This window comes from Pseudomonas sp. QLc11A, from assembly GCF_052112305.1.
GTDB classification, from domain to species: Bacteria; Pseudomonadota; Gammaproteobacteria; order Pseudomonadales; family Pseudomonadaceae; genus Aquipseudomonas; species Aquipseudomonas laurylsulfatiphila.
This window is the reverse complement of record NZ_JAVAJJ010000001.1, coordinates 171,075-227,764: the sequence shown is the minus strand read 5'-3', so window position 1 is coordinate 227,764 and position 56,690 is coordinate 171,075. Positions and strand designations below refer to the sequence as shown.

Here is a 56,690-nt window from a genome sequence, read left to right as displayed (position 1 = left end):
CACCAGCGCCCTGCCCTATGCCAATGGTTCGATCCATCTTGGCCACATGCTGGAATACATCCAGACCGATATGTGGGTGCGCTTCCAGAAGCACCGCGGCAATCAATGCATCTATGTCTGCGCCGACGACGCCCACGGTTCGGCGATCATGCTGCGCGCGGAAAAGGAAGGCATCACCCCGGAACAACTGATCGCCAACGTCCAGGCTGAACACAGCGCCGACTTTGCCGAGTTCCTGGTCGACTTCGACAATTTCCACTCCACTCACGCCGAAGAAAACCGTGAGCTGTCGAGCCAGATCTACCTGAAGCTGCGTGACGCCGGGCACATCGCCACGCGCTCGATCACCCAGTATTTCGACCCGGAAAAGAAAATGTTCCTGGCCGACCGCTTCATCAAGGGCACCTGCCCGAAATGCGGCACCGAAGATCAGTACGGCGACAACTGCGAAAAATGTGGCGCGACCTACGCGCCAACCGACCTGAAGGATCCGAAGTCGGCTATCTCCGGCGCCACCCCGGTGCTCAAGGATTCCCAGCACTTCTTCTTCAAGCTGCCGGACTTCCAGGCCATGCTGCAAACCTGGACCCGCAGCGGCACCCTGCAGGATGCCGTGGCCAACAAGATCGCCGAATGGCTGGATGCCGGCCTGCAACAGTGGGACATCTCCCGCGATGCGCCGTACTTCGGTTTCGAGATCCCCGACGAGCCGGGCAAGTACTTCTACGTGTGGCTGGATGCGCCGATCGGCTACATGGCCAGCTTCAAGAACCTGTGCAACCGCACGCCGGAACTGGACTTCGACGCGTTCTGGGGCAAGGACTCCACCGCCGAGCTGTACCACTTCATCGGCAAGGACATCGTCAACTTCCACGCCCTGTTCTGGCCAGCCATGCTCGAAGGCGCCGGCTACCGCAAGCCGACCGGGATCAACGTGCACGGCTACCTGACCGTCAACGGCCAGAAGATGTCCAAGTCCCGTGGCACCTTCATCAAGGCCCGCACCTACCTGGACCACCTGTCGCCGGAATACCTGCGCTATTACTACGCGTCCAAGCTCGGCCGTGGCGTCGACGACCTCGACCTGAACCTCGAGGACTTCGTGCAGAAGGTCAACTCCGACCTGGTGGGCAAGGTCGTTAACATCGCCAGCCGTTGCGCCGGATTCATTCACAAAGGCAATGCCGGCGTGATGGTCGACACCAACGCCGCGCCTGAACTGACCGAAGCATTCCTGGCCGCCGCGCCAGGCATTGCCGATGCCTACGAAGCCCGCGACTTCGCCCGCGCCATGCGTGAGATCATGGGCCTGGCCGACCGCGCCAACGCCTGGATCGCCGACAAGGCTCCGTGGTCGCTGAACAAGCAGGAAGGCAAGCAGGATGAAGTCCAGGCGATCTGCGCCACCGGCGTCAACCTGTTCCGCCAGTTGGTGATCTTCCTCAAGCCTGTGCTACCGCTGCTGGCCGCCGACGCCGAGGCGTTCCTCAACGTCGCACCGCTGACCTGGAACGATCACGCGACCTTGCTCGCCAACCATCAGTTGAACGAGTTCAAGCCGCTGATGACCCGCATCGACCCGGTCAAGGTACAAGCCATGACCGACGCCTCGAAAGAAGACCTGACCGCCAGCCAGACCGACACCGGCGAAGCCGCACCTGCCGGCAATGGCGAACTGGCCAAGGATCCTCTGTCGCCGGAAATCGAGTTCGACACCTTCGCGGCAGTCGATTTGCGCGTCGCGCTGATCGTCAAGGCCGAACACGTGGAAGGCGCCGACAAGCTGTTGCGCCTGACCCTCGATATCGGTGACGAGCAACGTAACGTGTTCTCCGGGATCAAGAGTGCCTACCCGGATCCGTCCAAACTCGATGGCCGCCTGACCATGATGATCGCCAACCTCAAGCCACGGAAAATGAAGTTCGGCATCTCCGAAGGCATGGTGATGGCAGCCGGTCCTGGCGGTGAAGAGATCTACCTGCTCAGCCCTGACAGCGGCGCCAAGCCGGGTCAGCGCATCAAGTAAGATCCGCGGCAAATCGATCCCACAGTCGTGCCTGGCGCGACTGTGGGATTTTCATGTCTGGCCCACCCTCCCGCCTTGCCGGATAATGCCTACGCTTTTTAGAGCGTCTCCTGTAGGAGCGAGCTCGCTCGCGATGGTCGTTAACGATTACGCGTGTCCATAGATTGAACGCAGCGCTCTTGAGTCCATCGCGAGCAAGCTCGCTCCTACAAAACTGCCGGCACGAACAATGACCGAAATTCTGCTTACGCTTATCAGTGCAGCCCTGATCAACAACCTCGTGTTGCACTGGCCGCTGGGCGTCGATCCGCTGTTGGCCGGCCAGCGCCGTCAGGTCCATGCCTTGGGCATTGCGACGACGTGCCTGATGCTGATCGTGGGCATGCTCGGCTACGCGCTCTACCACTGGCTGCTGGAGCCTCTGCAATTGACGGCGCTGCGCCTGTTTGTGTTTCTGCCATTGAGCGTGTTGCTGATCGGCCCGTTGCTGAAGCTGCTGGCGCGGGTATTTTCGACACTGTCGTTCGAAGGCCTCTGGCCGTTGCTGCTGGGCAATGCCGGCGTACTCGGCGTGGCCTTGCTCAATGTTCAGGAGGACAAAGGCTTGTTTCACGCCACAGCCTTGAGCCTGGGTGCCGGGTTGGGTTTCTGGCTGGTGTTGAGCCTGTTCACTGATTTGCGTGAACGCACGGCCGACAACGATGTGCCCCTGCCCTTTCGTGGCCTGCCGATCGACCTGATCGGTGCCGGCCTGATCGCAGTGGTTTTTCTCGGATTCAGCGGACTGATCAAAACATGAGTCTGATTCAACTCATCGACGCACTCTTGCCGCAAACCCAATGCGGCAAGTGCGGCCACCCCGGGTGCAAACCGTACGCCGAAGGCATTGCCAGTGGCGAGCCGATCAACAAATGCCCGCCCGGCGGCAACGAAACCATCGCGGCCCTGGCCGAGTTGCTGAAGGTGCCGGTGCTGGAACTGGACATCACTCGCGGCTCGGCACCTGCGCAGATTGCCTATATCCGCGAAGCCGAGTGTATCGGTTGCACCAAGTGCATTCAGGCCTGCCCGGTCGATGCCATCGTCGGGGCGGCCAAATTGATGCACACGGTGATCATCGATGAGTGCACCGGTTGCGACCTCTGCGTAGCACCCTGCCCGGTGGACTGCATCGAAATGCGCCCGCTGCCGCTGGACACGGTATTGCCGGTGGTCGGGGGCCTGGCCCTCACACCGCAAGCGCGGCAGGCCCGAGCCCTCAAGCGCGATCACGCGCGGCGCCGCTTCGAACAGCGCAATGCGCGCTTGCAGCGCGAAGAGCAGCAGAAAATCGCCGAACGCCAGGCCCGGCAACGTGTCACGCAACCTAGCGAAGCGGCAGTCGACCCGGTACAGGCTGCCCTCGAGCGAGTCCGCGCACAAAAAGCCGCCACTGCCGATGCCGCGCTGAAAAAGGCGAAGATCGATGTGGCGATGAGTCGGGCACAGCTGCATAAATCGCTGAAAGCCTTCGGACATCCACCGACCTTCGAACAGCAATCGCAGTTGATTGTCCTGCAACAGCAGTTCGAAGACGCCGAACAAAACCTGGTGCAACTGGAAAGCGCCGCGCCACCTGCCACTGCGCCGACGGTCGCAACGGTGTCGTCAAATGATGCCGATCTGAAGCGGGCCAAGATCCAGTTGGCCATGCGCCGTGCCGAACTCAAGAAGGCTCAGGCCAACGAAGCACCGGCGGAGCAAATCGAAGCCCTGGAGCGCGCACTCGGCGAAGCCGAACGCCAGGTGAACGCCCATGCCAGCCCTTGAAACCGTTGATGAGCGCCTGCAGCAGGCCATGAAGCTGGTGCTGCTGGCCGTGCTGCCGGGAGTGCTCGCAGCGTTCTGGTTATACGGCTGGGGCGTGTTGATCAACCTGGTTCTGGCGGCCGCTGCTGCGCTGGCCGTTGAAGCTGCCATCGTGCAATGGCGCAAGCAACCGCTGAGGCCAACCCTGAGTGACGGTAGCGCGCTGGTCAGTGCCACCTTGCTGGCTCTGGCGCTGCCGCCTTACTGCCCATGGTGGCTGCCCCTTAGTGCTACAGCCTTTGCGATGATCTTTGGCAAGCACCTGTATGGCGGCGTCGGCTCAAATCCCTTCAACCCGGCGATGCTCGGGTTTGCTTTGGTGCTGGTGGCCTTTCCCCAACCCATGACCCATTGGCCACCGCCCCATGGCATGGACCTGTTGAGTGGCTTGCAGCAAGTGTTCGGTGTCGGCCAGGCACCGGATGCGTGGGTGCAGGCCACGGCACTGGACAGCCTGCGGGTCAACAAAAGCCTGACCATGGATGAACTGTTTGCCGGCAATCCGGCATTCGGCCACTACGGTGGACGCGGTGTGGAGTGGGTCAACCTGGCGTTTCTGGCGGGCGGAATGTTTCTCCTGCAACGAAGGGTGATCAGCTGGCATGCACCGGTCGGCATGCTGGCCAGCCTGTTCGTCATCAGCCTGTTGTGCTGGAACGGGTCGGGCTCCGACTCCCATGGCTCGCCGCTGTTCCACCTGCTGACCGGTGCGACGATGCTGGGGGCGTTCTTTATCATCACCGAACCGGTATCCGGCGCCAGAAGCCCCGGGGCAAAACTGCTGTTCGGCGTCGGCGTCGGGCTCCTGACTTATCTGATTCGTACCTGGGGCGGCTATCCGGACGGCATCGCCTTTGCCGTGCTGTTGATGAACCTGTGCGTGCCGGCGCTGGAGCGGTTCGTGGCGGCCAGACAACAGCCGGAGGCGTCATGAACCGGACATCAAGCATCACGCTTCTGGTGTTTTTGGCCGCACTGGGCATGGGCGTGACGTACTTCGTGCAACTCGGCAGCGCGCCGCGCATTGCAGCCGAACAGCGTCTGCTCGACAGCCGGAATCTGCTGGACCTGCTACCGTCAGACAGCTACGACAATCAACCACTCGACCACCCCATCAGGATCGAAACAACCACCCTGGCAAACAGCACCTTGCTGGGTGGCTATCTGGCGACCCGGGGCGACCAACCCGTCGCCGTGTTGCTGCGCAGTCAAACCCTCGGCTACACCAGTGCCATCGAGCTACTGATCGCTGTCGATGCCAATGGCAGGTTGCTGGGTGTCAAAACCCTCAAACAGTCAGAAACACCTGGGCTGGGGGCACGGATCGCCGACTGGCCCAATGGCTGGCTGCAGATTTTTTCCGGAAAATCCCTAACAGAGCCCGGTGACAGCGGTTGGGCGCTGAAAAAGGATCAGGGGCAGTTCGATCAGATCGCAGGTGCGACCATCACCTCAAGAGCAGTGATCAATGCCGTGCACGATGCCTTGCGCTACTTTGATGAACACCGGCAACAACTGCTCGGGAACCCTGCCCATGGATAACTCATCCACTCTGCGCAACGCACTGATGCTGACGCCGCTGATCGGTGCCACCCACTCGCTGATGGCCGCACTTGGTCTGTGCCTGATGTTCATGGTGGTGACCTGGTTGTTCAGTCCGGCCATGGGCGCCCTGCGATCCCGACTGGTCCCGGCTGCCCGCTTTCCGGCCGGCGTTCTGTTGGCCGCCACGCTCACCAGTTGCGCGGAGCTCACGGCACAAGTCTGGTCGCTGCAATGGCAGCAGCATCTGGGGTTTTATGGCGCCATGATCGCCTTGCAGTGCGTCGTACTGGAACACACCGGGTTCTTTCAGAACAGCTGGCGCCAGCGCCTGCGACTCAGTGGCTTGTTTGTCACGTTGATGATCGCTATGGGACTGTTGCGCGAACTCATCGGCAACGCAACCCTTGGAAACCGACTATCGTGGCTGTCCGGTGCAACGCAAACTGACTGGCAAGGCTGGGTGCTGGTGGCCGATGGTGGTCTGCGCCTGGCCACATTGGTCCCTGGCGGGTTCATTCTGCTCGGACTGCTGATCGCCGCCTGGCAGGCCTGGCGCCCCAATCCCACACATTGATTGCCTACGAGGAAACGCACTGCCCATGAATGCCGCAAAACGTCTGGAAATTTTCCGCAGACTGCACGAAGACAACCCGGAACCCAAGACCGAACTGGCCTATTCCTCACCGTTCGAATTGCTGATTGCCGTGATTCTCTCGGCGCAGTCGACCGACGTCGGCGTCAACAAGGCCACCGCCAAACTGTTCCCGGTGGCCAATACCCCGGCGGCGATCCATGCCCTGGGTGTCGAGGGACTGTCGGAGTACATCAAGACCATCGGCCTGTACAACAGCAAAGCGAAAAACGTGATCGAAACCTGCCGTTTGCTGGTCGAGCGTCATGCCGGTGAAGTGCCGCAAACTCGCGAAGAGCTGGAAGCGCTGCCCGGCGTCGGCCGCAAAACCGCCAATGTGGTACTCAATACGGCATTCCGTCAGCTGACCATGGCTGTCGATACGCATATTTTCAGGGTCAGCAACCGCACCGGCATCGCGCCAGGCAAGAATGTGGTGGAAGTCGAGAAAAAACTGATGAAATTCGTGCCCAGGGAGTACCTGCTCGACTCCCATCACTGGCTGATCCTTCACGGCCGCTATGTCTGCCTCGCCCGCAAGCCCCGATGCGGAAGCTGCCGGATCGAGGACTTGTGCGAATACAAGCACAAAACCTCCGACGATTGAGGCGCTATTGGGATTATTGAATAGTCGATTGAAAAAATCTTTTTTACCCGCCGGGAGATTGTCGATATAAGGAGCGCCAAAGGCCTTCTTAGCCTGGAGCAACTAAATGAGTACTGGCAAAGAGCAATTGGACGTAGAAGACGACTTCACCACCGCCGAAACCGATGACGCCGAGCCGGTGGTTGAAGTAGCGAAAACTAATCTGAGCAAACGCCGCACCATCGACAATCTGCTGGAGGAGCGCCGACTGCAAAAGCAATTGGCCGACTACGATTTTGACTTATGACACCTGAAAGCCTCCCGAAACGGAGGCTTTTTTTTAAGTGCCATACTTCAACAAACGCCCCTTGTCGCAAAGATACGCCATCACACCAGACCGTTGCGTTGTGCCAGCTCGATCAAATCGACCAAGGACCTTGCATTGAGCTTGAGCAACAGGCGGGTCTTGTAGGTACTGACTGTTTTATTACTTAGAAACATCCCATCGGCAATTTCCTTATTGGTCTTCCCTCTGGCCAACTGCTGCAGGACCATCATTTCCCGCCCCGACAACCGATCAACCATGTCGGCCTCACTGGCGTTCCCCAAACTGCAACGCACGGTATGCAAGGCTTGATTGGGAAAGTAACTGTAGCCTGACAATACGGCCTTTATTGCACTGAGCAACTCCGTCAGATCTTGTTGTTTGCAGACATAACCGGCCGCACCGGATTGCATGCAACGCATGGAAAAATGCCCCGGCGCCTGGGAAGTCAGGATCAGCACTTTCATCGGCATTGAGGTCGAAGACAAACGCGCGATGACTTCCAATCCGTCCAGCTTCGGAATCCCGATATCCAGAATGACAATATCCGGCGTAAGTTCACGGGCTAGTTGCAGTGCATCCACACCATTATCGGTTTCTGCAATAACTTCGTAGCCATGACGTTCCATTAGCATACGTACCGCAAGACGAATGACGGGGTGATCATCCACGATCAGCACTTTATTCATGGGCAAGTCCAATTTTCGCTGTTCGAATTTTTAGAGCCCGCACAATAGCCTAGTCGTTTCACCCATGGCATGTCGCCCCTTCCAACCACCCACACCAAGAGACATACCCTACAAACAACACGGATTTCTCCTACAAAAATCCCTCGAGCGGAATGAATTGAAAACTGTATCAGCGTCATGGTGGCGCAGTTTTCAGCAATCGGCCCTATCGATTTACAACCAGAATTTTCCAAAAGCCAGCGTAAACAACCGGGCCCTGATAAACACAAATATTTACTTCTGCGCCAGAACATAACTTATATTTTCGCATTCAACACTCACACCAGAAATATCACACACCAGACATCCAATTACTCTTACAGCGAATTATATTTTTTGAGTAATCATAAAGCACCACCAGCAATCATAAAAAAACCAAAAACAACCACATCAGACAAACTTCAAAAAACACTCAACAAATGAGAATTCAACATGAGTACAGAACATGGCAGAAAGATAATCACCAACCCAATGACAATCATTGCGATATTCGCAACACTTTCTGAAACTTCGGCCGCCGTATCTCTCCCCTTCCTTGACGAAGAGGAAAGAGAACTCTATGTCTGGTTTCTGATCAGCTTTCCGTTTTATTTACTTTTGCTTTTTTTCGCGACACTCAACTTCAACTACCGGTCACTGTATGCGCCTTCCGACTTTGAAAAGGGAAAACATTTCATGAAGGCGATGGAAGATGCTGGGAGGTCGGAAAAAAAAGCGTCCGGGAAGTCGTCCGCGAACCCCGCTATGGAAGCGCCAACGAATGGCCAGCAGCCAGTTCGGTCGCCCTGCGGTGCACAGGATCCGCCAACGGAGATTGGTCTGCACAGCACCGTCTTCGCTCAGCATCAACTTCAGTTACCGGAATTTGTAAAAGACCTGTGCATCGTTGATACACGCGGTATGAACAAGGAGGTCGAATTTGAAACGCTGCTGGAAAAAATCCAGAAGCCACGGGGAAAGATGGCGTACGTGATTGTGTTTGTCACTAGTGCCATTTCAGAGACTTTACTGAAGGCCAGTGCGCTCAAACATTCCAGACAGACCAGGAAGCACTGCTCTGCCTTTTACATTGCCTACGATCCCGTCTCGCAAAGGTTGACGGTCATTGATCAAGCCGGACAACCGGCAAACAACAATGCGTAGAGCAGGACAGACCATCGGAAGGAGAAAGACAGGGAACCGTCAGCGGCGACGAATACACCCGACAACGCAGTACCTGGCATCACACCCCATATTCAGGTGCCTGACCTCGTCGAGGACGAGGTCAGGTATCCATCACGAGTTCAAAGGTCTCAGAACAGCTTCCGGCCTTTGTTCGCCGCAATGCGCATGCGCAGGGCGTTGAGCTTGATGAAGCCCGCAGCATCCGCCTGGTTATACGCGCCGCCATCTTCTTCGAAGGTCGCGATGTTGGCGTCGAACAGCGAGTCATCGGACTTGCGGCCAGTGACGATCACATTGCCCTTGTACAGTTTCAGGCGCACAACGCCGTTCACATTGACCTGGGACGCATCGATCATCTGTTGCAGCATCAGACGCTCAGGGCTCCACCAGTAGCCGGTGTAGATCAGGCTGGCGTACTTGGGCATCAACTCGTCTTTGAGGTGAGCCACTTCGCGGTCCAGGGTGATCGATTCGATCGCACGGTGGGCACGCAGCATGATGGTGCCGCCAGGGGTTTCATAGCAGCCACGGGACTTCATGCCCACATAGCGGTTCTCGACGATATCGAGACGGCCGATACCGTGCTCGCCACCGATACGGTTCAGGGTCGCCAGCACGGTGGCCGGAGTCATTTCGACGCCGTCCAGCGCGACGATGTCGCCGTTGCGGTAGGTCAGCTCCAGGTACTGCGGCTTGTCTGGAGCGTTTTCCGGGGAAACGGTCCAGCGCCACATGTCTTCTTCGTGCTCGGTCCAGGTGTCTTCCAGCACGCCGCCTTCATAGGAGATGTGCAGCAGGTTGGCATCCATGGAGTACGGGGATTTCTTCTTGCCGTGACGCTCGATCGGGATCGCGTGCTTCGCGGCGTAGTCCATCAGCTTTTCACGGGACAGCAGGTCCCATTCGCGCCAGGGAGCAATCACTTTCACGCCAGGTTTCAAGGCGTACGCGCCCAATTCGAAACGAACCTGGTCGTTGCCCTTGCCGGTGGCGCCATGGGAAATGGCGTCAGCGCCGGTTTCGTTGGCGATTTCGATCAGGCGCTTGGCGATCAGCGGACGAGCGATGGAAGTACCCAGCAGGTACTCGCCTTCGTAAACGGTGTTGGCGCGGAACATCGGGAAAACGAAATCGCGCACGAACTCTTCGCGCAAGTCGTCGATGTAGATCTCTTTGACGCCCATGGCCTGAGCCTTGGCGCGTGCAGGTTCGACCTCTTCGCCCTGACCCAGGTCAGCGGTGAAGGTCACCACTTCACAGTTATAAGTATCCTGCAGCCACTTGAGGATCACCGAAGTGTCCAGGCCGCCGGAATACGCCAGAACGACCTTGTTTACGTCCGCCATGCCATCACTCCACGGGGTTCTACGGAAAGCCGTGAAGTCTACCGCTCATGCAGGATAATTTACAGAGGCGCGACAGCTTATGACGACCAAGCGACAGAATCTGTCGATAGCGCGACGATGACTGAAGGGTCAGGAAGTTGCCGAAGTGGCCGCTTTCGTCGCTTGCGGGGCAACTTGTTCCGCGGGCGCTGCCCGCTCCAGGCGTACCGCTACCCGACGGTTCTTCGCACGATTGGCGTTGTTGGTATTGGGCGCCAGCGGATAACGTTCGCCATGGAAGCGCAGGGTGATTTGCGACTCCTGGATGCCGTTGGCCTTGAAGAACTCCATCACTGCCAGGGCCCGGCGCCGCGACAGGTCGCGATTGGTCAGGCGGTTGCCGCTGTTGTCGGAGTGACCGTCAAGCTCGATGTGATTGACCGTCGGATCAGCCTTCATGTACTCCAGCATGACCTGCAGCTTGGCTTTCGCGGCACTGTCGAGCTCGATCCCGCCGCCAGGGAAGCCGATTTGGGATTGTTTCACCTGCTCGAAGTTCTGCGGCAACAGTTTGGCCACGCAGCTTTGATAATCGGCAAACGCCTGGGTGAACCGGACCGGCAGCAAGCGCACTTCCGACACCCGGCCATCTCCCGAGGAATGGCGAACCACCGGGCTGCGACCGTCCATCAGACCGCTGATCAGGCGTCCGGCCTGCACCTGTGAACTGTTGAACAACACGTTGCCGCTGCCGATTCTCACCGTACCCAGGTTGATATCGTCACGCCCCGGTTGCCACGGTGCGGCAGCGGCCAGCAAGGTCGCCGAACCTCCGCCCATCATCGGGTTATAGGCTTTCAGACGGAACGTTGCCTGCTCACCGGCCTTGCGCACGAACTCCCCCGAACCGAAGTCGGTAATCGGCTGCGTCAGGCGGCATTCGAACTTGTCGCCTTCGACCGTCCACTCAATGCTCTCCAGGCGGGTCTGAAAAGTGAGCGCCATCGCGGGAAGGCTGGCAAACACACTGAGCAAGGCTAAATAACGCTGGCGCACGGGAGGCTCCACTGGCTTCTACAACAAAAAGACCGACACACACATGTTTACGGCATACCTGTTGGATATCGGAAGCTTGCGGCAAAACTTGATAGCGAGTGCCTGCAAGAGTCTTTTCCGGTAGCATTCCCTTGAGTTTGACCCGCCTGGAATCCCCTCATGTCCGACCGCCTGACCCTGCTGCGTCCCGACGACTGGCACATTCATCTTCGCGATGGTGCCGTGTTGACCAATACCGTCGCGGATGTCGCGCGCACCTTTGGCCGCGCCATCATCATGCCCAACCTGGTTCCGCCGGTGCGCAACGCGGCCGAAGCCGACGGCTATCGCCAGCGGATTCTCGCTGCCCGCCCGGCCGGCAGCCCGTTCGAACCGCTGATGGTCCTGTACCTGACCGACCGCACCCAGCCTGAAGAGATCCGTGAGGCCAAGGCCACCGGATTCGTGCACGCCGCCAAGCTGTACCCGGCCGGCGCGACCACCAACTCGGACTCTGGTGTTACCAGCATCGACAAGATTTTCCCTGCACTCGAGGCCATGGCCGAAGTCGGGATGCCGTTGCTGATCCACGGCGAAGTCACCCGTGGCGATGTCGACGTGTTCGACCGCGAAAAAATCTTCATCGACGAGCACATGCGTCGTGTGGTCGAGCGTTTCCCGACGCTCAAAGTGGTGTTCGAACACATCACCACCGCTGACGCCGTGCAGTTCGTCAACTCGTCTTCGGCCAACGTTGGCGCGACCATCACCGCGCATCACCTGCTGTACAACCGCAACCACATGCTGGTGGGCGGGATTCGGCCGCATTTCTACTGCCTGCCGATCCTCAAGCGCAATACGCACCAGGAAGCCCTGCTCGACGCTGCCACCAGCGGCAGCGAAAAATTCTTCCTCGGCACCGACTCGGCCCCCCACGCCCAGCACGCCAAGGAAGCCGCTTGTGGTTGCGCCGGCTGCTACACCGCTTATGCGGCGATCGAGATGTACGCCGAAGCGTTCGAACAGCGCAATGCGCTGGATAAGCTCGAAGCCTTCGCCAGCCTCAACGGCCCGCGTTTCTATGGCCTGCCGGCCAACACCGATCGCATCACCCTGGTCCGCGAAGAATGGACCGCCCCTGCCAGCCTGCCGTTTGGCGAGCTGACCGTTATCCCGCTGCGCGCCGGTGAAAAACTGCGCTGGCGCCTGCTGGAGGAACACGCGTGAGTGAAGACCATTTCGACGACGAACTGGAAGGCAATGGCGGCGGTGGCGGTTCCCGTCATCCAATGGCCGCACGGTTTCGTGGTTACCTGCCGGTTGTCGTCGACGTAGAAACCGGTGGCTTCAACTCCGCCACCGACGCCCTGCTGGAAATCGCCGCGACCACCATCGCCATGGATGAAAAGGGTTTTGTCTACCCGGATCACACCTACTTCTTCCGGGTCGAGCCATTCGAAGGCGCGAACATCGAAGCGGCCGCCCTGGAATTCACCGGGATCAAGCTCGATCACCCGCTGCGCATGGCCGTGAGTGAAGAGTCTGCTCTCAACGATATCTTCCGCGGCGTGCGCAAGGCACTCAAGGCCAACGGTTGCAAACGGGCGATCCTGGTCGGGCATAACAGCAGCTTCGACCTGGGCTTCCTGAATGCGGCGGTTGCGCGCCTGGACATGAAGCGCAATCCGTTCCATCCGTTCTCCAGTTTCGATACCGCGACACTCGCGGGCCTGGCATACGGCCAGACCGTGCTGGCCAAGGCGTGCCAGGCAGCGGACATCGACTTCGACGGTCGCGAGGCCCACTCGGCCCGCTACGACACCGAAAAGACGGCAGAGCTGTTCTGCGGCATCGTCAATCGCTGGAAACAGATGGGTGGCTGGGAAGACTTCAACGATTGATGGATTTCTGTAGGAGCGAGCCTGCTCGCGATGGTCGTGAACGATAACGCGGGGAACCTGACACCCAGCGGTGTTCTCAAGTCCATCGCGAGCAAGCTCGCTCCTACACAGTCCCGGCGTTATCCCGCGCATAAAAAAACCGGCCTCGATGGCCGGTTTTTTTTACCCGCAGCGTGCGCCTTACAGAGCAGCAGCGTGCTCGGTCAGGTAAGCCGCAACGCCTTCTGGCGAAGCGTTCATGCCTTTGTCGCCTTTCTTCCAGTTGGCAGGGCAGACTTCGCCGTGCTCTTCGTGGAATTGCAGAGCGTCAACCAGACGCAGCAGCTCTTCCATGTTACGGCCCAGCGGCAGGTCGTTGATGATCTGCGAACGGACAACGCCTTTGTCGTCGATCAGGAACGCGCCACGGAACGCTACGCCATCAGCGGACTGGACGTCGTAGGCCTTCATGATTTCCTGCTTGATGTCGGCAGCCATGGTGTAGCGAACTTCGCCGATACCGCCATTGTTGACCGGGGTGTTGCGCCAGGCGTTGTGGGTGAAGTGCGAGTCGATCGACACGGCGACCACTTCAACGTTGCGCGCCTTGAACTCGGACATGCGGTTGTCCAGAGCGATCAGCTCGGACGGGCAAACGAAGGTGAAGTCCAGCGGGTAGAAGAACACCAGGCCGTATTTGCCTTTGATCGCCGAAGACAGGGTGAAGCTGTCAACGATCTCGCCATTGCCGAGTACGGCCGGTACGGTGAAGTCAGGGGCTTGTTTGCCTACGAGTACGCTCATTGGATATCTCCTGGTGTAATAGCGTGAGAAACAGGTTTCGCATCAGCCTGCCACCCTGAGGCGACAGCCCTGTGACACGAACCCCGGTCGCAAAAGACCGGACATCATACACCGCGTGTTTGAGCTGGCTTAGCTGTTTTTTCCCGGTACGATGAAATCCCCGACGGTTTTGTATCGCCGGTTTGCCATATTGACCGTTCGTCAGCCACTCCCCGCTTATGACGGAAAGTACTCTGAAACCACTTTGACAATCATTCTCGTTAACATTAAGATCCATCGCAATTGAGTCACAATCAGCGACGGTCCTTCCTTATGTATGTCTGCCTCTGCACTGGCGTCACCGACGGTCAAATCCGCGATGCGATCTATGAAGGATGCTGCAGCTACAAGGAAGTCCGCGTAGCGACCGGCGTTGCCAGTCAATGCGGCAAATGTGCCTGCCTCGCCAAGGAAGTGGTCCGCGAGACCCTGACCAAACTGCAAACGGCCCAGGCTGTAATTCCCTATCCAGCAGAATTTACAGCCGCTTGAGTATCGATTTTCAAAGAACCGGACATATGTCCGGTTTTTTTATGCCTCAAAATCAACTAGTTATGCTCTAGACGCGGAACACAAACATTCTTATTCCGATTAATTTTCATTTAAGTTTCAATAACTTAGGTTTGACACTATTAAGTACGCGGCTCAAACTCTGTTCTATTGACAGCTAATACAGGGCAGGACCCCATCATGAAAGGCGACGTTACAGTCATCCAGCATCTCAACAAGATCCTTGCCAATGAACTGGTCGCGATCAATCAATACTTCCTGCATGCGCGCATGTATGAAGATTGGGGCCTGAACAAGCTCGGCAAGCACGAGTACCACGAATCCATCGACGAGATGAAGCACGCGGACAAGCTGATCAAGCGGATCCTGTTCCTTGAAGGCCTGCCGAACGTCCAGGACCTGGGCAAGCTGCACATCGGCGAGCACACCAAGGAAATGCTCGAGTGTGACCTGCGTATCGAGAAAACCGGCCATGCCGACCTCAAGGTAGCCATCGCACATTGCGAAACAGTTGGCGACTTCGGCAGCCGTGAGCTGCTTGAAGATATCCTCGAGTCCGAAGAAGAACATATCGACTGGCTGGAAACCCAGTTGGGCCTGATCGACAAGATCGGTATCGAAAACTATCTGCAATCGCAGATGGGTGAAGACGAGTAAGTTCCAGGCCTTTAATTTCGATGCAATAAAAAGCCCCGCCCTCTTTCGAGTGACGGGGCTTTTTAATACCTGTTGTCTCTGTAGGAGCGAGCTTGCTCGCGATGGACGTTAACGATAACGCGTGCTTCCTGATTAAACGCGTCAACCTCAAGTCCATCGCGAGCGAGCTCGCTCCTACAGGAAGCGAATCAGGCCTCGGTCTTTGGAGCAGCGGCCTTGGCGGCGGCGTCCTTGATCAGGCTCTGCAGCGAACCGTCAGCGGCCATTTCAGTCATGATGTCGCTACCGCCGACCAGCTCACCGGCAACCCACAGTTGCGGGAAGGTTGGCCAGTTGGCGTATTTTGGCAGGTTGGCGCGGATTTCCGGGTTCTGCAGGATGTCCACGTACGCAAACTTTTCACCACACGCCATCACGGCCTGTGCAGCTTTCGCGGAGAAGCCGCACTGCGGGGCATTTGGCGAGCCTTTCATGTAAAGCAGAATGGTGTTGTTGGCAATCTGCTCTTTAATCGTTTCGATGATATCCATGGAGCACCTCGGCTGAACTTTCCGACTCATGGGTCGGCACGGTGGCGCATTGTAACGGAAAGCCGAGCGCCCTGCTCGGTCTCTCCGTCAGACTGATTCAAGCCGCCGCCACGGTCACTGGCACGCCATTGAGCGCGGCATTTCCCGACAGTTCATCAATCCGGCATTCGTCGGTCAGGTCGTTGGCGCTGGAGCCCGGCTGGCTGCTGGCAATCGACATTTGCACGCCCGGCCGCGCGTGGCCCCAGCCGTGCGGCAGGCTGACCACGCCTTTCATCATATCAAGACTGCCCAGCACTTCGACCTCAATCACACCCACCCGCGAACTGACCCGAACGCGCTGTCCGTCACTGAGCCCGCGACTGGCCAGATCGTCCGGATGCATCAGCAACTGGTGTCGAGGCTTGCCCTTCACCAACCGATGATAGTTATGCATCCATGAGTTGTTGCTGCGTACATGCCGGCGGCCAATCATCAACAACTCGTCGGCGGCCGGCGCCTTCAAGGCTGCGAAGCGCGCCAGGTCAGCGAGAATCGCCGCCGGCGCGGCCTGGATACGTTGATTGGCAGTTTTCAGGCGTGGTGCCAGGTTGGGCTTGAGCGCCCCCAGATCGACACCATGGGGATGATCGAACAAAGTCGCCAATGACAGCTTGAACTCTGAAGTGTCGCCGTACATCCCCATGCGCAGGCCGCGATCGATCATTTGCGCCGGGGCGATGGTCGGCTTCAACTCTTTGTCGGTCCTGGCGGCAAACGCCTTGGCCAGCCCGACGAAGATCTCCCAGTCGTGCAATGCCCCTTTGGGCTTGGCGAGGATTGCGCGGTTGAAACGACTGACGTTGCGCACCGCGAACAGGTTGAATGTGGTGTCGTAATGGTCGTTTTCCAGCGCCGATGTGGACGGCAGGATCAGGTCGGCGTAGCGCGTGGTTTCATTGATGTACAGGTCGATGCTGACCATGAAATCCAGCCCGTCCAGTGCCTGCTCGAGCTTTCGGCCATTGGGCGTGGACAGCACCGGATTGCCCGCCACGGTGATCAGCGCCCGGACTTGCCCTTCTCCTTCGGTGAGCATTTCTTCGGCCAGCGCAGAGACTGGCAGCTCTCCGGCGTATTCCGGGCGCCCGGAAACCCGGCTCTGCCACAGATTGAAATGTCCGCCCGAAGTCGTCGCCACCAGATCCACCGCCGGCTCGGTGCACAAGGCACCTCCCACGCGGTCGAGGTTGCCGGTGACCAGATTGATCAACTGCACCGCCCAGTGACAAAGTGTTCCGAAGGCTTGAGTCGAGACGCCCATGCGGCCATAACAGACAGCCGAGGGCGCCGCGGCGAAGTCTCGCGCCAATTGGCGGATCTGTTCGGCGGGTACGGCGCACAACGGACTCATGGCCTCGGCGGTGAACGACGCGACGGCCTCCCGCACGTCCTCCAGACCGTCTACCGGCAGATGGCTGTCGCGGGTCAGACCTTCAGCGAACAAGGTGTTGAGCAACCCGAACAACAGCGCGGCATCACCGCCCGGGCGCACGAACAGGTGCTGATCGGCAATCGCCGCCGTTTCACTGCGGCGAGGGTCGACCACCACCACTTTGCCACCCCAGGCCTGTATCGCCTTCAAGCGTTTTTCCACATCCGGTACGGTCATGATGCTGCCGTTCGAAGCCAGCGGGTTGCCGCCCAGGATCAGCATGAAATCGGTGTGATCGATGTCCGGGATCGGGAGCAGCAAACCGTGGCCGTACATTAAATGGCTGGTCAGGTGATGGGGCAATTGATCGACCGACGTCGCGGAAAACCGGTTGCGGGTTTTCAGCAGGCCGAGGAAGTAATTGCTGTGGGTCATCAGCCCGTAATTGTGCACGCTCGGGTTGCCTTGATAGACCGCCACGGCGTTTTGCCCATGACGCTCCTGAATCGCCGCCAGACGCTCGGCCACCAGGTTGAATGCCGCGTCCCATTCGATGGGCTGCCATTCATTGCCCACCCGCTGCATCGGCTGATGCAGGCGATCCGGATCGTTCTGGATGTCTTGCAGGGCCACGGCCTTGGGGCAGATGTGGCCACGACTGAATGTGTCCTGGGGATCGCCCTTGATCGACGTGATCTGCACTTTACCGCCTTCGACCTCGGTGGTTTCAATGGTCAGGCCACAGATGGCCTCGCACAAATGGCACGCACGGTGATGGAGAGTCTTGGTCATGGCCAGTCTGTCTTGTTATGGGCGGGCAACGATGGCCGCGGAAACAAAACTATGGCGCCAGACCCGACGCCACGCCAGCGACGTTCGTTTTGTGAATCGAGGGTCATCAGGCCAGCCGATAGCCACCAGAGCCCAGTTCGAAGGCAGCCTGGGCGGCGCCTGCAAGTGGATTTGCTGAAGGGGTTCAATCGGTTCGTGGGGGGCCACGCACACCGATCAGGCGCCCGTGTTCGTCGAGCCTGGCAGGGATGAATAACAGGTCAGAAACCGACTGTCAGCGCACCATTGCCGCCCCGCCTGATTGCCAAGCCCCGAGAGGCCGGTGTACAAATGAACTGCTGTTTTCAGGAAACAGGCTTCAAAAGCGCTACCTCGGTGAACCCGTAGCACCTCTGAAACTCCCTAAAAACCGTAGCCCTATTGGTAAGACGCGACATTTAATTATAAGATCGCGCCTTCCCCTATTTCGTCGCCCCGTGCGGCTTACGCCGCAGGTCTCGCCCGTTGTTCCGTCAAACAAGGCTTTGAGCATCTGCGGTTTGTAGCAAAAAGGTAGTCAATGATGAGCGCAAGGCACTTTCTCTCCCTGATGGATTGCACGCCCGAAGAGCTGGTCAGCGTGATCCGTCGAGGCGTTGAGCTCAAGGACCTGCGTAACCGCGGCGTACTGTTCGAGCCTCTGAAAAACCGCGTCCTGGGGATGATTTTCGAGAAATCCTCGACCCGCACCCGAATCTCCTTCGAGGCCGGCATGATCCAGCTCGGCGGCCAGGCGATCTTCCTGTCGCCACGCGACACCCAACTGGGCCGTGGCGAGCCGATCGGCGACTGTGCCATTGTCATGTCGAGCATGCTCGACGCGGTGATGATCCGTACCTTTGCCCACAGCAACCTGACCGAATTCGCCGCCAACTCCCGCGTACCGGTGATCAACGGCCTGTCCGATGACCTGCACCCGTGCCAGTTGCTGGCCGACATGCAGACCTTCCTCGAACACCGTGGCTCCATCCAGGGCAAGACCGTGGCCTGGATCGGCGATGGCAACAACATGTGCAACAGTTATATAGAAGCGGCGATCCAGTTCGACTTCCAGTTGCGCGTTGCCTGCCCGGAAGGCTACGAGCCCAACCCGGTGTTCCTGGCCAAGGCCGGCGATCGGGTCTCCATCGTTCGCGACCCGAAAGATGCCGTGCGTGGTGCACACCTGGTGAGCACCGACGTCTGGACCTCCATGGGCCAGGAAGAGGAAACCGCCAAGCGCCTGGAGCTGTTCGCACCGTACCAGGTCAACCGCGCCCTGCTCGACCTGGCCGCTGACGACGTGCTGTTCATGCACTGCCTGCCGGCGCACCGTGGCGAGGAAATCAGCGTCGACCTGCTCGACGACAAACGCTCGGTGGCCTGGGATCAAGCGGAAAACCGCCTGCATGCGCAAAAAGCCCTGCTCGAGTTCCTCGTCGAACCGGCGTATCACCACGCATGAGCCAGCCATTACTGCTTAACCTGCGCAACCTCGCCTGCGGCTATCAAGACCAACGCGTGGTGCAGAACCTGAACCTGCATTTGAACGCCGGTGACATCGGTTGCCTGCTGGGCTCTTCCGGCTGTGGCAAGACCACCACACTGCGAGCTATTGCCGGTTTCGAACCGGTACACGAAGGCGAAATCCAGCTGGCCGGCGAGACCATCTCCAGCGCCGGCTTCACCCTCGCCCCGGAGAAACGCCGCATCGGCATGGTGTTCCAGGACTACGCGCTGTTCCCGCACTTGAGCGTGGCCGACAACATCGCCTTCGGCATTCGCAAGCATCCGCAAAAGGATCGCGTCACCGAAGAACTGCTGGAACTGGTCAACCTGAAGAACCTCGGCAAGCGTTTCCCCCACGAGCTTTCCGGTGGGCAGCAGCAACGTGTCGCCCTGGCCCGCGCACTGGCGCCGGAACCGCAACTGCTGTTGCTCGACGAGCCGTTCTCCAACCTTGATGGCGAATTGCGCCGCAAGCTCAGCCATGAAGTACGCGACATCCTCAAGGCCCGTGGCACCAGCGCGATTCTGGTGACACACGACCAGGAAGAAGCCTTCGCGGTCAGCGACCACGTTGGCGTGTTCAAGGAAGGTCGACTGGAACAGTGGGATACGCCCTACAACCTGTATCACGAACCACTGACGCCCTTTGTAGCCAGCTTCATCGGCCAGGGCTATTTCATTCGCGGTCAGTTGAGCAGCCCGGAGTCGGTGCAAACCGAGCTGGGTGAGCTGCGCGGCAACCGGGCCTACACCTGGCCCGTAGGCGGCGCCGTGGACGTGCTGCTGCGTCCGGACGATATCGTCTACGCACCGGACAGCGCACTGAAGGCACGAATCGCCGGCAAGACGTTCCTCGGTGCGTCGACCCTGTATCGCTTGCAACTGCCGACAGGTGCGCAGCTGGAGTCGATATTCCCGAGCCATGTCGATCGTCAGGTCGGGGCGGATGTGGGTATTCGTGTCGCGGCTGAACACCTGGTGCTGTTCCAGGCATCCGGCAGCACGGCTGCGCAGATTCCGGCTGTTGAATCGGGTGTCCGGCGCTACAGCACAGCCAACTGATACACAAAAACCCTGTAGGAGCGAGCTTGCTCGCGAAAAACGTCTGGATAAAGCGTTCATTCCGGCTGCACGCGTTATCGTTGTCGTCCATCGCGAGCAAGCTCGCTCCTACACGGGGTTTGCGTTAGTCCAGCATCAGCATTCCGCTCGCCACGAGCGTCGCATCCCCGCCGGCCTTCACCCGCTCGCCTTCCGGCAGAACAACTCCCCTCCCCGCGCCGTCACGATGGCGCCATGCAGCGCCGACCGAACCGGCTGATTTTCACCATACAGCGCTGCGCTCACGCACGGCCGATATCGGCAAACTTCGCCTGGGTGTGTTCGGCCAGCACGGCCGGCGACAGTTCGACTTCCAGTCCACGCCGGCCGGCACTGACAAAAATGCTGGCAAAGGGCTGGGCCGAGTTATCAATGAAGGTACGCAAACGCTTTTTCTGCCCAAGCGGGCTGATCCCGCCCAACAGATAACCCGTAGAGCGCTGCGCTGCCGCCGGATCGGCCATTTCGACCTTTTTCACGCCGGCGGCATGGGCCAGCCCTTTCAAGTCCAGGCTGCCGACAACCGGCACCACCGCCACCAGCAACTCTCCTTTCTCGCTGGCCGCGAGCAAGGTCTTGAACACTTGCGCCGGGTCGAGCCCGAGCTTTTCCGCGGCTTCCAGACCATAGGAAGCGGCCTTCGGGTCATGTTCGTAACTGTGTACGCGATGTTCAGCCCGAACCTTTTTCAATAAATCCAATGCGGGGGTCATGGCAGCTCCAGACTGGGCGGCAGAAGAAAATACTGCGCCGGATTCTAGGACATTGATCGTTAAAAGGCTCTACGGCGGCGCATTCATGACGCCATTGCCTGGCCATCCCATTGCGCAATGACTCATTCATTCAAGCAACGAATAGTTTTTTTGTGACTGACAGTTCACTTTCGACCTTTGACAGCAGCGTTTCTTGTCTATATTTTTTCGTTTCTGAAACTACACGAAACGTCCTACCGCTGTACCCGGCAGTAAACCGCGACCAGGACGGGGATCCTGCCTCGGTGAAAAACGCGCGTTGACCATGAAGGCAAGAACGCGCCAGACAACAAAAAAAATGAGGTTTCAATGACTACTGCTTTACAACAACCGTCGCTCTCGAGCCAATGCATGGCCGAGTTTCTGGGTACGGCGCTGCTGATCTTTTTTGGTACCGGTTGTGTTGCCGCGCTCAAGGTCGCGGGTGCCAGTTTTGGCTTGTGGGAAATCAGCATTATCTGGGGCGTCGGCGTCAGCATGGCGATCTACCTCACCGCCGGGGTTTCCGGCGCTCATCTGAACCCTGCCGTCAGCATTGCCCTGAGCATTTTCGCGGACTTCGAAAAGCGCAAATTGCCTTTCTACGTACTCGCCCAAGTGGCGGGCGCCTTCTGTGGCGCGTTGTTGGTTTACACGCTCTACAGCAATCTATTCTTCGAATTCGAACAAACGCAGCACATGGTTCGTGGCACGCAAGCCAGCCTTGAATTGGCCTCCGTGTTCTCCACCTTCCCGAATCCTGCGCTGACCACCGCCCAGGCATTTCTGGTCGAGGTGATCATTACGGCCATCCTGATGGGCGTGATCATGTCCCTGACCGACGACAACAATGGCCTGCCCAAAGGCCCGTTGGCACCGCTGCTGATCGGCCTGCTGATTGCGGTGATCGGTAGCTCGATGGGACCGCTGACCGGTTTTGCCATGAACCCTGCGCGGGACTTCGGCCCTAAACTGATGACTTTCTTCGCTGGCTGGGGTGAAATTTCCCTCACTGGCGGACGCGATATTCCGTACTTCCTGATTCCTGTTTTTGCACCGATTGTTGGTGCCTGCCTCGGCGCCGCCGCCTATCGCGGGCTGATTGCCCGCCATCTGCCCGGCTCCGTAGCTGCTACAAAGGATGAACTACCTGCCATTGACGGCAAACCCAGAACGTCCTGATACCGTTGGCGCGTGCCCTGCCCCTTGATCGCGCGCCAGACCTCACTCCCTTTTTTCGTCCAAGGCAATCGACATGACCGACACACAGAATAAGAACTACATCATTGCCCTCGACCAGGGTACGACCAGCTCCCGCGCGATCATTTTCGACCGTGACGCGAACGTGGTCTGCACCGCCCAACGGGAGTTCGCCCAGCATTACCCGCAAGCCGGTTGGGTCGAGCATGACCCGATGGAGATCTTCGCCACCCAAAGCGCCGTGATGGTCGAGGCCCTGGCACAAGCCGGCCTGCATCACGACCAGGTAGCCGCCATCGGCATCACCAACCAGCGCGAAACCACCGTGGTGTGGGACAAGAACACCGGCCGCCCGATCTACAACGCCATCGTCTGGCAGTGCCGACGCAGCACCGAGATCTGCCAGCAGCTCAAGCGCGATGGTCACGAGCAATACATCAGCGACACCACCGGCCTGGTCACCGACCCCTACTTCTCCGGTACCAAGCTCAAGTGGATTCTCGATAACGTCGAAGGCAGCCGCGAACGTGCGCGCAACGGCGAACTGCTGTTCGGCACCGTCGACAGCTGGCTGATCTGGAAATTTACCGGCGGCAAGGTGCATGTCACCGACTACACCAACGCCTCGCGCACCATGCTCTTCAACATCCACACCCTGGAGTGGGACGCGAAGATGCTGGAGCTGCTGGATATCCCACGCGAAATGCTCCCGCACGTTAAATCGTCCTCGGAAATCTACGGCCACACCAAAAGCGGCATCGCCATCGGCGGTATCGCCGGTGACCAGCAAGCCGCTCTGTTCGGCCAGATGTGCGTCGAGCCAGGCCAGGCGAAAAACACCTATGGCACTGGCTGCTTCCTGCTGATGAACACCGGTGACAAAGCGGTGAAATCCAAGCATGGCATGCTGACCACCATCGCTTGCGGCCCTCGCGGTGAAGTGGCCTACGCGCTGGAAGGTGCAGTGTTCAACGGCGGCTCCACCGTACAGTGGCTGCGTGACGAACTGAAGATCATCAATGACGCCCACGACACCGAATACTTCGCCAACAAGGTCAAGGACAGCAACGGCGTGTACCTGGTGCCGGCCTTCACCGGACTTGGCGCACCGTACTGGGACCCATATGCCCGTGGCGCATTGTTCGGCCTGACCCGCGGCGTTCGCGTGGACCACATCATTCGTGCCGCGCTGGAGTCGATTGCCTACCAGACCCGCGACGTGCTGGACGCCATGCAGCAGGACTCCGGCGAACGCCTCAAGGCCCTGCGCGTGGACGGTGGCGCGGTGGCCAACAATTTCCTCATGCAGTTCCAGGCCGACATCCTCGGCACGCAGGTCGAGCGCCCGCAAATGCGCGAAACCACAGCACTCGGCGCCGCTTACCTGGCAGGCCTGGCCTGTGGCTTCTGGGGCAGCCTGGAAGAGTTGCGTGGCAAGGCCGTGATCGAGCGCCGGTTCGAGCCGACGCTGGATGAAGCGGCGAAGGAAAAACTCTACGCAGGGTGGAAAAAAGCGGTCAGCCGCACCCGCGATTGGGCGGTTGAAGACGAGGCTGAATAAGCCAAGACACAGGCTCGTCTCTGTATGTAACTGGTCGGGAGCAGATTCCTGCGGCATCATGGGCAAATTTTGCACGGCAGCCCAAAGGACGCCCCATGAATCTGCCTCCCCGTCAGCAGCAAATCCTCGAGCTGGTTCGCGAACGCGGCTATGTCAGTATCGAGGAAATGGCCACGTTGTTTGTCGTTACACCGCAGACCATCCGCCGCGACATCAATCAGCTCGCGGAAGCCAACCTGTTGCGTCGCTACCACGGTGGCGCCGCCTATGATTCCAGTGTCGAAAACACCGCCTACGCCATGCGCGCCGATCAGATGCGCGATGAAAAACAGCGTATCGGCGAAGCCATTGCCGCGCAGATTCCCGACCACGCCTCGTTGTTCATCAACATCGGCACCACCACCGAATCCATCGCCCGGGCGCTGCTCAACCACAGTCATCTGAAGATCATCACCAACAACCTGCATGTGGCCTCCATGCTCAGCGCCAAGGACGACTTCGACGTGCTGCTGACCGGTGGCAACGTGCGGCGCGACGGCGGCGTGGTCGGTCAGGCCAGTGTCGACTTCATCAACCAGTTCAAGGTCGATTTCGCCCTGGTCGGCATCAGCGGTATCGATGAGGACGGCAGCCTGCTGGACTTCGATTATCAGGAAGTGCGGGTATCCCAGGCGATCATCGCCAATGCCCGACAAGTGATACTCGCAGCCGACTCGAGCAAGTTCGGGCGCAACGCCATGATTCGCCTGGGGCCGATCAGCCTGGTCGATTGCCTGGTCACCGATCAGCAGCCTTCCCCGGCGCTGGCGCAGCTGTTGAACCAGCACAAGGTTCGGCTGGAAGTCGTTTAAGCCCACCATCTCCAGTGCCTACACTGGTGCTATCGCGGGCAAGCCCGCTCCCACAGGCCCGCGTGATCCTTGTGGGAGCGGGCTTGCCCGCGAAGACGATCGCACATACAGCATCCCTCTTGCGCCATAACGCGCATCAAAATGTTCGTAAATTTTCCTTTAACGGCCCTTCGATGAGTATTTTCAATCGAAGCTGACTGGCTGTGCGTCTCTTTATGGGCTAGTATTTTCGCAAATGAACATTAATGTTCGAATTCAAATACAGAACATCAAAGAATTCCGAGGCCGTGCCGATGCCCACTTCCACCTTGCCTACGCCCCCTCTCGCCGAGGTCTACGATATCGCCGTCATCGGTGGCGGGATCAATGGCGTGGGGATCGCAGCAGATGCCGCCGGTCGCGGTCTTTCGGTGTTCCTTTGCGAAAAGGATGACCTGGCCAGCCATACTTCGTCGGCCAGCAGCAAGTTGATCCACGGCGGCCTGCGCTACCTCGAACATTACGAATTTCGCCTGGTGCGTGAAGCCCTGGCCGAGCGTGAAGTGCTGCTGGCCAAAGCTCCGCACATCGTCAAGCAAATGCGCTTCGTGTTGCCACACCGCCCGCACCTGCGCCCGGCATGGATGATCCGCGCCGGGCTGTTTCTCTATGACAACCTGGGCAAGCGCGAGCAACTCCAGGGTTCGAAAAGCCTGAAGTTCGGCCCCGACAGTGCACTGAAAAGCGAGATCACCAAGGGTTTCGAATACTCCGATTGCTGGGTCGACGACGCGCGCCTGGTGGTGTTGAACGCCATGGCCGCCCGGGAACAAGGCGCCCACGTTCACACCCAAACCCGCTGCGTCAGCGCGCGTCGCACCAAGGGCCTGTGGCACCTGCACCTGGAACGTAGCGATGGCAGCCTGTTTTCGATTCGCGCCAAGGCATTGGTCAATGCGGCCGGGCCATGGGTCGCCAGGTTCATTCGCGACGACCTGAAGATGGAATCGCCTTACGGCATCCGTCTGATCCAGGGCAGCCACCTGATCGTGCCGAAGCTGTATGAAGGCGAACACGCGCACATCCTGCAAAACGAAGATCAGCGCATCGTGTTCACCATTCCGTACCTGAACCACTTTACCCTGATCGGCACTACGGACCGCGAGTACACCGGCGATCCGGCTGCCGTTGCAATCACTGATGGCGAAACCGATTACTTGTTGAACGTGGTCAACGCCCATTTCAAAAAGCAGATCAGCCGCGACGACATCCTGCACAGCTATTCCGGTGTGCGCCCGCTGTGCAACGACGAATCCGACAACCCGTCGGCCGTGACCCGCGATTACACCCTGGCGCTGTCGGGCAGCGGCGAAGAAGCCCCGTTGCTGTCGGTGTTCGGCGGCAAGCTCACCACTTACCGTAAGCTTGCCGAGTCGGCGCTGGCGCAACTGGCCCCGTACTTCAAGCACATCAACCCGAGCTGGACCGCCGGCGCCGCGCTGCCGGGCGGTGAAGACATGACTACCCCGCAAGCCTTGAGCTCGCGTATCCGCGACAAGTTCGACTGGGTACCGAGCGAGATCGCGCGCCGCTGGGCCACCACCTACGGCAGCCGCACCTGGCGCATGCTCGAAGGTGTACAGGACCTCAGCGACATGGGCGAGCATATCGGCGGCGGTCTCTACACCCGTGAAGTCGACTACCTGTGCAGCGAAGAATGGGCCACCAGCGCCCACGACATCCTCTGGCGTCGCAGCAAGCTCGGCTTGTTCACGACAGTGGCCGAGCAGGACAAGCTCAAGGACTACCTGAACCAGGTCGAACAGAACCGCAGCAAGATCGAAGCGGCCTGATCGGTAACCGGCATAAACAAAAGCCCCTGGATCTCGCGATTCAGGGGCTTTTTCGTATCGATGGATTTCAGTCGCGCAAATCCGATTCATGAATCGGCTGTTCACGGTGAGTTGCCCGCTGATACTGCGCCGGCCACACGGCCTTGTGCCCGCCCAGGTCATCATCGGCATGCAGCGCCCAGTACGGATCGCGCAACAATTCACGGGCAAGGAAGATGATGTCCGCCTGGCAGGTGCGCAGGATGTGCTCGGCCTGGGCCGGCTCGGTGATCATGCCGACCGTGCCGGTGGCCATGCCCGACTCCTTGCGCACACGTTCGGCGAAGCGGGTCTGGTAACCGGGGCCAGTGGGAATTTCGGCATTGACCGCCGTTCCGCCCGACGAGACGTCGATCAGGTCCACGCCCAAGGCTTTGAGGCGACGCGCCAGTTCCACGGTTTCATCGGGGTTCCAGCCGTCTTCCACCCAGTCAGTGGCCGACACCCGGACAAACACCGGCAACTCCTCAGGCCACACCGCACGCACCGCTTCGGTGACCTGCAGCACCAGCCGAATGCGATTTTCGAACGAGCCACCATATTGATCGCGACGCTGATTGCTCAACGGCGACAGGAACTGATGCAGCAGGTAGCCATGGGCAGCGTGCACTTCGACCACCTTGAAACCGGCCGTCAGCGAGCGCTTTGCCGCATCGACAAAGGCCTGGATCACCTTGGCGATCTCGCCGTCATCCAGTTGTTTGGGTTGGGTGTGCTGTGGATCGAATGCAATCGGTGAAGGTCCGACCGGCACCCAGCCGCCCTCGTCGGGTTTGACGCTGCCGTGTTTGCCTAGCCATGGCCGATAGGTACTGGCCTTGCGCCCGGCGTGGGCCAGTTGAATGCCGGCAACGCCGCCCTGGGCGTTGATGAAGCGGGTGATGCGTTGCAGGGGTTCGATCTGCTCGTCATTCCACAGACCGAGGTCCTGAGCTGTGATACGCCCGTCGGCGGTGACCGCCGTGGCTTCGGTAAACACCAACCCGGCCCCGCCGACAGCACGGCTGCCGAGGTGGACCAGGTGCCAGTCATTGGCCAGGCCGTCGGCGCTGGAATACTGGCACATCGGCGATACCGCGATGCGATTGGGCAGGGTCAATTGGCGAAGGGTAAAGGGTTCAAGCAGCAGACTCATGGGGCACCTCTCGAATCAGTGGGCAGGCTCCAGGTTCTGTTTGAATAGTCGACGAGTGACAGGAAAAAGGTACAACACCCGCCCCCGCGGGCAAAAAATTCGACAAGACGTCACAAGACCAAAATCAAGCAGTGATTAGAGCCTAGTCGACATCGACGGATGTCGCCCCCTTGTAGGAGTGAGCTCGCTCGCGATGGACGACAGGACACCGCGGGGTATCAGGTTCCCAGCGCCATCGTTCACGTCCATCGCGAGCAAGCTCGCTCCTACAGGTGTGGGTTCAACGCGGTTCGATGTGGGCAATCATCAGTTGAACCGTTTCGTTGCCACGAAACTCGTTGAGGTCGAGCTTGTAGGCCAGTTCCACCCACTTGATGGTCGGATTCGGCCAGATGTCGCGGTCGATCCCGAAGGCAATGCCGTCTAGCTTCACCGAACCACACTCACTCTTGAGCACCACTTTGAGGTGCCGTTCGCCCACCACGCGCTGCTCGACCAACTGAAACACACCATGAAACAACGGTTCCGGGAAGTGCTGCCCCCAGGGGCCGGCATGCCGCAGGGCGCGGGCCAGTTCCAGGTGAAACTCCTCCACTGCCAGGGTGCCGTCCGACAACAAGCGGCCAGTCAGGTCTTCTTCGCGCAGTTGCCGGCGCACTTCAGCGTCAAAGGCCTCGGCGAATAAGGGGAAATTCGCTTCCGGCAGCGTCAGGCCGGCCGCCATTGCGTGGCCACCATACTTGGTAATCAGATTCGGATGCTGCGCCGCCACCACGCTCAGGGCGTCGCGGATGTGAAAGCCCTGGACCGAACGCCCAGACCCCTTGAGCAGGCCGTCACCGGCATCGGCAAAGGCGATGGTCGGGCGGAAATAACGCTCTTTCATCCGTGATGCGAGGATACCGATGACGCCCTGATGCCACTCGGGATCGAACAGGCACAAGCCGAACGGCATCGACTCCACCGGCAGATCCTTGAGCTGGGCCAGCGCTTCGCGCTGCATGCCCTGCTCGATGGATTTGCGATCCTGGTTCATGCCGTCCAGTTGAGCCGCCATCTCACGGGCCAGACCTGCGTCTTCGGTCAACAGGCATTCGATGCCCAGGCTCATGTCATCCAGGCGCCCTGCTGCGTTCAGGCGTGGGCCGACGATAAAACCCAGGTCGGTGGAGGTGATGCGCGCATGGTCACGCTTGGCCACCTCGAGGATCGCCTTGATCCCGGGCCGGGCACGTCCGGCGCGAATCCGCTCGAGGCCCTGATGCACCAGAATCCGGTTATTGGCATCCAGCGGCACCACGTCGGCCACGCTGCCCAAGGCCACCAGATCGAGCAGTTCGCCGATATTCGGCTGCGGCTTGCAGGTGTACCAGCCGAGCTCGCGCAAACGCGCACGCAGGGCCATCAACACATAGAAAATCACCCCGACGCCGGCCAGGGCCTTGCTCGGAAACTCGCAACCTGGCTGGTTCGGATTGACGATGGCATCGGCCAACGGCAGCTCCTCACCGGGCAAGTGGTGGTCGGTGACGAGCACCTTGAGCCCGGCCTTTTTCGCTGCAGCCACGCCTTCGACGCTGGAGATGCCGTTATCCACGGTAATCAGCAAATGCGGCTGGCGCTCCAGCGCGACCGCGACAATCTCCGGGGTCAGGCCGTAGCCGTAGTCGAAACGGTTCGGCACCAGATAATCGACATGCGCCGCCCCCAGCAAACGCAGACCCAGCGTGCCCACGGTGCTGGCCGTTGCACCGTCGGCATCGAAGTCGCCGACGATCAGAATGCGCTGGCGCTGTTCGAGCGCCGTCACCAACAAATCCACGGCGGCATCAATGCCCTTGAGCTGCTGGAACGGAATCAGCCGTGCCAGGCTCTTGTCCAGTTCCGCCTCCGATTGCACGCCCCGCGCCGCATACAGGCGGGTCAGCAGTGGCGGAATATCACCGAGGAATGGCAGGGTGTCGGGCAGCAGGCGAGGTTCAATGCGCATGGGGTGAAAGATGCTTCTCTTCAATACGTAGGATAAAACCGAGTGACGCGCTAAAGCGGCGAAAAATCAGCCGCGCTCACCGGCCAGCCACTGCAACTGAACTTCGTGCTGACCACGGTCGTCGGTGACGAAGATGGTCCCTTCGCTGATCATCACGTCCCACTTGATGACGCGTGGCATGTCTTTGGCCAGGGTCTCCAGGACTTCCTGAGGCACGGCAGCGATGTTGACGTTTTTCAGGTTTTTCACCGCGGGCACCACTTTGCCTTCCCACACACGCAGGCTGCCGTAGGCCAGCAGGCTGGTGCGCTCGGTGCGGCGCGAGCACCACGTCAGGCGCTCGGCATCCGGCTGGCCGACTTCGATCCAGTGCAGGACGCGGTCATCCAGGCTTTTTTCCCACAAGGCAGGTTCATCCACTTCCGACAGACCACGGCCGAACGATAGCTGTTCGTTGTACCAGAGGGCGTAAGCCAGCAGGCGCACGGTCATGCGTTCCTCGGTTTCCGAGGGGTGACGGGCGATGGTCTGCTTTACGCTCTCATAGACGCTGCGGTCGAGGTCGGTGAGATTCAGTTCAAACTTGTAGGTCGTGGACGGCTGGGCCATGAACGGGCTTCTTGATACGAGGAAAGGCGGCAAGTCTAACCGATGCGGCGGGCAATCCACGAATTGAAGGTGATCAACCTGAAGCGCCTGACAGTCGGCTATGTTAAAACACTGTACTCGCCCATCCCTTGCCCAGCAGGATCCCGCATGCCGTTCACCGCCAAACCGCTTTCCGGTCTGAAAGTCATCGAATTGGGTACCTTGATCGCCGGCCCGTTTGCTTCGCGCATTTGCGCTGAGTTCGGTGCCGATGTGATCAAGATCGAATCCCCGGACGGCGGTGATCCATTGCGCAAATGGCGCAAATTGTATGAAGGCACTTCGTTGTGGTGGTTCGTCCAGGCGCGCAACAAAAAGTCCCTGACCCTCAATCTCAAGCACCCCGACGGTCAGGCGATCCTGAAACAGTTGCTCGGTGAAGCCGACATTCTGATCGAGAACTTTCGTCCCGGCGTCCTGGAAAAACTCGGCCTGGGCTGGGACGTCCTGCACGCCTTGAACCCGAAACTGGTCATGGTGCGGCTGTCGGGTTTCGGCCAGACCGGCCCGATGAAAGACCAGCCCGGCTTTGGCGCGGTCGGTGAGTCCATGGGCGGCCTGCGCTACATCACCGGCTTCGAAGACCGGCCACCGGTGCGCACCGGCATTTCCATCGGTGACTCGATTGCCGCGCTCTGGGGCGTGATCGGCGCGCTGATGGCCCTGCGTCATCGCGAGGTCAACGGCGGCCAGGGGCAAGTGGTGGACGTGGCGCTGTATGAAGCCATTTTCGCCATGATGGAAAGCATGGTCCCGGAATTCGACGTGTTCGGCTTCATCCGCGAACGCACGGGCAATATCATGCCGGGCATCACCCCGTCCTCGATCCACACCAGCGCCGACGGCAAACACGTGCAGATCGGCGCCAATGGCGACGCAATTTTCAAACGCTTCATGCTGATCATTGGCCGGGAAGACCTCGCCAATGACCCTCTGCTTGCCAGCAACGATGGCCGCGATGCGCGGCGCGACGAGATCTATGGCGTCATCGATCGCTGGGTCAATTCACTGCCGCTGGACAGGGTGCTGTCGCTGCTCAATCAGGCCGAGGTGCCGGCGAGCCGGATCTTCAGCGCCGAAGACATGTTCAATGATCCTCAGTACCTGGCCCGTGAAATGTTCCTGCAGGCCAAACTGCCGGACGGTAAAGACTTCAAGATGCCGGGAATCGTGCCGAAACTCTCAGAGACACCCGGTGAATGTGAATGGGTCGGGCCACAACTGGGTGAGCACAACGCACAGGTACTCCAGGAACTTGGCTATGACGCGACGCAGATCGCACAGTTGCGCAAAGACGGAGCCATCTGAACTGAGGCGCCTGCCTGCATGGGTCATTCGGTACTGCCCGTCTCGCGCTGGCAGCTTGCTTTGCGTGCTGGCGACCTTGCTGCTGCTCATTGAACCGGTCCCGTCAGCCCTGGCGCAATCCAGGGAAACCCTGATCTGGCTAAAACGCGACCTGCCGCCACTGACGATCTTCGACGGACCGAAAAAGGGCCAGGGCGTCATCGATCAACTGCTTCCCCTGTTGATTGCCGGCATGCCGCAGTACCAGCACAGCGTGATGAGGGTCAATCGCGCGCGCGGACTGCAAATGCTTCACGAACCTTCCCTCGTCTGCGACGCGGCGCTGAACTGGAGCAAGGAACGGGAACAGTGGATCGCCTTTTCCATCCCGGTCTTCCGTGCCATGAGCAATGGCCTGGCCGTGCGGCGCGTTGACCAGAAGGTACTGGCCCCCTTTATCGAGGATGGCGAAGTGGACCTTGCAAAGCTGCTCGCCAGCGGCAACGAAAAACTGGGGATCATCGCCGAGCGCAATTACGGCGAATACCTCGACGGGCTGCTCAAGCAAGCACCCGCCGACGTGCTGACACCTCATTACGGCGACGACGCCTTGGGCAGCCTCCTGCAAATGCAGCGCCTTGGGCGTTTGCGCCTGCTGTTGGGGTATCGCCCGGAGATCCGCTACCAGGCTTCGCTGCAAGGCATCGCCGAGGATGAATTACAGTTCTATCCAATCCGTGGCACGGGCAAATACCTGTCCGGCTACATCGGTTGCACCGACACGCCAAAGGGCCGACAGGCCATTGCCGAAATCAATCAGGTGCTGCGCACCCTGCCCCGCGAGCGCCTGGACGAGGCTTATGCCGCCTGGCTGGATCCGCAAAGTCGCAGCGAGTACCTGAAGGACAGCAAGGCGTTTTTCGACAATCTGACGCAACCATGATCAATCCCGGGCAAAAAGAAACCCCGAGAAGTGGGGAAACGACTCGGGGTTAAACGTGGCCTGCTTGGAGACCAGTAGCAGCAAGCTACAAGCACCGGAGCACAATGCTTGATCCTGCTGTTACGAAGTCTGACTGACCTGGGCGCGGGAAGGTTCCCACAAAAATCCGTTCAATTGCGGCTGGCCAGAAGCCTGTCCCGGGCAGCATTACGCAATGCCGCGATGACACAAGGCTCAATGCGTCCTTCAGCGATCAGTACGTCGCGATGCAAACCGTCGACCACATCCGTCAGCAGGCGCTTGTCATTCAACTGGGCCTGATTGAACTCGCGCTCGACCACGGTCGCGCCAATAGCATTTTTCAGGGTCACCCGACATTCGCCACGAATGCCTGACGGGGTCAATGTGACCTGATACGGGCTCAGCGCTTCACCGAGCAACAGACTGATACTTTCCATCCCGATCACCACTCAATAGTCCGAAAACAACGTGCCTGGGGCATGCCTGCAACAGATGACCACTTGCCCGAGAAGAAAGCTCTGGAGACTGACCGCAGGGGAACCTGTCGTGCAGTCAAGAGAGCATGCACGGCGAACATGACAGAGAAAAAACCCGGCCGTCACGTTTGTCGGGTGCGCCGGGCGATGTCGGCCCAGCCTCCCAACAAGCCTTTCATCTGGCCATCCGCCGTGTAAAACGGCACTGTCCACTGGTAGATATCCCTGACACCCTCCTTGAACAGCAATTGACGTTCGAAGAAACGTGCCCTGCGCGTACTCAACTGCGCTATGAACTCGGCATGCAGCAGTTCCGCGGTTTGTCTGGGCATGACATCGACCTCGATCAACTGCCGTCCCTGCATCCGGTCAAAACGTGTCGATAAGGCGTCCTCATAACTTTTGTTGCACATGATCAAACGCCCTTGCAGGTCACGGATAAACATCGGGTCAGGCATGGCATCCATCAGGGCATGCTGGAATGTGAGCTGATCGTGCAGGTTCCTTTGGGCCTCGACCCGCTGCCTGACGACCACCGCCAACCGCCGGTTCCAGAGCAGGGACAACAGGCCGAACAGGCTGAGCACAAACATGCCCCAGCAGACCCACTGGTCAAGCCGCTGCCAGAGGCCAGGCGCCTGTGCCGTGGTAGCGCCACCGAACCACTTGCGGCGAAGATCGTGCAGCTCCTGAGCAGGAAAGGCCTCGAGCGCCTTGTTGAGGATGCTCAGCAACTGCGGCTGACCCTTGCGCACCGCCAGATAATCCGCATCCCATTTGTACGGCACCACAGATCCGATCTGCAGCCGGCCCGACGGAAAAAGCTGGGCGCCGATTTCGCTCTCGATGGTGGCATAGGCTTCTCCGCTTTCAACCCAGGCACGGGCTTCGGCGTAGGTCTTGACCGAACGCAATTCAATGGACGGAAAATCGCGACGGATCATCGCTTCCAGTGCATGCCGGGTCGGCAGCACCAGCACCCGCTTCGCCAGATCCTCCAGCGACTGCACCGGCGGTACCCCGGCCAATCCGACAAAGACCCATCCTGCACCGCCGTACGCATGGCTGAAATCGAGAAACGTCCGGCGTTCGTCATTCATTGACAGCAAGGTGCTCAAATCCGCCGCACCGCTTTCCAGACGAGCCAGCATCTGATCAACGGAAAAAGACTCTTCGTAAACAAACTGCAACCCCGTCATGTCACTGATGCGCTTGAGCATGTCACTGTTCATGCCCGTCCATTGACCATGCTCATCCTTGAAGAGGTACAACGGGTATTCCAGTGCCGTGACCACGACCCGTGGATGGCTGGCTATCCACTGCAGCTCCTGGTCATCCAGCACGACCGCTGAACGTGCAACCGTCTTCCCACGCTCCTGAATCGATGCAGGGCTTGCCGCTCCCCATTCGGCGACTCCCACGATGCCGAATAAAACCAGCCAGCGCGCGACTGGCTTGAACACACTTGTAAACCGCATTCCCATGTCCTTGGTGATCCACTCGCCTGTCCCTTCGCGGCGAGAACACGTCAAGTGTGCATGCAGAAATGAAAAAGCCCGTCAGGAGACGGGCTTCAAAATGTTACAGCACTGACCGGTTACAGCGGCTTGCCACGGTTGCCATGCTGGCTGACAAAGGCCTGCACGGCCTTCAGGTCATTTGGCAATACGGTGCAACGTTCGTCTCGCTCAAACAAATCAGAAAGATGTACAGGCAGTTCGAGAGCTTTTCCTACACCGGCTTTTTCCACGGCGTCCGGGAATTTGACCGGGTGGGCGGTACCCAGGATCACCATTGGAATGTCCAGGCTACGACGACATTCGCGTGCAGCTTTCACCCCGATGGCAGTGTGCGGGTCGAGCACTTCGCCGGTCTGCTCGTAGACTTCGGCGATCGTTTCGCAGGTTTGCGCGTCATCCACGGCCAACGAGTCGAACAACTTGCGGGCTTCGGTCCAGCGCTCTTGCTCGACGCTGAAACCACCGCCCTGCTTGAATGAATCCATCAGTCCGGCGATTGCCGCACCGTTGCGGCCATGCAGGTCGAACAGCAGGCGTTCGAAATTCGACGACACCATGATGTCCATGGACGGCGACAGCGTGGCGTGCAGGGTTTCCTTGACGTACTGGTTACCGCTCATGAAGCGGTGCAGGATGTCGTTGCGGTTGGTGGCGACGATCAACTGGTTGATCGGCAGGCCCATGTTGCGTGCCAGGTAACCGGCGAAGATGTCGCCGAAGTTGCCGGTCGGCACCGAGAACGCCACCGAACGCGCCGGGCCGCCCAACTGCAGGGCTGCGTGGAAGTAGTAAACGATCTGGGCCATGATCCGCGCCCAGTTGATCGAATTCACGGCGACCAGGCGAGTGCCCTTGAGGAAGCCCTGGTCGGCAAAGCTGGCCTTGACCATTTCCTGGCAGTCATCGAAGTTGCCTTCGATGGCAATGTTGTGGATGTTCTCACCGAAGATGGTGGTCATCTGCCGACGTTGCACCTCGGACACGCGGTTGTGCGGGTGCAGGATGAAGATGTCGACGTTTTCGCAGTGCTTGCAGCCTTCGATGGCGGCCGAACCGGTGTCACCGGAGGTAGCGCCGACGATCACCACGCGCTCGCCGCGCTTTTCCAGCACGTAGTCAAGCAAACGACCCAGCAGTTGCAGGGCGAAGTCCTTGAACGCCAGGGTCGGGCCGTGGAACAGCTCCAGCACCCATTCGTTACCGTTCAGCTGACGCAGCGGTGCAACGGCGCTGTGGGCGAACACGCCGTAGGTTTCTTCAAGGATTTTCTTGAAATCAGCGTCTGGAATGCTGCCGGTGACAAACGGGCGCATGACGCGGAAGGCCAGCTCGTGATATGGCAGACCGGCCCAGGAAGCGATTTCCTCCTGGGTGAAACGTGGCAGGTTTTCCGGGACGTACAGACCGCCGTCGGTGGCAAGGCCTGCCAGCAGGACGTCTTCGAAATTCAGGGCCGGTGCCTGGCCGCGGGTACTGATGTAGCGCATGTTTTCAAACCTTCGGTTTGAGCTTCAGGCTTCAAGCTTCAAGCTGCAAGCTGAGCGTCACTGGCTTCTGGCTTGCAGCTTGGAGCTGATAGCTTGTAGCTGTTTTAGTTAAGGTGCTCGACACGGATCCGAACGACCGGACTGACCACACCCGCCAAGGCTTCCAAAGCAGCGATGGCATCGTTGATGTGCTGTTCCAGCACGCGGTGGGTCAGCAGGATCATCGGCACCAGGCCGTCGTGCTCCTCGGCTTCCTTCTGCATGATCGACTCGATGTTGATGCCGCGCTCCGAGAGGATGCTTGCGACCTGAGCCAATACGCCCGGATGGTCCTTGGCCTGAATGCGCAGGTAATAGGCGCTTTCACAGGCTTCGATCGGCAGGATCGGGTGAGCCGACAGCGAATCCGGCTGGAACGCCAGGTGCGGCACGCGGTTCTCCGGATCGGACGTCATGGCACGGACCACGTCCACCAGGTCGGCGATCACCGACGAAGCAGTCGGCTCCATGCCGGCGCCAGCGCCGTAGAACAGGGTCGAACCGGCGGCGTCACCATTGACCATCACCGCGTTCATCACGCCGTTGACGTTGGCGATCAGGCGATCGGCCGGGATCAGCGTCGGGTGCACGCGCAACTCGATACCGGCCGCGGTGCTGCGCGCCACGCCCAGGTGCTTGATGCGGTAACCCAGCGCTTCGGCGTAGTTCACGTCAGCGGTGGTCAGCTTGGTGATGCCTTCGGTGTAGGCCTTGTCGAATTGCAGCGGGATGCCGAACGCGATGGAGGCCAGGATCGTCAGCTTGTGAGCAGCGTCGATCCCTTCAACGTCGAAGGTCGGATCGGCTTCGGCGTAACCCAGAGCCTGGGCTTCGGCCAATACGTCCTCGAAGGTGCGACCCTTCTCGCGCATTTCCGTCAGGATGAAGTTGCCGGTGCCATTGATGATGCCGGCCACCCAGTTGATACGGTTGGCGGACAGGCCTTCGCGGATCGCCTTGATCACCGGGATGCCACCAGCCACCGCCGCTTCGAACGCAACGATCACGCCTTTCTCGCGTGCCTTGGCGAAAATTTCATTACCGTGAACAGCAATAAGCGCCTTGTTCGCGGTGACCACATGCTTGCCATTCTCGATGGCCTTGAGTACCAGCTCGCGGGCAACGGTGTAGCCGCCCATCAGCTCTATAACGATGTCGATCTCAGGGTTCGTGGCCACTTCGAAGACATCGTTGGTAATCGCAATACCGGTCGTTTGGAACTGAGGCTTTGGCGTGCGAATGGCAATTTGTGCCACTTCGATCCCACGCCCGGCACGACGAGCAATTTCCTCGGCGTTGCGCTGAAGTACGTTGAAGGTACCGCCACCGACGGTCCCTAACCCACAGATGCCTACTTTGACCGGTTTCACTGTGAACTCCCCATAAAACGGCCGACTCAAGGCCGGCCGTGAAAACAGCCGCATGCTCGCGGCTCTCTATTAATGGCCCGGCGATGTCGCTGCCGGACCATGATCGTCAATGGCTGCCCGTGACGATGCGAATTTACTTCGCGCCCAGCGCCAGTTTGGCGACTTGTGGCGCAGGCTGGTAGCCCGGAATGACCTGCCCGTCGGCCAAAACGATGGCCGGTGTGCCGTTCACGCCGATCGACTGGCCGAGTGCGTACTGTTTGGAAACCGGGTTATCGCACTTGGCGGCCTTGATTTCCTTGCCGTCGACCATTTTGTCCATGGCCGCTTTCTTGTCTTTCGAGCACCACACGGCTTGCAGTTGCTCATCACCCGGCGAGCCCAGGCCCTGGCGTGGGAATGCGACATAACGCACTTCGATGCCGCGCTTGTTCAGCTCCGGCACTTCGGCGTGGAGTTTGTGGCAGTACGGGCAGGTGGTATCGGTGAATACGGTGATGTGCGACTTGGTTTCGCCAATGGCCGGGTACACCACGGTTTCTGCAACCGGAATATCGTTGATCAGCTTGGAGATGCCCAGGCGCTCGGTCTTCTCGGTCAGGTTGACCGGCTTGCCGTCCTTGAGATCGAACAGGTAGCCCTGCACCACGTACTGGCCGTCGGCGCTGGCATACAGCACACGGCTGCCCTTGAGCTTGACTTCGTACAGGCCGGGCATCGGGCTGGCGGTGATAGTCTCTACCGGCACTTCGAGCTGGAGGTTTTCCAGGCTTTTACGAATGGCTTTGTCGGCCGCGTCATCGGCGACGGCAAAGGTGCTGACCAACGCAATGGCTGCGGCGGCGAAAATCTGGGTCAGACGCATGAGAACTCCTGAAGGCGAACATATGGGACGATCAGAACGCCCGTGCCGAAACACCGGGTCATAACCGCCCATCGTGCAAACCGGTCAAGCCTATCACATAAGATTCCTGTGGCGAGGGGGCTTGTCGGATCGCCACAGGCTCGTATTCCATTTGAAGCACTGAATCACCCCCGTGGATGGTGTTTGGCATGCAGATCCTGCAACCGCGCCCTGGCGACGTGTGTGTAAATCTGGGTGGTCGACAGATCGCTGTGACCAAGGAGCATCTGCACCACCCGTAAATCGGCGCCGTGGTTGAGCAAGTGTGTGGCGAAAGCGTGCCGCAGCGTGTGCGGCGACAGCGACTTGCCAATCCCGGCGACCTTGGCCTGGTGCTTGATCCGATGCCAGAAAGTTTGCCGCGTCATCTGCTCGCCACGCTGGCTGGGAAACAGCACATCGCTGGGACGTCCGCCAAGCAGTTCGCTGCGGGCATCACGCATGTAGCGCTCGACCCAGACAATCGCCTCCTCGCCCATCGGCACCAACCGCTCCTTGCTGCCCTTGCCCATCACGCGCAGCACCCCCTGGCGCAGGTTGACCTGCTCCAGGGTCAGGCTGATCAACTCCGTCACCCGCAGACCACAGGCATAAAGCACTTCGAGCATCGCCCGGTCACGCTGGCCGATGGCTTCGCTGAGGTCCGGTGCAGCCAACAGCGCGTCTACGTCGGCTTCCGACAAGGATTTGGGCAATGGCCTACCCAGTTGCGGCATATCGATGCGCAGGGTCGGATCGACGGCGATCAGCTTTTCCCGCAACAGATAGCGATAGAAGCCACGCACGCCAGAGAGAAACCTTGCCGTTGAACGGGGCTTATAGTTTTGCTCCAGGCGCCAGGCCAGGTGATCGAGGATCAACTCGCGTCCGGCGTTGATCGGCTCCAGGCCTTTTTCCTGCAGCCAGCCATTGAACAGAGCCAGGTCACTGCGATAGGCATCGCGGGTGTTGTCGGAAAGGCCTTTCTCCAGCCAGAGGGCGTCGAGGAACTGGTCTATCAGGGGATGATCAATGGCAGGCATAAAGGCTCAGGCAAGACCGGCAACACGGTCAACGAAGATAAATCGCAGGCAACAAAAAAGCAGCCCGCAGGCTGCTTTTTTTGCATCGGAAGCTGGACTTAAGCCAGTTTTTCCTTGATGCGAGCTGCTTTACCCGACAGGTCGCGCAGGTAGTACAGCTTGGCTTTACGTACGTCACCGCGACGCTTGACAGCCATGCTGTCGATTTGCGGGGAGTAGGTCTGGAAAGTACGCTCTACGCCAACACCGTTGGAGATTTTACGAACGGTGAATGCACTGTTTACGCCGCGGTTACGCTTGGCGATAACAACACCTTCGAACGCTTGCAGACGCGAACGGTCGCCTTCCTTCACTTTCACCTGAACGACAATGGTGTCGCCCGGGGCAAAGGTAGGGATCTCTTTGGTCATCTGCTCTGCTTCGAGTGCAAGGATGATTTTGTTAGTCATGCTGTGCTCCTAAGGTAAATCGTCGGATCTACCATCGATACGTTGTTAACTATCGTCCCGCTCGCGGATGTATTCCTCGAGCAGCTTCTTCTCTTCTCCAGAAAGCGAGCGGCTTTCCAGAAGATCGGCGCGTCGTTCAAAGGTCCGACCAAGGGACTGCTGTAAACGCCAACGCCGGATGTGCGCGTGATTGCCACTTAGCAATACGTCGGGAACACGCTGATCCGCATACACCTCCGGTCGGGTGTAGTGCGGGCAATCCAGCAAACCATCCGTAAAGGAATCTTCCTCGGCGGAGTCCGCATGCCCTAAAGCTCCAGGCAGCAGTCGTGTAACCGCATCGATCAGGACCATCGCCGGCAGCTCGCCGCCAGACAGTACATAGTCGCCAATCGACCACTCTTCATCGACATGAGCATCAATAAAACGCTCGTCAATGCCTTCATAGCGGCCGGCAATCAGGATCAATGCATCCAGATTCGCCAACTCGCGTACCGCCGACTGAGTCAGCTGGCGGCCTTGGGGCGACAGATAAATTACCTTCGCCGCCTCCCCGGCTGCTGCCTTGGCCTGAACCAGAGCATCTTCCAGGGGCTTGATCTTCATCACCATGCCCGGACCACCGCCAAACGGGCGATCGTCCACAGTGTGATGTCGATCCGTCGTGTAGTCTCGCGGATTCCAACAGGTGAGCTGCAAGAGCCCCTGTTTCACCGCACGACTGGTGATGCCGTACTCGCTGATGGCAGAGAACATCTCGGGAAACAGACTGATCACTTCTACGCGCAAGTTAGCCACGCTTAGAAATCCGCGTCCCAATCCACTTTCATCTCGCCTGCTGCCAGGTCGACGGCCAACACGCATTGCTCGGTATAGGGCAACAGGCGTTCGCGATCATCCAGGCTGCCAGCGCAAGGCTTGACCACCATGACATCGTTCGAGCCGGTCTCCAGCAGGTGATCGATCTTCCCGAACAGTTGCCCGAGGGTGTCGATGACCTTGAGACCTTCCAGCTGGTACCAGTAGTACTCGCCGTCGGTCAGTTCAGGGAACAGGTTGCGCGGCACGCAGATCTCATAACCGGCCAGAAGACGAGCTTCTTCACGATCATCAAGACCCTTGAGCTTTGCGACCAGGAACTTGTCATTCCCGCGTCCGCTGACCAGCTCTACCTGCTTTACATTGCCGTCACGCTTGAGCGTCCAGGTTTTGTAATCCAGCAGGTTCTTAATCGGATCAGTAAAGGAGTACACCTTCACTTCGCCGCGAACGCCGTGAACAGAATAAATCTTGCCGATAACGATCAAATCATCAGCAATGGCTGGCGTCGCGTTCATATTGCTCAGGCCGCAGCCTTAGCAGATTCCTTCAACAACTGAGCAACGCGCTCAGAAGGTTGTGCACCAACGCTCAGCCAGTAGGCTACGCGCTCTTGGTTCACGGACAGACGAACTTCCTGACCACGGGCAACAGGGTTGAAGTAGCCAACCTGTTCCTTGTGCGAACCGTCGCGCGGGTTGCGGCTGTCGGTTACGGTCAAGTGGTAAAACGGGCGCTTTTTGGAGCCGCCAAGGGCAAGACGGATTGTTAGCATGTGAACATCGTTCCTGTAGTCGGTGCTGCAAATCTAAAGGCACAGCGGGCATGGGTGCCCGAAAGGCCGCATATTCTAAGGAATATCCGGACTTTTGCAAATGACTTTTTCCGGCGGTCTATCGGCCGCCATGCAGATTTGCTATAGAGCCGTCGTTGAAAACGGCCGGTCAGCTCCCGCCAAGTGCGGGTTTGCTGTGTATCCCACGTCCGTGTGGGTTAGCGCCGGTACGACGACCGGCGCGAATTCGTGTGTCCTTTCTCGCCAATACGCTCACATTTTGGCGAGTGACTGGTGCCCTCAGGCAAGGCGCCGCGACGAGTCATAGCCCGCTATGGCGAGGAGCGGCAACGCCGCATGAGGGCACCAGACGCCGCCAAAAGTGAGCAGTATTGGCGTGAAAGGACACTATATTTTGGGCATGCCGCCGCCGGGTAGCATTCCGCCCATGCCGCGCATCATCTTGGCCATTCCGCCTTTTGCAGAGAATTTCTTCATCATCTTCTGCATCTGCTTGTGCTGCTTGATCAAGCGGCCGATGTCCTGCACCTGTGTGCCGGAACCCATGGCGATCCGGCGCTTGCGCGAACCGCTGATCATCTCGGGATCGCGACGCTCGGCCGGGGTCATGGAGTTGATGATGGCTTCCATCTGCTTGAATTGCTTCTCTGCCGCACCCTGGGCGTTGCCCATTTGCGCCAGGTTCACGCCACCCATGTTCGGCAGCTTGTCCATGAGCCCGCCGAGGCCGCCCATGTTCTTCATCTGTTGCAGCTGATCGCGGAAGTCTTCGAGGTCGAAGCCCTTGCCCTTCTTCAGCTTTTTAGCAAGCTTGTCGGCCTTGTCCTTGTCGAGGGTCGCTTCGGCCTGCTCGATCAGGCTGAGCACGTCGCCCATGCCGAGGATGCGCGAGGCGATACGCTCAGGGTGGAACGGATCGAGCGCTTCGCTCTTCTCGCCCATACCGATGAACTTGATCGGCTTGCCGGTGATGGCGCGCACCGACAGCGCGGCACCGCCACGGGCGTCGCCGTCGACCTTGGTCAGGATCACGCCGGTCAGCGGCAATGCATCGCCGAAGGCCTTGGCCGTGTTGGCGGCGTCCTGGCCGGTCATGGCGTCGACAACGAACAGGGTTTCGACCGGGTTGATCGCGGCGTGCAGGGCCTTGATCTCGCCCATCATCTCTTCATCGATGTGCAGGCGACCGGCGGTGTCGACGATGACCACGTCGATGAATTTGAGTTTTGCTTCCTTAATAGCCGCATTGGCGATGTCGACCGGCTTCTGGCTCAGGTCCGACGGGAAGAAGGTCACGCCGATGTCGTTGGCCAGGGTTTCCAGTTGCTTGATCGCCGCCGGACGGTAAACGTCGGCGGACACGACCATGACCGACTTCTTCTTGCGCTCTTTAAGGAAGCGCGCAAGCTTGCCGGCGGTGGTGGTTTTACCAGCGCCCTGCAAACCGGCCATGAGGATGACCGCTGGCGGCACTGCGCTCAGGTTCAGGTCTTCGTTGGCCGCGCCCATCAGGCTTTCGAGCTCGGCCTGGACGATCTTCACGAAGGCCTGGCCCGGCGTCAGGCTGCGCGACACCTCGGTACCGACGGCACGCTCCTTGACCGAATTGACGAAGTCCTTGACCACCGGCAGGGCGACGTCGGCTTCGAGCAACGCCATGCGCACTTCACGCAGGGTGTCTTTGATGTTGTCTTCAGTCAGCTTGGCCTTGCCGGTGACATGGCGCAGCGTCTGCGAGAGACGGTCGGTTAAGTTTTCAAACATTGCGCGATCCTTTCAGGCCCTGTGTAGACCGGGATAATGGCGGCCCGGACCGGACTAAACGTGTGCTCGGCGAGCCTGCGGCGTGGGCAGGTCGCGGATTATAGCGAAGACTGTGGCCGGCGGACACCTCGCCGTCGGGTTGCGCGGTCTTTCGTGTGGCAGGGGTTCTATGCCAAACTCAGCGACTTTCGGGCTTGCCTAACAGGATTTATGCTCCCCTTGTCACCCAGCTTGCTAACTACCCTCGCCGCCGCCTGCTTGTATGCCGCTGCGACCATTTACCAGGGCACTCACCTGGCGTCCGGCGCCAAGGTCAACAAACGCCTGCTGGTCATGCTCGGCGTGCTCGCCGTCTTGGCCCACAGCGTCAGCCTGCTCACCCACCTGCTGACTCCGACCGGCCTTGCCCTGGACTTCTTCAGTGCCGCCAGCCTGATTGCCGTGGCGGTCATCGCACTGACCCTGCTGGCCTGCTCGCGGATTCCGGTAGAGAACCTGCTGGTCCTGCTGTTTCCGCTTGGAGCCCTGACCGTGATGCTGGCGCACTTTGCCCCCGCCGGCACGGTACAGGTCATCGATGAGGAGCCGGGCATCCTCGCCCACATCCTGCTTTCGATTCTGGCCTATGGCATGTTCACCATCGCGGTGTTCCAGTCCTTGCTGCTGCTGGTCCAGGACCACCAGCTCAAGCACAAGCACCCCTCCGGGCTGATCAAGAACTTCCCGCCGCTGCAAACCATGGAAAGCCTGCTGTTCGGTTTTCTCTGGGCCGGCTGGACGCTGTTGTCGCTGTCGCTGATTTCCGGCTGGCTGTTCGTCGAGAACCTGTTCGCCCAGCATCTGGTGCACAAAACCCTGCTGGCCTGCCTGGCCTGGGTCGTGTTCAGCGTGCTGCTGTGGGGGCGCAATCGCCTCGGCTGGCGCGGGCACAAAGCCATTCGCTGGACCCTGGCCGGCTTTTGCCTGCTGATGCTGGCGTATTTCGGCAGCAAGCTGGTTCGTGAATACATCCTGCATATCTGACGGGCGGCATTAATGGACGACTTGCCCATAGGGCCGATGCTCGCGGTACTGACCCTGCTGGTTTTATGGTCGGGGCTGTTTACCGCCATCGAAGCGGCGCACCAGCATTTGCTGGCCCAGCGCACTGCAACGCGTTCCAGCGACAAACCGGTGGCGAAACTCAGCTTCCCCCTGGCCAGCCTTATTTTTTGCAACACACTGTGCCGCGCACTCGTGGTGGTCATCAGCACCTTGCTGGCCATTTTCACCTGGGCCGAGAACGGCCCGTGGGTCGCCTGCCTCGGGGCGGGCGCCATGCTGCTGGTGTTTTCCGACTACTTGCCGCGCACCCTCGCCGCTCGCTATCCGGATGCGATCCTGGCCCAGGGCAACAACCTGCTACGGTTGCCACTGAAAATCATCTATCCCGCGGCATGGCTGCTCACCAGCATCAGCCGCTTGCTGACGCGTCCATTTGTCCGTAAAGCCAAAGTGGTGCAACAAAGTGAGGACGAAGCGCTGACGGAACGGCATGCGCCCTCCGAAACCGTAAGCCGCCCTCACGCGCTGCCAGGCATCCACGCACTGGACAACATCACCGTCAATGACATCCTGGTACCGCGCAGCGATGTGGACGGCATCAATCTCGATGACTCCATCGAAGAAATCATCGAACAATTGCGCCACAACAAGCGTACGCGCCTGCCGGTGTTTCACAGTGATATCAACCAGGTCGAAGCCGTCCTCAACACCCGGCACATCCTGCACTTGTTGCCCGATGCGAGCCTGACCAGGAAAGCCTTGCTGGCGGCCAGTCACGAGCCGTACTTCGTGCCGGAAAGCACCCCGCTGCAGTTGCAACTGCTCAACTTCCACAAACAGCAGCGACGCCTGGGCATGGTGGTCGATGAATACGGCGAAGTGCTGGGCATCGTCACCCTGGAAGACATTCTCGAAGAAATCGTCGGCGAGTTCGAAAGCCAGCACAGCCTGGACAACCCGCACATTCATCCGCAAGCCGACGGACGCCTGGTGATCGACGGCGCCGCGTCCATTCGCGAGCTGAACAAGAGCCTCGGCTGGCACCTGCCCAGCGATGGCCCGAAAACCCTGAACGGCTTGGTCACCGAGGCCCTGGAGACTATTCCCGATAGTGCGGTGTGCCTGAAGATCGGCCGGTATCGCCTGGAAATTCTCGAGACCGAGGACAACCGTGTCACGCGGGTGCTGATCTGGCAGACCAGCTCGATGCCTGTGGTTATCTAAAACCCGACACAAATCCCCATGGCCACTCAAGCCACTTGTTCGATAGTTAGCCACCTTCCTATAATCGAAGCGCTTACCCAAGCCTCGCCGGCCCCGTGCTTAACCCGCACCTCGCAGCTTCCGGCCTGTCCACCCGCAAAGCCTGCAACGAACCGACGACTGTTCCTACCTTGAACAGCGACCGTGCCTCCACCCACATCCCTGGGTTCTCGACCATAATAATTCGCTCCACTGGGGCACATGACTGTCAGGGATCACCGCATGACGACCAGCACGACTTACAGCGACTCCACACCTGCACAACCGACGAACTCCGCCACCCGCGTGGCCACTGCAAGCTTCATCGGTACCGCCATCGAGTTCTACGATTTCTATGTCTATGCCACCGCCGCGGCGCTGGTGATTGGCCCGGTGTTCTTTCCGCAGACATCCGGCACTGCCCAGATGCTGTCAGCGTTTCTCACGTTAGGCATCGCCTTCCTCGCCCGCCCCTTGGGTTCGGCCCTTTTCGGCCACTTTGGCGACCGTATCGGCCGCAAGTCGACCCTGGTCGCCTCGTTGCTGTTGATGGGCGTGTGCACCACACTGATCGGCGTGCTGCCGGGATACGACAGCATTGGCGCCTGGGCTCCGATCCTGCTGTGCATCCTGCGCTTCGGCCAGGGCCTGGGGCTCGGCGGTGAATGGGGTGGCGCGGCATTGCTGGCCACGGAGAACGCGCCGAAAGACAAGCGCGCCTGGTTCGGCATGTTCCCACAGCTGGGTCCATCCATTGGCTTCCTGGCGGCCAACGGCCTGTTCCTGACCCTGGCCGTGGTGCTGGACGATGAACAGTTCCGCTCATGGGGCTGGCGTATTCCGTTCCTGCTCAGCGCCGCACTGGTGATGGTCGGCCTGTACGTGCGCCTCAAGCTGCATGAGACCCCGGTATTCGCCAACGCCATGGCGCGCCAGGAACGGGTGAAGATCCCGCTGTTCGAGCTGTTCGGCCAATACTGGATGCCAGTCTTGCTGGGCGCCGGCGCGATGGTGGTGTGCTATGCGCTGTTTTACATCTCTACGGTGTTTTCCCTGAGCTACGGCGTAGCAACGCTCGGCTACAGCCGCGAAACCTTCCTCGGCCTGCTGTGCTTCGCGGTGCTGTTCATGGCTGCCGCCACCCCGCTGTCGGCCTGGGCCAGCGACCGGTACGGGCGCAAGCCGGTACTGATCGTCGGTGGCGTGCTGGCGATCCTGTCCGGCTTCCTCATGGAACCGCTGCTGACCCAAGGTTCCACCTGGAGTGTGGCGCTGTTCCTGTGCATCGAACTGTTTCTGATGGGCGTGACATTTGCGCCCATGGGCGCGCTGCTGCCGGAACTGTTCCCCACCCACGTGCGCTACACCGGTGCCTCGGCGGCCTACAACCTGGGCGGTATCGTGGGCGCCTCCGCGGCGCCCTTCTTCGCCCAGAAACTGGTGGCGATGGGTGGACTGAGCTATGTCGGCGGTTATGTATCCGGGGCGGCGGTGCTGAGTTTGATTGCGGTGCTGTGCCTGAAGGAAACGCGGCATAACGATTTGAATCAGGTCGCCTGACAGATCGCTTTCGCGGGCAAGCCCGCTCCCACAGGGTTGGTGTCGATCACAAGATGGCTGTACGACATATAACCTGTGGGAGCGGGCTTGCCCGCGAAGGGGCCCTCTCTGACAAAACACACACCACAATTTTCCCCCGCCCATTGTCACCTCGCTCTACGCGCATCGGCTCATCCCCGCTATACTTCCCGGCTTTTCCTGAATAAATGCCAATAGGGTCCCGCCGCGCATGGATAAGACCTACCAGCCGCACGCCATTGAAACTTCCTGGTACAACACCTGGGAGTCAGAGAATTACTTCGCCCCGCAAGGCGCGGGCGAGTCCTACACCATCATGATCCCGCCGCCGAACGTCACCGGCAGCCTGCACATGGGTCACGGCTTCAACAACGCGATCATGGACGCCCTGATCCGTTTCCGCCGCATGCAGGGTCGCAACACCCTGTGGCAGCCGGGCACCGACCACGCCGGTATCGCCACACAGATGCTGGTCGAGCGTCAGCTCGAAGCCAAGGGCCAGAGCCGCCACGACCTGGGCCGCGAAAAATTCCTCGAGAAAGTCTGGGAATGGAAGGATGAGTCCGGTGGCAACATCAGCCGCCAGATCCGTCGCCTCGGCTCGTCCGTCGACTGGAGCCGCGAGCGCTTCACCATGGACGACGGCCTCTCGGAAGCCGTTAAAGAAGCGTTCGTTCGTTTGCACGAAGACGGCCTGATCTACCGCGGCAAACGCCTGGTCAACTGGGACACCAAGCTGCACACGGCGATTTCAGACCTCGAAGTGGAAAACCACGACGAGAAAGGTTTCCTGTGGAACCTGAAGTACCCGCTGGCCGATGGCGCCAAGACCGCTGAAGGCAACGATTTCCTGATCGTCGCGACCACTCGCCCGGAAACCATGCTCGGCGACTCCGCCGTGGCGGTGAACCCGAACGATGAACGCTACAAAGCCCTGATCGGCAAATTTGTCGAGCTGCCGCTGGTTGGCCGCCGCATCCCGATCATCGCCGACGATTACTGCGACCCTGAATTCGGCACCGGCTGCGTGAAAATCACCCCGGCCCACGACTTCAACGACTACGAAGTCGGCAAGCGTCACAACCTGCCGCTGCTGAACATCTTCGACAAGAACGCAGCGGTCCTGCCGGCCTGTCAGGTGTTCAACCTAGACGGCACGCTTAACGAGACCATCGACGGCAAGATCCCGGCCGAATACGCCGGTCTCGACCGCTTCGAAGCGCGCAAGCAGATCGTGGCCGCGTTCGACGCTGCCGGCCTGTTGGTCAGCGTTGACGATCACGCCCTGAAAGTGCCGAAAGGCGACCGCTCCGGCACCGTCATCGAACCGTGGCTGACCGACCAGTGGTACGTGTCCACCAAGCCTTTGGCCGAACCTGCGATCGCCGCCGTTGAAGACGGTCGCATCCAGTTCGTGCCGAAACAGTACGAAAACATGTATTTCTCGTGGATGCGCGACATCCAGGACTGGTGCATCAGCCGTCAACTCTGGTGGGGCCACCGCATTCCGGCCTGGTATGACGAGTCGGGCAAGGTCTACGTCGGTCGCGACGAAGCCGAAGTGCGTGCAAAGCACAACCTCGGCCCGGACGTTGCGCTGCAACAGGACAACGACGTTCTCGACACCTGGTTCAGCTCGGGCCTGTGGACCTTCTCCACCCTCGGCTGGCCGGAAAAAACCGAATTCCTGAAGAAATTCCACTCCACCGACGTCCTGGTGACTGGCTTCGACATCATTTTCTTCTGGGTTGCCCGGATGATCATGCTCACCATGCATCTGGTGAAAAACGAAGACGGCACGCCGCAGGTTCCGTTCAAGACCGTGTACGTTCACGGCTTGGTGCGTGACGGCCAGGGCCAGAAAATGTCCAAGTCCAAGGGCAACGTCCTGGACCCGCTGGACATCATCGACGGTATCGAGCTCGAAGCCCTGGTGCAGAAGCGCACCTCCGGCATGATGCAGCCGAAACTGGCGAAGAAGATCGAGAAGCAGACCCGCGACGAGTTCGCCGAAGGCATCGCCAGCTACGGCACCGACGCCCTGCGCTTCACCTTCTGTTCGCTGGCGTCCACCGGTCGCGACATCAAGTTCGACATGGGCCGCGTCGAGGGCTATCGCAACTTCTGCAACAAGATCTGGAACGCGGCGCGCTACGTGCTGGACAAGGGCGAAGACTGCGGCCAGAACGGCGAAGCCTATGAGCTGTCCCTGGCTGACCGCTGGATCATTTCGCAGCTGCAACGCACCGAAGCCGAAGTGACCCGCCAACTCGACCAGTTCCGTTTCGACCTGGCGGCACAAGCGCTGTACGAGTTCATCTGGAACCAGTACTGCGACTGGTACCTGGAACTGTCCAAGCCTGTGCTGTGGGACGAAAACGCTCCGGTTGAACGCCAGCGCGGCACCCGTCGCACCCTGGTGCGCGTACTGGAAGTGGCCCTGCGCCTGGCGCACCCGTTCATGCCGTTCATCACCGAAGAAATCTGGCAGCGCATCGCACCGCTGGCCGGCATCGAAGGCAAGACGATCATGCTGCAACCTTGGCCAGTGGCCAACGAAACACGCATCGATCAGGCGGCCGAAGACGACATCGAATGGCTCAAGGGCCTGATGCTCGGCACCCGTAATATCCGTGGCGAAATGAACATCGGCCCGGGCAAACCGCTGCCGCTGTTCCTGAAGAACGTCAGCGCCGAGGATCAGCGTCGCCTGGCCGAAAACGAAGCCCTGCTGAAGAAGCTGGCGCGCCTCGAATCGATCACCGTGCTGACTGCCGGCGAAGAAGCACCACTGTCCGCCACCGCACTGGTCGGCGAGATGGAAGTGCTGGTGCCAATGGCCGGCCTGATCGACAAAGGTGCGGAGCTGGCGCGTCTGGACAAGGAAATCCAGCGTCTGCAAGGTGAAGTGCAACGTGTCGGCGGCAAGCTGTCCAACGCCGGTTTCGTTGACAAGGCGCCAGCCGAAGTCATCGAGAAAGAACGCGCCAAACTGGCCGAGGCTGAACAGGCCCTCGGCAAGCTGGCCGAGCAGCATGCGCGGATTGCCAGCCTGTAACGGCGGATCGCAATGAAAAAGGGAGGCCCAAGTGGCCTCCCTTTTTTATGCCGCTTACATCTAATGAAGATCTCCTGTGGGAGCGGGCTTGCCATAACATTCGATATTGAGTGAAAGTCCGCTTTCGCGAGCAAGCCCGCTCCCACATTTGATTAGTGTGACTCTCAGATGTGGGACAATGCCCGCCACTTTTAGCCATACCCGAATCGACCACCGCCATGACCGCCCCCCGCACACCAAAACCTGCGCGCAAAAAGCCTGAATCCGCGTCTGCGGCCAAAGCCGCGGCGCCGCGTGAGAAGGCCAGCCTGCACCCGCGCAATCGCCATCAGGGTCGCTACGACTTTCCGGCGCTGATCAAAAGCGCGCCGGAACTGAAGAAATTCGTGATCATCAATCCGTACGGCAAGGAAAGCATCGACTTCGCCAGCCCGGAAGCCGTGCGGGTGTTCAACCGGGCGCTGCTCAAGTCGTTCTATGGCATCGCTCACTGGGACATTCCCGCCGACTACCTGTGCCCGCCGGTGCCAGGCCGTGCCGATTACGTGCACTTCCTCGCCGACCTGCTGGCCAGTGGCAATGACGGCGTGATCCCCCGTGGCGCCGCCGTGAAGGTGCTGGACATCGGCATGGGCGCCAACTGCGTGTATCCGCTGATCGGTTACAGCGACTATCGCTGGCAGTTCCTCGGTTCCGATATCGATGCGACCGCCATCGCCGCGGCGAAGGCCATCGTTCAATCCAACGGCCTGAACAAGGCGATCCAGGTACGCCAGCAGAGCAACCCCAAGCAGATCCTCACAGGCCTGCTGGAGAGCGCAGAGCGCTTCGACCTGACCATGTGCAACCCGCCATTCCACGCCTCGCTGGACGAGGCTACGCGGGGCAGTACGCGCAAATGGCGAGCCCTGGGCAAAGCCGATCCGAAACGCAAGCTGCCGGTGTTGAACTTTGGCGGTCAGTCGGCCGAGTTGTGGTGCGAAGGCGGGGAAGTACGCTTCGTGACCCAACTGGTCAGCGAAAGCGTGCAGGTCGCCCAACAGGTGCTGTGGTTCAGTACATTGGTGTCAAAGGCATCCAACCTGCCGGCGATCCAGACCGCCCTGAAAAAGGCCGGCGCCCTGGAAAGCCAGGTAGTGGAAATGTCCCAAGGACAGAAGCAGAGCCGCTTCGTCGCCTGGACCTTCCAGACCCAGGCACAGCAACAGGCCTGGCGTCAGGCACGATGGAGCAACGCTCAAGCGTAGCGAGCGCTTTATCGCGCCCATAAAAAAACCGTGCCCGGATCGCTCCGGCGCACGGTTTTTCTTAACAAGTCTTACTTGTTAACAGCGTCGGTCAGGCCTTTGGCCACAACCAGCTTGATCACTTTCTTGGCAGCGATTTCGATGGCAGCGCCAGTCGAAGGGTTACGGCCAGTGCGGGCAGGACGCTCAGTCACTTTCAGCTTGCCGATACCTGGCAGAGTGATCTCGCCGCCGTTTTCCAGCTGATCGGCAACGATTTGGCCCAGTTGGTCCAGAGCGTTACGCGCGGTGGTTTTCGGCGCGTCGATAGCTTCAGCGATGTCGGCGATCAGTTGGTCTTTAGTAAGAGCCATTTAGTGTTCCTTCCCTATCAAATTCATATGGATTGCAGAGTGCAATGTCAGCCATCGAGCCCGATCTTCTGGATCTGGCACCCTCGGCCAAATAACCTCGGGATCGGGGTTATAGATACCGAAATCAGGGTTTGGTTCGACCTGACAAATGCTGACTGCACGCTTAACGCAGTGACTTCGCGCAAGACCGGGCAAAGCTAGCACACAGACGTGGAAATATCCGCCTCTAGCTACCCATTTGGTCAGCTTTATTGCGCTAAAACAGGAAAAAAACGCATAAGAACCGTCGGTCGCCTGCCAATTGCCCTTCGCACCGCGCCAAAACCAGTGGTTGCGGTACACTGAGCGCTTTTTCGGGGGAGCACGCCCTCCTCTCCTCATTCAGCCGAGAAGCCCATGCCGATCCGTCATTGCATCGTCCACCTGATCGACAAAAAACCCGACGGCACACCTGCAGTTCTCCATGCCCGTGACTCCGAACTGGCTGAGTCCGCGGCCATCGAGAACATGCTCGCCGACCTCAACGAAAGCTATAACGCCAAACAGGGTAAAGCCTGGGGCTTGTTCCATCCGGAATCCGGTGCATTTCCGTTCAGCGGCTGGCTGAAGGAGTACTTCGAGGGCGGCCAGGATTTCACGGCGTTCAGCCGCGTGGCGGTCGAGCACCTGCAAAAACTGATGGAAGAATCGAACCTGTCCGTCGGCGGCCATGTGCTGTTCGCACACTATCAGCAAGGCATGACCGACTACCTGGCCATCGCCCTGCTGCACCACAGCGAAGGCGTGGCCGTGACCGATGAACTGGACGTGACCCCGTCCCGTCACCTGGACCTGGGCCAATTGCACCTGGCGGCGCGGATCAACGTTTCCGAGTGGCAGAACAATAAACAATCCAAGCAGTACATTTCGTTCATCAAAGGCAAGAACGGCAAAAAGGTTTCGGAGTATTTCCGCGACTTCATCGGCTGTCAGGAAGGCGTCGACGGTCCGGGTGAAACCCGCACCCTGCTCAAGGCCTTCAGTGATTTCGTTGAAAGCGAAGACCTGCCGGAAGACGACGCCCGCGAGAAGACCAAGACCCTGGTGGATTACGCCAGCAGCCAGGCCAAGCTCGGTGAGCCGATGGGCCTGGAGGAATTGTCGGGGCTGATCGACGAGGAACGCCCGAAGGCCTTCTACGACCACATTCGCAACAAGGACTACGGCCTGTCGCCGGAAATCCCGGCCGATAAACGCACCCTGAACCAGTTCCGTCGATTCACTGGCCGCGCCGAAGGCTTGTCGATCAGTTTCGAAGCACACCTGCTGGGCTCGAAGATCGAGTACGACGAAGAAGCCGGCACGCTGATCATCAAGGGCCTGCCCACTTCGCTCACCGATCAGCTGAAGCGTCGCAACTGATGCTCGGCGGCGTCCTGAAAAAATTCCTGCTGATCCTGCTGGTGGTTGTGGCTTACCAGAACTGGGGCAAGGTCGAGCGGGTCTTCAACCCTTCGCAAGTGGTGTCAGAGCAGACGCAGACAAAGGCCAACGTCGTGCTCTACGCCACCGAATGGTGTGGTTACTGCAAACTGACCCGGCGGTTTCTCGATCAGAAAGGCATTCCGTACAAGGAATTCGATATCGAGAAGGATGCCGTCGCGCGCAAGGACTACGAGGCCTTGGGTGGTGGCGGAATTCCGATCATCGATGTGAACGGAACCCTGATTCGCGGGTATGACCCGGATGCGATTCTGGCGGCGTTGAAGTAACCCTGTAGGAGCGAGCTTGCTCGCGAAAAAACCATGGGCGCCGCTGGGCATCCGGCTTTACGCGTTATCGTTCACGATCTTCGCGAGCAAGCTCGCTCCTACAAAGGTCAGATGGCTTCGATACGGAAACCAAACCGCGGGAAGTGCACATGCACCACGCCGCCACGTTCGTCCTTGCGCCGCACAATCAACTCTTCGCTGCCGGCAAACAGCAGCTCTCCCACGACCGGATCAACGCCATAGTCCGTGGCCGCGATGACCACCTGCTGACCCGCCGTGAATCCGTTGGGATCGACGAACTGCTCATCCGGCAATGCCGCTGGCGTGGACCTGCGCGCCACCTCCAGCGCCTCTTCGGACATCATCTCGCCAGAGGCGCCATGACCAAAGCCCAATACCCGAGAGTGCCACGCATTGACTGCCGGGTAAGCTTCGACCAGCGGAGCCGTCACCGGTGTGGCCTTGAGGAACCAGAGGCAATGGGCCAGGGCAAAGTCGGCAATCGACGGTTCACCGAACAGGAAATCACCCTCTTCACGCTGCAACTGCAGCTCCAGCCGCGACATGATCGTTGGCCACTGATGCTTGGCCTGTTCGGTAGACAATTTTGTCGCGCTACCACCACTGAACAAACCGGCACGGTCGGCCAGAAACGCCTTGATCGCTTCCGGCGATAAATTGCCAAAACGCACCGCTATCGATTCCGGCTGGAACACCAGGCTGACCGCGTGCTGGAACACAACAGAGTCAGCCCAGGCTGCAAAAGACGCGGTGATCATTTCCTGACCTTGCGGAAAGAACGCCGGCAAGGCTTTTTCCTGCTCCAGTCGCCGGGCAATCAATGCCGTATCGCAATAAATATCAGCACCGACCTGCAACACCGGTGTCTTGCGGTAGCCACCGGTCAATGCCGTAAGGTCCGGTTTGGGCATCACTGGCGAGATCTTCACCGAACGCCATGACAAGCCCTTGAAGCCCAGCAACAAGCGGGCCTTTTCGGCAAAGAGGGACGTCGGGTAATGATGAAGAATCAACTCGGACATGCTCGGCTCCGCCGCACAAATTAGGAATCCGCAGCTTAGCGCGCAATCGGTTGGCAGCCTACAGATGTGCCTGATGGGAGCCGATCAAGCAGATTGATAAGACGCGACCAGACATTCCTTGGCGCTTTTGCGCAGTTTCTTGATCAGCCGTTCCTGGCGCAGCGCTTCGCTTTTGTCGCGACAAAGTTCGGTGTAGACCAGCGCCATGGCCGGACTGGACAGAAAGAACCGTGCCCCCTTGCCACTTTGATGCTTGGCGAAGCGGCGCACGGGATCATCGCTGACCCCGCAATACAGCGAACCATTGGCCGCGCGAACGAGGTAGACGAACCAGGGCTTGCTGACGGGAGACTTGCTTGGGGTGGTCACGGCACGATCAAGGCTTGAAAGGAGACGAGCCGCGATCTTATCAGCGACCGGCCTGAAATGCCTTCAGCCCCTTCAATGCCTGGGCGCGAACGGCGTTGCGCACCAGTGGCGTCCAGCCCAGCAGCAGACCTTTGAAACCCAATGCCTGTCGTGACCAGGTCCAGAGATCAAAGCTGTCGTGATGCTCGCAAATCCTGCCGTCACGAAAGACGAAGCGCGCCTGGATGTCGTTGACCACGGTGTTGCCGGTCTGGCTGAACAGGTAGGTCGCCACCCAATGGGCGCCACCGGTGCGCCCGTCGGCGTGAACATGATCGAAGGTCAGGGAAAAATCCTTGGCCCGAGTAGTCAGCATGCGCCACATGTCACCGGCATCGCGACCGCGAAGCTCACCGAACGCCGGATCACTGAACACCACATCATCGGTGTAGCAGGCAGCCATGGCTTCGGCATCCAGGCGCTGGAAAGCCTGGTAGAAACGGGTGATCAAGGCGCTATGGGCTTCACTCATCTGCGGGTTCCCCTGGGTTTGCATAGTGACTTCGAAAGAGTGCCTGCACGATAGTCTGCAAATGCATCGAACACTATCGGCATTCACGACGAAAATAACGCGATGACTATTCACATCATTCCGCTGTCCCGGGCGTAGGAAAAAAGATCAACGTCCGTGCAAACACCTAACCGGTGCATGGCCATTTTCTTTTGTTTACTGATGGTCGACACGCTGCGATTGAAGTGAATGGCGATTTCGCTGACGGTCATGCCACTGGCGAGCATTCGGACCACTTCGTACTCCTTGGCTGACAAGGATGATTCGTGAAACTGATCGCGGGTGTTGGCCAACTGCGTGCGCAGGGACTTGCTGAGATAATGGCGCCCCTCCTGCACCGCATTGATTGCCAGGGGCAATTCCGTCGCCGATGCGGTTTTGGCAACGATGGCCATCACCCCTTGCGCCAGTGCAGCCCTTGCCGTCACCACACTGGTGAACATCGTCACCAGAATGATCGGCAAGGTCGGGTAATGGCGCTGAATCGTACTCAACATTTTCAAGCCATCGGCCTGCTGCCCTCCCGGCATGGAGAAGTCGGTGATCAGCAGTTCGCAGGAGGTACTTGAAAGCAAATTCATCAAGTTGTCGACACTGTCGGCCTCGCCGACGATCACGCATCGTCGACTGGCGTTGATGAGTATGCGCAGTCCGACACGAACGACTGAATGGTCGTCAGCAATAATGACTCGCATTGTGGGATACCTCCTGCTGGTGGCGCAAAAGCGCGGAAAGTAGCGCCGTTCCTGCACCGTCCACAACGCCTCGAAGAAACCTCTGACGCCGCGCCCCCAATGTATTCAATGGGCTAACTTTTTGCCCATCTAACAAATAGATGGTTCCTACATTGCAGCGCGCTGAAGACTACGCAGGAGGACCACACTTAAATGATTCCTCATCAGAAAAACGCTGCGTAGTACGCAACACTCTTTCATACACGCCCGCTCTCTTTTCGTATTAGTTGCATTCCTCCAACGCCCCCTTGCTCGCTAAGTTGTCGCCTGCCAAGCAGTCCGGCCCCCATGCCCGGAACTGCGCTCACTCTTTGCCTGACGAGCCATTACATGAAGAAGACGCCTACGCCCCTGAGCACTGCCTGTTTGT

The 56,690-nt window shown here is 59.3% G+C and carries 54 protein-coding genes (1 of these 54 only partly in view); 28 read left to right on the top strand and 26 right to left on the bottom strand.

From position 1 onward, the window contains the following. From metG to Q8X48_RS01040, 8 genes are all read left to right on the top strand, one after another. On the top strand, positions 1 to 2,026 hold the 3' portion of the coding sequence (metG, locus tag Q8X48_RS01075) for a methionine--tRNA ligase (RefSeq protein ID WP_095965459.1). It extends 26 nt beyond the left edge of the window; the window shows 2,026 of its 2,052 coding nt (coding positions 27-2,052); its start codon lies beyond the left edge, outside the window; it ends in the stop codon at positions 2,024 to 2,026. A 229-nt stretch (positions 2,027 to 2,255) separates the two neighbouring features. After that, positions 2,256 to 2,825 carry an electron transport complex protein RnfA gene (locus Q8X48_RS01070; protein WP_102673355.1) on the top strand — a complete coding sequence of 190 codons (570 nt, stop codon included), beginning with the start codon at positions 2,256 to 2,258 and terminating at the stop codon, positions 2,823 to 2,825. Further along, positions 2,822 to 3,835: an electron transport complex subunit RsxB gene (gene rsxB, locus Q8X48_RS01065; protein WP_407799194.1), complete on the top strand. Its 1,014-nt coding sequence runs from the start codon at positions 2,822 to 2,824 to the stop codon at positions 3,833 to 3,835. Before Q8X48_RS01070 ends, rsxB begins: the two co-directional genes overlap by 4 nt. After that, positions 3,822 to 4,808 carry an RnfABCDGE type electron transport complex subunit D gene (locus Q8X48_RS01060; RefSeq protein ID WP_407799193.1) on the top strand — a complete coding sequence of 329 codons (987 nt, stop codon included), beginning with the start codon at positions 3,822 to 3,824 and terminating at the stop codon, positions 4,806 to 4,808. Before rsxB ends, Q8X48_RS01060 begins: the two co-directional genes overlap by 14 nt. Further along, positions 4,805 to 5,416 (top strand): RnfABCDGE type electron transport complex subunit G, encoded by a 612-nt coding sequence (locus Q8X48_RS01055; protein ID WP_407799192.1) that lies wholly within the window; start codon positions 4,805 to 4,807, stop codon positions 5,414 to 5,416. The genes Q8X48_RS01060 and Q8X48_RS01055 overlap by 4 nt, the downstream gene beginning before the upstream one ends. Next, positions 5,409 to 5,993, top strand: a complete 585-nt coding sequence (locus tag Q8X48_RS01050) for an Rnf-Nqr domain containing protein (protein WP_407799191.1) — start codon at positions 5,409 to 5,411, stop codon at positions 5,991 to 5,993. The genes Q8X48_RS01055 and Q8X48_RS01050 overlap by 8 nt, the downstream gene beginning before the upstream one ends. A gap of 25 nt (positions 5,994 to 6,018) precedes the next feature. Beyond that, on the top strand, positions 6,019 to 6,657 hold the full coding sequence (gene nth, locus Q8X48_RS01045) for an endonuclease III (RefSeq protein WP_007972326.1): 639 nt from the start codon (positions 6,019 to 6,021) through the stop codon (positions 6,655 to 6,657). A 106-nt stretch (positions 6,658 to 6,763) separates the two neighbouring features. After that, positions 6,764 to 6,943, top strand: a complete 180-nt coding sequence (locus tag Q8X48_RS01040; RefSeq protein ID WP_007972325.1) for a PA3496 family putative envelope integrity protein — start codon at positions 6,764 to 6,766, stop codon at positions 6,941 to 6,943. A gap of 80 nt (positions 6,944 to 7,023) precedes the next feature. Here the strand turns inward: Q8X48_RS01040 and Q8X48_RS01035 are convergent, their stop codons facing one another. Next, positions 7,024 to 7,650 carry a response regulator transcription factor gene (locus tag Q8X48_RS01035; RefSeq protein WP_007972324.1) on the bottom strand — a complete coding sequence of 209 codons (627 nt, stop codon included), beginning with the start codon at positions 7,648 to 7,650 and terminating at the stop codon, positions 7,024 to 7,026. A gap of 471 nt (positions 7,651 to 8,121) precedes the next feature. Here Q8X48_RS01035 and Q8X48_RS01030 point away from each other — a divergent pair, with 471 nt between their 5' ends. Then, the gene (locus Q8X48_RS01030) at positions 8,122 to 8,832 is read left to right on the top strand and encodes a hypothetical protein (RefSeq protein ID WP_126047373.1); all 711 of its coding nucleotides are present in this window, start codon (positions 8,122 to 8,124) and stop codon (positions 8,830 to 8,832) included. A 149-nt stretch (positions 8,833 to 8,981) separates the two neighbouring features. Here Q8X48_RS01030 and Q8X48_RS01025 read toward each other — a convergent pair whose 3' ends face one another. Both Q8X48_RS01025 and Q8X48_RS01020 read right to left on the bottom strand, forming a co-directional pair. Further along, positions 8,982 to 10,199 (bottom strand): argininosuccinate synthase, encoded by a 1,218-nt coding sequence (locus Q8X48_RS01025; RefSeq protein WP_007972320.1) that lies wholly within the window; start codon positions 10,197 to 10,199, stop codon positions 8,982 to 8,984. A gap of 129 nt (positions 10,200 to 10,328) precedes the next feature. Then, a complete protein-coding gene (locus Q8X48_RS01020) occupies positions 10,329 to 11,234 on the bottom strand; it encodes a flagellar protein MotY (RefSeq protein WP_407799189.1) in 906 nt (301 codons plus the stop codon). Positions 11,235 to 11,393: 159 nt separating this feature from the next. Here Q8X48_RS01020 and pyrC point away from each other — a divergent pair, with 159 nt between their 5' ends. Then, entirely contained in the window at positions 11,394 to 12,440 is a 1,047-nt protein-coding gene (pyrC, locus tag Q8X48_RS01015; RefSeq protein ID WP_407799188.1) for a dihydroorotase, read from the top strand. After that, complete coding sequence (gene rnt / locus Q8X48_RS01010; RefSeq protein WP_007972317.1) at positions 12,437 to 13,114, top strand: ribonuclease T; 678 nt, start codon at positions 12,437 to 12,439, stop codon at positions 13,112 to 13,114. Before pyrC ends, rnt begins: the two co-directional genes overlap by 4 nt. Positions 13,115 to 13,294: 180 nt before the next feature. On the opposite strand, the gene Q8X48_RS01005 is transcribed toward rnt, so the two are convergent. Further along, positions 13,295 to 13,897 (bottom strand): peroxiredoxin, encoded by a 603-nt coding sequence (locus Q8X48_RS01005; RefSeq protein WP_007971324.1) that lies wholly within the window; start codon positions 13,895 to 13,897, stop codon positions 13,295 to 13,297. A gap of 312 nt (positions 13,898 to 14,209) precedes the next feature. Between Q8X48_RS01005 and Q8X48_RS01000 the strand changes: the two genes are divergently transcribed. Beyond that, positions 14,210 to 14,428: a bacterioferritin-associated ferredoxin gene (locus Q8X48_RS01000; protein ID WP_126047377.1), complete on the top strand. Its 219-nt coding sequence runs from the start codon at positions 14,210 to 14,212 to the stop codon at positions 14,426 to 14,428. A 198-nt stretch (positions 14,429 to 14,626) separates the two neighbouring features. Continuing rightward, positions 14,627 to 15,103, top strand: a complete 477-nt coding sequence (bfr, locus tag Q8X48_RS00995; RefSeq protein ID WP_007985870.1) for a bacterioferritin — start codon at positions 14,627 to 14,629, stop codon at positions 15,101 to 15,103. A gap of 188 nt (positions 15,104 to 15,291) precedes the next feature. On the opposite strand, the gene grxD is transcribed toward bfr, so the two are convergent. Continuing rightward, positions 15,292 to 15,633, bottom strand: a complete 342-nt coding sequence (gene grxD, locus Q8X48_RS00990) for a Grx4 family monothiol glutaredoxin (protein WP_007971318.1) — start codon at positions 15,631 to 15,633, stop codon at positions 15,292 to 15,294. A 97-nt stretch (positions 15,634 to 15,730) separates the two neighbouring features. After that, entirely contained in the window at positions 15,731 to 17,839 is a 2,109-nt protein-coding gene (locus Q8X48_RS00985) for a molybdopterin oxidoreductase family protein (RefSeq protein ID WP_407799187.1), read from the bottom strand. 562 nt (positions 17,840 to 18,401) lie between these two features. Between Q8X48_RS00985 and argF the strand changes: the two genes are divergently transcribed. Then, positions 18,402 to 19,322 carry an ornithine carbamoyltransferase gene (argF, locus tag Q8X48_RS00980; RefSeq protein ID WP_126050859.1) on the top strand — a complete coding sequence of 307 codons (921 nt, stop codon included), beginning with the start codon at positions 18,402 to 18,404 and terminating at the stop codon, positions 19,320 to 19,322. Continuing rightward, positions 19,319 to 20,428: an ABC transporter ATP-binding protein gene (locus tag Q8X48_RS00975; RefSeq protein ID WP_007971311.1), complete on the top strand. Its 1,110-nt coding sequence runs from the start codon at positions 19,319 to 19,321 to the stop codon at positions 20,426 to 20,428. The genes argF and Q8X48_RS00975 overlap by 4 nt, the downstream gene beginning before the upstream one ends. A 281-nt stretch (positions 20,429 to 20,709) precedes the next feature. On the opposite strand, the gene ybaK is transcribed toward Q8X48_RS00975, so the two are convergent. Next, positions 20,710 to 21,180 (bottom strand): Cys-tRNA(Pro) deacylase, encoded by a 471-nt coding sequence (gene ybaK / locus Q8X48_RS00970; protein WP_150733789.1) that lies wholly within the window; start codon positions 21,178 to 21,180, stop codon positions 20,710 to 20,712. A gap of 348 nt (positions 21,181 to 21,528) precedes the next feature. On the opposite strand from ybaK, the gene Q8X48_RS00965 reads away from it, so the two are divergent. The 4 genes from Q8X48_RS00965 (at position 21,529) to glpD (ending at position 26,642) form a co-directional block, all read left to right on the top strand. Further along, complete coding sequence (locus tag Q8X48_RS00965) at positions 21,529 to 22,380, top strand: MIP/aquaporin family protein (RefSeq protein WP_095965471.1); 852 nt, start codon at positions 21,529 to 21,531, stop codon at positions 22,378 to 22,380. A 73-nt stretch (positions 22,381 to 22,453) separates the two neighbouring features. Then, complete coding sequence (glpK, locus tag Q8X48_RS00960) at positions 22,454 to 23,959, top strand: glycerol kinase GlpK (protein WP_126047381.1); 1,506 nt, start codon at positions 22,454 to 22,456, stop codon at positions 23,957 to 23,959. Positions 23,960 to 24,054: 95 nt separating this feature from the next. Continuing rightward, entirely contained in the window at positions 24,055 to 24,810 is a 756-nt protein-coding gene (locus Q8X48_RS00955) for a DeoR/GlpR family transcriptional regulator (protein WP_007971301.1), read from the top strand. Between the two features lie 293 nt (positions 24,811 to 25,103). Beyond that, positions 25,104 to 26,642 carry a glycerol-3-phosphate dehydrogenase gene (gene glpD / locus Q8X48_RS00950; protein ID WP_407799583.1) on the top strand — a complete coding sequence of 513 codons (1,539 nt, stop codon included), beginning with the start codon at positions 25,104 to 25,106 and terminating at the stop codon, positions 26,640 to 26,642. Positions 26,643 to 26,709: 67 nt separating this feature from the next. On the opposite strand, the gene Q8X48_RS00945 is transcribed toward glpD, so the two are convergent. The 3 genes from Q8X48_RS00945 to Q8X48_RS00935 form a co-directional block, all read right to left on the bottom strand. Continuing rightward, positions 26,710 to 27,816: an NADH:flavin oxidoreductase/NADH oxidase gene (locus Q8X48_RS00945; protein ID WP_407799186.1), complete on the bottom strand. Its 1,107-nt coding sequence runs from the start codon at positions 27,814 to 27,816 to the stop codon at positions 26,710 to 26,712. 280 nt (positions 27,817 to 28,096) lie between these two features. Then, entirely contained in the window at positions 28,097 to 29,806 is a 1,710-nt protein-coding gene (gene recJ, locus Q8X48_RS00940; protein ID WP_407799185.1) for a single-stranded-DNA-specific exonuclease RecJ, read from the bottom strand. Between the two features lie 66 nt (positions 29,807 to 29,872). Continuing rightward, positions 29,873 to 30,415 carry a YaeQ family protein gene (locus Q8X48_RS00935; RefSeq protein WP_007971297.1) on the bottom strand — a complete coding sequence of 181 codons (543 nt, stop codon included), beginning with the start codon at positions 30,413 to 30,415 and terminating at the stop codon, positions 29,873 to 29,875. A 147-nt stretch (positions 30,416 to 30,562) separates the two neighbouring features. Here Q8X48_RS00935 and Q8X48_RS00930 point away from each other — a divergent pair, with 147 nt between their 5' ends. Continuing rightward, positions 30,563 to 31,762: a CaiB/BaiF CoA transferase family protein gene (locus Q8X48_RS00930; RefSeq protein WP_126047387.1), complete on the top strand. Its 1,200-nt coding sequence runs from the start codon at positions 30,563 to 30,565 to the stop codon at positions 31,760 to 31,762. Next, positions 31,716 to 32,684, top strand: a complete 969-nt coding sequence (locus Q8X48_RS00925) for a TIGR02285 family protein (protein ID WP_126047389.1) — start codon at positions 31,716 to 31,718, stop codon at positions 32,682 to 32,684. The genes Q8X48_RS00930 and Q8X48_RS00925 overlap by 47 nt, the downstream gene beginning before the upstream one ends. A gap of 170 nt (positions 32,685 to 32,854) precedes the next feature. Here the strand turns inward: Q8X48_RS00925 and Q8X48_RS00920 are convergent, their stop codons facing one another. The 11 genes from Q8X48_RS00920 to ffh form a co-directional block, all read right to left on the bottom strand. Next, the gene (locus tag Q8X48_RS00920) at positions 32,855 to 33,142 is read right to left on the bottom strand and encodes a DUF3509 domain-containing protein (protein ID WP_126047391.1); all 288 of its coding nucleotides are present in this window, start codon (positions 33,140 to 33,142) and stop codon (positions 32,855 to 32,857) included. A 161-nt stretch (positions 33,143 to 33,303) separates the two neighbouring features. Next, positions 33,304 to 34,659 carry a transporter substrate-binding domain-containing protein gene (locus Q8X48_RS00915; RefSeq protein WP_407799184.1) on the bottom strand — a complete coding sequence of 452 codons (1,356 nt, stop codon included), beginning with the start codon at positions 34,657 to 34,659 and terminating at the stop codon, positions 33,304 to 33,306. A 119-nt stretch (positions 34,660 to 34,778) separates the two neighbouring features. Continuing rightward, positions 34,779 to 36,188 (bottom strand): threonine synthase, encoded by a 1,410-nt coding sequence (gene thrC / locus Q8X48_RS00910; protein WP_007971289.1) that lies wholly within the window; start codon positions 36,186 to 36,188, stop codon positions 34,779 to 34,781. Between the two features lie 104 nt (positions 36,189 to 36,292). Continuing rightward, a complete protein-coding gene (locus tag Q8X48_RS00905) occupies positions 36,293 to 37,597 on the bottom strand; it encodes a homoserine dehydrogenase (protein ID WP_407799183.1) in 1,305 nt (434 codons plus the stop codon). A gap of 133 nt (positions 37,598 to 37,730) precedes the next feature. After that, positions 37,731 to 38,462, bottom strand: a complete 732-nt coding sequence (gene dsbC / locus Q8X48_RS00900; protein WP_015096703.1) for a bifunctional protein-disulfide isomerase/oxidoreductase DsbC — start codon at positions 38,460 to 38,462, stop codon at positions 37,731 to 37,733. A gap of 164 nt (positions 38,463 to 38,626) precedes the next feature. Continuing rightward, the gene (gene xerD, locus Q8X48_RS00895) at positions 38,627 to 39,523 is read right to left on the bottom strand and encodes a site-specific tyrosine recombinase XerD (protein ID WP_095965481.1); all 897 of its coding nucleotides are present in this window, start codon (positions 39,521 to 39,523) and stop codon (positions 38,627 to 38,629) included. 98 nt (positions 39,524 to 39,621) lie between these two features. Continuing rightward, the gene (gene rplS, locus Q8X48_RS00890) at positions 39,622 to 39,972 is read right to left on the bottom strand and encodes a 50S ribosomal protein L19 (protein ID WP_003175895.1); all 351 of its coding nucleotides are present in this window, start codon (positions 39,970 to 39,972) and stop codon (positions 39,622 to 39,624) included. Between the two features lie 45 nt (positions 39,973 to 40,017). Continuing rightward, a complete protein-coding gene (gene trmD / locus Q8X48_RS00885; protein ID WP_007897583.1) occupies positions 40,018 to 40,770 on the bottom strand; it encodes a tRNA (guanosine(37)-N1)-methyltransferase TrmD in 753 nt (250 codons plus the stop codon). A 2-nt stretch (positions 40,771 to 40,772) separates the two neighbouring features. Next, positions 40,773 to 41,309, bottom strand: coding sequence for a ribosome maturation factor RimM (gene rimM / locus Q8X48_RS00880; protein WP_008053499.1), 537 nt, complete (start codon positions 41,307 to 41,309; stop codon positions 40,773 to 40,775). 5 nt (positions 41,310 to 41,314) lie between these two features. Beyond that, positions 41,315 to 41,566, bottom strand: a complete 252-nt coding sequence (gene rpsP / locus Q8X48_RS00875) for a 30S ribosomal protein S16 (RefSeq protein WP_007972721.1) — start codon at positions 41,564 to 41,566, stop codon at positions 41,315 to 41,317. A gap of 408 nt (positions 41,567 to 41,974) precedes the next feature. After that, positions 41,975 to 43,351, bottom strand: a complete 1,377-nt coding sequence (gene ffh / locus Q8X48_RS00870) for a signal recognition particle protein (protein WP_217836289.1) — start codon at positions 43,349 to 43,351, stop codon at positions 41,975 to 41,977. 210 nt (positions 43,352 to 43,561) lie between these two features. On the opposite strand from ffh, the gene Q8X48_RS00865 reads away from it, so the two are divergent. From Q8X48_RS00865 to rlmF, 5 genes are all read left to right on the top strand, one after another. Then, entirely contained in the window at positions 43,562 to 44,374 is an 813-nt protein-coding gene (locus tag Q8X48_RS00865; RefSeq protein WP_015096706.1) for a cytochrome C assembly family protein, read from the top strand. Positions 44,375 to 44,386: 12 nt separating this feature from the next. Next, on the top strand, positions 44,387 to 45,619 hold the full coding sequence (locus Q8X48_RS00860) for a transporter associated domain-containing protein (protein ID WP_126047397.1): 1,233 nt from the start codon (positions 44,387 to 44,389) through the stop codon (positions 45,617 to 45,619). Between the two features lie 261 nt (positions 45,620 to 45,880). Beyond that, complete coding sequence (locus tag Q8X48_RS00855) at positions 45,881 to 47,197, top strand: MFS transporter (protein WP_407799182.1); 1,317 nt, start codon at positions 45,881 to 45,883, stop codon at positions 47,195 to 47,197. Between the two features lie 229 nt (positions 47,198 to 47,426). Continuing rightward, positions 47,427 to 50,273, top strand: a complete 2,847-nt coding sequence (locus Q8X48_RS00850) for a valine--tRNA ligase (RefSeq protein WP_407799181.1) — start codon at positions 47,427 to 47,429, stop codon at positions 50,271 to 50,273. Positions 50,274 to 50,491: 218 nt separating this feature from the next. Further along, positions 50,492 to 51,520, top strand: a complete 1,029-nt coding sequence (rlmF, locus tag Q8X48_RS00845) for a 23S rRNA (adenine(1618)-N(6))-methyltransferase RlmF (RefSeq protein WP_407799179.1) — start codon at positions 50,492 to 50,494, stop codon at positions 51,518 to 51,520. 71 nt (positions 51,521 to 51,591) lie between these two features. Here rlmF and Q8X48_RS00840 read toward each other — a convergent pair whose 3' ends face one another. Beyond that, the gene (locus Q8X48_RS00840) at positions 51,592 to 51,873 is read right to left on the bottom strand and encodes an HU family DNA-binding protein (protein ID WP_007905514.1); all 282 of its coding nucleotides are present in this window, start codon (positions 51,871 to 51,873) and stop codon (positions 51,592 to 51,594) included. Positions 51,874 to 52,269: 396 nt separating this feature from the next. Between Q8X48_RS00840 and yejK the strand changes: the two genes are divergently transcribed. Together yejK and Q8X48_RS00830 are read left to right on the top strand one after the other, a co-directional pair. Further along, positions 52,270 to 53,274 carry a nucleoid-associated protein YejK gene (gene yejK / locus Q8X48_RS00835; protein ID WP_126047407.1) on the top strand — a complete coding sequence of 335 codons (1,005 nt, stop codon included), beginning with the start codon at positions 52,270 to 52,272 and terminating at the stop codon, positions 53,272 to 53,274. Beyond that, the gene (locus Q8X48_RS00830) at positions 53,274 to 53,624 is read left to right on the top strand and encodes a glutaredoxin family protein (RefSeq protein WP_407799178.1); all 351 of its coding nucleotides are present in this window, start codon (positions 53,274 to 53,276) and stop codon (positions 53,622 to 53,624) included. Before yejK ends, Q8X48_RS00830 begins: the two co-directional genes overlap by 1 nt. A 107-nt stretch (positions 53,625 to 53,731) precedes the next feature. On the opposite strand, the gene Q8X48_RS00825 is transcribed toward Q8X48_RS00830, so the two are convergent. From Q8X48_RS00825 to Q8X48_RS00810, 4 genes are all read right to left on the bottom strand, one after another. Continuing rightward, positions 53,732 to 54,667 carry a glutathione S-transferase family protein gene (locus tag Q8X48_RS00825; protein WP_407799177.1) on the bottom strand — a complete coding sequence of 312 codons (936 nt, stop codon included), beginning with the start codon at positions 54,665 to 54,667 and terminating at the stop codon, positions 53,732 to 53,734. 84 nt (positions 54,668 to 54,751) lie between these two features. Next, complete coding sequence (locus Q8X48_RS00820; RefSeq protein WP_407799176.1) at positions 54,752 to 55,036, bottom strand: GIY-YIG nuclease family protein; 285 nt, start codon at positions 55,034 to 55,036, stop codon at positions 54,752 to 54,754. Positions 55,037 to 55,076: 40 nt separating this feature from the next. Further along, complete coding sequence (locus Q8X48_RS00815; RefSeq protein WP_015096714.1) at positions 55,077 to 55,547, bottom strand: nuclear transport factor 2 family protein; 471 nt, start codon at positions 55,545 to 55,547, stop codon at positions 55,077 to 55,079. Positions 55,548 to 55,657: 110 nt separating this feature from the next. Next, complete coding sequence (locus Q8X48_RS00810; protein ID WP_407799174.1) at positions 55,658 to 56,281, bottom strand: response regulator; 624 nt, start codon at positions 56,279 to 56,281, stop codon at positions 55,658 to 55,660. Positions 56,282 to 56,690 lie beyond the last annotated feature (409 nt).

Coding starts and splice junctions, on each gene's coding strand:
- Q8X48_RS01070 (WP_102673355.1), top strand. CDS start 2,256: ATGACCGAAATTCTGCTTACGCTTATCAGTGCAGCCCTGATCAACAAC.
- rsxB (WP_407799194.1), top strand. CDS start 2,822: ATGAGTCTGATTCAACTCATCGACGCACTCTTGCCGCAAACCCAATGC.
- Q8X48_RS01060 (WP_407799193.1), top strand. CDS start 3,822: ATGCCAGCCCTTGAAACCGTTGATGAGCGCCTGCAGCAGGCCATGAAG.
- Q8X48_RS01055 (WP_407799192.1), top strand. CDS start 4,805: ATGAACCGGACATCAAGCATCACGCTTCTGGTGTTTTTGGCCGCACTG.
- Q8X48_RS01050 (WP_407799191.1), top strand. CDS start 5,409: ATGGATAACTCATCCACTCTGCGCAACGCACTGATGCTGACGCCGCTG.
- nth (WP_007972326.1), top strand. CDS start 6,019: ATGAATGCCGCAAAACGTCTGGAAATTTTCCGCAGACTGCACGAAGAC.
- Q8X48_RS01040 (WP_007972325.1), top strand. CDS start 6,764: ATGAGTACTGGCAAAGAGCAATTGGACGTAGAAGACGACTTCACCACC.
- Q8X48_RS01035 (WP_007972324.1), bottom strand. CDS start 7,650: ATGAATAAAGTGCTGATCGTGGATGATCACCCCGTCATTCGTCTTGCG.
- Q8X48_RS01030 (WP_126047373.1), top strand. CDS start 8,122: ATGAGTACAGAACATGGCAGAAAGATAATCACCAACCCAATGACAATC.
- Q8X48_RS01025 (WP_007972320.1), bottom strand. CDS start 10,199: ATGGCGGACGTAAACAAGGTCGTTCTGGCGTATTCCGGCGGCCTGGAC.
- pyrC (WP_407799188.1), top strand. CDS start 11,394: ATGTCCGACCGCCTGACCCTGCTGCGTCCCGACGACTGGCACATTCAT.
- Q8X48_RS01005 (WP_007971324.1), bottom strand. CDS start 13,897: ATGAGCGTACTCGTAGGCAAACAAGCCCCTGACTTCACCGTACCGGCC.
- Q8X48_RS01000 (WP_126047377.1), top strand. CDS start 14,210: ATGTATGTCTGCCTCTGCACTGGCGTCACCGACGGTCAAATCCGCGAT.
- bfr (WP_007985870.1), top strand. CDS start 14,627: ATGAAAGGCGACGTTACAGTCATCCAGCATCTCAACAAGATCCTTGCC.
- grxD (WP_007971318.1), bottom strand. CDS start 15,633: ATGGATATCATCGAAACGATTAAAGAGCAGATTGCCAACAACACCATT.
- Q8X48_RS00985 (WP_407799187.1), bottom strand. CDS start 17,839: ATGACCAAGACTCTCCATCACCGTGCGTGCCATTTGTGCGAGGCCATC.
- argF (WP_126050859.1), top strand. CDS start 18,402: ATGAGCGCAAGGCACTTTCTCTCCCTGATGGATTGCACGCCCGAAGAG.
- Q8X48_RS00975 (WP_007971311.1), top strand. CDS start 19,319: ATGAGCCAGCCATTACTGCTTAACCTGCGCAACCTCGCCTGCGGCTAT.
- ybaK (WP_150733789.1), bottom strand. CDS start 21,180: ATGACCCCCGCATTGGATTTATTGAAAAAGGTTCGGGCTGAACATCGC.
- Q8X48_RS00965 (WP_095965471.1), top strand. CDS start 21,529: ATGACTACTGCTTTACAACAACCGTCGCTCTCGAGCCAATGCATGGCC.
- glpK (WP_126047381.1), top strand. CDS start 22,454: ATGACCGACACACAGAATAAGAACTACATCATTGCCCTCGACCAGGGT.
- Q8X48_RS00955 (WP_007971301.1), top strand. CDS start 24,055: ATGAATCTGCCTCCCCGTCAGCAGCAAATCCTCGAGCTGGTTCGCGAA.
- glpD (WP_407799583.1), top strand. CDS start 25,104: ATGCCCACTTCCACCTTGCCTACGCCCCCTCTCGCCGAGGTCTACGAT.
- Q8X48_RS00945 (WP_407799186.1), bottom strand. CDS start 27,816: ATGAGTCTGCTGCTTGAACCCTTTACCCTTCGCCAATTGACCCTGCCC.
- recJ (WP_407799185.1), bottom strand. CDS start 29,806: ATGCGCATTGAACCTCGCCTGCTGCCCGACACCCTGCCATTCCTCGGT.
- Q8X48_RS00935 (WP_007971297.1), bottom strand. CDS start 30,415: ATGGCCCAGCCGTCCACGACCTACAAGTTTGAACTGAATCTCACCGAC.
- Q8X48_RS00930 (WP_126047387.1), top strand. CDS start 30,563: ATGCCGTTCACCGCCAAACCGCTTTCCGGTCTGAAAGTCATCGAATTG.
- Q8X48_RS00925 (WP_126047389.1), top strand. CDS start 31,716: ATGACGCGACGCAGATCGCACAGTTGCGCAAAGACGGAGCCATCTGAA.
- Q8X48_RS00920 (WP_126047391.1), bottom strand. CDS start 33,142: ATGGAAAGTATCAGTCTGTTGCTCGGTGAAGCGCTGAGCCCGTATCAG.
- Q8X48_RS00915 (WP_407799184.1), bottom strand. CDS start 34,659: ATGCGGTTTACAAGTGTGTTCAAGCCAGTCGCGCGCTGGCTGGTTTTA.
- thrC (WP_007971289.1), bottom strand. CDS start 36,188: ATGCGCTACATCAGTACCCGCGGCCAGGCACCGGCCCTGAATTTCGAA.
- dsbC (WP_015096703.1), bottom strand. CDS start 38,462: ATGCGTCTGACCCAGATTTTCGCCGCCGCAGCCATTGCGTTGGTCAGC.
- xerD (WP_095965481.1), bottom strand. CDS start 39,523: ATGCCTGCCATTGATCATCCCCTGATAGACCAGTTCCTCGACGCCCTC.
- rplS (WP_003175895.1), bottom strand. CDS start 39,972: ATGACTAACAAAATCATCCTTGCACTCGAAGCAGAGCAGATGACCAAA.
- rimM (WP_008053499.1), bottom strand. CDS start 41,309: ATGAACGCGACGCCAGCCATTGCTGATGATTTGATCGTTATCGGCAAG.
- rpsP (WP_007972721.1), bottom strand. CDS start 41,566: ATGCTAACAATCCGTCTTGCCCTTGGCGGCTCCAAAAAGCGCCCGTTT.
- ffh (WP_217836289.1), bottom strand. CDS start 43,351: ATGTTTGAAAACTTAACCGACCGTCTCTCGCAGACGCTGCGCCATGTC.
- Q8X48_RS00865 (WP_015096706.1), top strand. CDS start 43,562: ATGCTCCCCTTGTCACCCAGCTTGCTAACTACCCTCGCCGCCGCCTGC.
- Q8X48_RS00860 (WP_126047397.1), top strand. CDS start 44,387: ATGGACGACTTGCCCATAGGGCCGATGCTCGCGGTACTGACCCTGCTG.
- Q8X48_RS00855 (WP_407799182.1), top strand. CDS start 45,881: ATGACGACCAGCACGACTTACAGCGACTCCACACCTGCACAACCGACG.
- Q8X48_RS00850 (WP_407799181.1), top strand. CDS start 47,427: ATGGATAAGACCTACCAGCCGCACGCCATTGAAACTTCCTGGTACAAC.
- rlmF (WP_407799179.1), top strand. CDS start 50,492: ATGACCGCCCCCCGCACACCAAAACCTGCGCGCAAAAAGCCTGAATCC.
- Q8X48_RS00840 (WP_007905514.1), bottom strand. CDS start 51,873: ATGGCTCTTACTAAAGACCAACTGATCGCCGACATCGCTGAAGCTATC.
- yejK (WP_126047407.1), top strand. CDS start 52,270: ATGCCGATCCGTCATTGCATCGTCCACCTGATCGACAAAAAACCCGAC.
- Q8X48_RS00830 (WP_407799178.1), top strand. CDS start 53,274: ATGCTCGGCGGCGTCCTGAAAAAATTCCTGCTGATCCTGCTGGTGGTT.
- Q8X48_RS00825 (WP_407799177.1), bottom strand. CDS start 54,667: ATGTCCGAGTTGATTCTTCATCATTACCCGACGTCCCTCTTTGCCGAA.
- Q8X48_RS00815 (WP_015096714.1), bottom strand. CDS start 55,547: ATGAGTGAAGCCCATAGCGCCTTGATCACCCGTTTCTACCAGGCTTTC.
- Q8X48_RS00810 (WP_407799174.1), bottom strand. CDS start 56,281: ATGCGAGTCATTATTGCTGACGACCATTCAGTCGTTCGTGTCGGACTG.